47 protein-coding genes and 3 pseudogenes (1 of these 50 only partly in view) are annotated in these 57,671 nt (G+C 53.5%); 14 read left to right on the forward strand and 36 right to left on the reverse strand.

What is annotated here, in order from left to right; all coding sequences use genetic code 11:
* The 22 genes and pseudogenes from L6R44_RS11710 to L6R44_RS11815 all read right to left on the reverse strand — a co-directional run.
* Positions 1-1,141 (reverse strand): annotated as a pseudogene (locus L6R44_RS11710) (IS3 family transposase) (it extends 7 nt beyond the left edge of the window).
* 248 nt (positions 1,142-1,389) lie between these two features.
* Positions 1,390-2,382 (reverse strand): tyrosine-type recombinase/integrase, encoded by a 993-nt coding sequence (locus L6R44_RS11715; RefSeq protein ID WP_153682276.1) that lies wholly within the window; start codon positions 2,380-2,382, stop codon positions 1,390-1,392.
* Positions 2,383-3,637: 1,255 nt separating this feature from the next.
* A complete protein-coding gene (mobF, locus tag L6R44_RS11720; RefSeq protein WP_237424297.1) occupies positions 3,638-8,743 on the reverse strand; it encodes a MobF family relaxase in 5,106 nt (1,701 codons plus the stop codon).
* A complete protein-coding gene (gene traD / locus L6R44_RS11725) occupies positions 8,743-10,878 on the reverse strand; it encodes a type IV conjugative transfer system coupling protein TraD (protein ID WP_237424298.1) in 2,136 nt (711 codons plus the stop codon). The genes mobF and traD overlap by 1 nt, the downstream gene beginning before the upstream one ends.
* Positions 10,879-11,319: 441 nt before the next feature.
* Entirely contained in the window at positions 11,320-14,184 is a 2,865-nt protein-coding gene (gene traG / locus L6R44_RS11730; protein WP_237424299.1) for a conjugal transfer mating-pair stabilization protein TraG, read from the reverse strand.
* Entirely contained in the window at positions 14,184-15,551 is a 1,368-nt protein-coding gene (traH, locus tag L6R44_RS11735; RefSeq protein WP_237424375.1) for a conjugal transfer pilus assembly protein TraH, read from the reverse strand. Before traH ends, traG begins: the two co-directional genes overlap by 1 nt.
* Before the next feature lie 108 nt (positions 15,552-15,659).
* Positions 15,660-16,205, reverse strand: a complete 546-nt coding sequence (trbB, locus tag L6R44_RS11740) for a type-F conjugative transfer system pilin assembly thiol-disulfide isomerase TrbB (protein WP_237424300.1) — start codon at positions 16,203-16,205, stop codon at positions 15,660-15,662.
* A gap of 27 nt (positions 16,206-16,232) precedes the next feature.
* Positions 16,233-17,018: a type-F conjugative transfer system pilin assembly protein TraF gene (traF, locus tag L6R44_RS11745; protein ID WP_237424301.1), complete on the reverse strand. Its 786-nt coding sequence runs from the start codon at positions 17,016-17,018 to the stop codon at positions 16,233-16,235.
* Complete coding sequence (traN, locus tag L6R44_RS11750; protein WP_237424302.1) at positions 17,015-18,874, reverse strand: type-F conjugative transfer system mating-pair stabilization protein TraN; 1,860 nt, start codon at positions 18,872-18,874, stop codon at positions 17,015-17,017. The genes traF and traN overlap by 4 nt, the downstream gene beginning before the upstream one ends.
* Entirely contained in the window at positions 18,871-19,434 is a 564-nt protein-coding gene (gene trbC / locus L6R44_RS11755) for a type-F conjugative transfer system pilin assembly protein TrbC (RefSeq protein ID WP_237424303.1), read from the reverse strand. Before trbC ends, traN begins: the two co-directional genes overlap by 4 nt.
* A gap of 9 nt (positions 19,435-19,443) precedes the next feature.
* Complete coding sequence (gene traU, locus L6R44_RS11760) at positions 19,444-20,433, reverse strand: conjugal transfer pilus assembly protein TraU (protein ID WP_237424304.1); 990 nt, start codon at positions 20,431-20,433, stop codon at positions 19,444-19,446.
* Between the two features lie 93 nt (positions 20,434-20,526).
* Positions 20,527-21,153, reverse strand: coding sequence for a type-F conjugative transfer system protein TraW (gene traW / locus L6R44_RS11765; RefSeq protein WP_237424305.1), 627 nt, complete (start codon positions 21,151-21,153; stop codon positions 20,527-20,529).
* Between the two features lie 164 nt (positions 21,154-21,317).
* The gene (gene trbI, locus L6R44_RS11770) at positions 21,318-21,740 is read right to left on the reverse strand and encodes a type-F conjugative transfer system protein TrbI (RefSeq protein WP_086524760.1); all 423 of its coding nucleotides are present in this window, start codon (positions 21,738-21,740) and stop codon (positions 21,318-21,320) included.
* Positions 21,716-24,319, reverse strand: coding sequence for a type IV secretion system protein TraC (gene traC / locus L6R44_RS11775; protein WP_237424306.1), 2,604 nt, complete (start codon positions 24,317-24,319; stop codon positions 21,716-21,718). Before traC ends, trbI begins: the two co-directional genes overlap by 25 nt.
* The gene (traV, locus tag L6R44_RS11780) at positions 24,316-24,759 is read right to left on the reverse strand and encodes a type IV conjugative transfer system lipoprotein TraV (protein ID WP_272930082.1); all 444 of its coding nucleotides are present in this window, start codon (positions 24,757-24,759) and stop codon (positions 24,316-24,318) included. The genes traC and traV overlap by 4 nt, the downstream gene beginning before the upstream one ends.
* A gap of 219 nt (positions 24,760-24,978) precedes the next feature.
* Positions 24,979-26,319: a TrbI/VirB10 family protein gene (locus L6R44_RS11785; protein ID WP_237424308.1), complete on the reverse strand. Its 1,341-nt coding sequence runs from the start codon at positions 26,317-26,319 to the stop codon at positions 24,979-24,981.
* Positions 26,306-27,076: a type-F conjugative transfer system secretin TraK gene (traK, locus tag L6R44_RS11790; protein WP_237424309.1), complete on the reverse strand. Its 771-nt coding sequence runs from the start codon at positions 27,074-27,076 to the stop codon at positions 26,306-26,308. The genes L6R44_RS11785 and traK overlap by 14 nt, the downstream gene beginning before the upstream one ends.
* Positions 27,057-27,629, reverse strand: a complete 573-nt coding sequence (gene traE / locus L6R44_RS11795) for a type IV conjugative transfer system protein TraE (protein WP_047070836.1) — start codon at positions 27,627-27,629, stop codon at positions 27,057-27,059. Before traE ends, traK begins: the two co-directional genes overlap by 20 nt.
* A gap of 21 nt (positions 27,630-27,650) precedes the next feature.
* Positions 27,651-27,956 (reverse strand): type IV conjugative transfer system protein TraL, encoded by a 306-nt coding sequence (gene traL / locus L6R44_RS11800; protein WP_072057648.1) that lies wholly within the window; start codon positions 27,954-27,956, stop codon positions 27,651-27,653.
* A 17-nt stretch (positions 27,957-27,973) separates the two neighbouring features.
* Entirely contained in the window at positions 27,974-28,378 is a 405-nt protein-coding gene (locus tag L6R44_RS11805) for a type IV conjugative transfer system pilin TraA (RefSeq protein WP_272930083.1), read from the reverse strand.
* A gap of 551 nt (positions 28,379-28,929) precedes the next feature.
* Positions 28,930-29,667: a helix-turn-helix transcriptional regulator gene (locus L6R44_RS11810; RefSeq protein ID WP_237424310.1), complete on the reverse strand. Its 738-nt coding sequence runs from the start codon at positions 29,665-29,667 to the stop codon at positions 28,930-28,932.
* A 42-nt stretch (positions 29,668-29,709) separates the two neighbouring features.
* Positions 29,710-30,120 carry a relaxosome protein TraM gene (locus tag L6R44_RS11815; RefSeq protein WP_337249840.1) on the reverse strand — a complete coding sequence of 137 codons (411 nt, stop codon included), beginning with the start codon at positions 30,118-30,120 and terminating at the stop codon, positions 29,710-29,712.
* A gap of 355 nt (positions 30,121-30,475) precedes the next feature.
* Here L6R44_RS11815 and L6R44_RS11820 point away from each other — a divergent pair, with 355 nt between their 5' ends.
* Together L6R44_RS11820 and L6R44_RS11825 are read left to right on the forward strand one after the other, a co-directional pair.
* Entirely contained in the window at positions 30,476-30,940 is a 465-nt protein-coding gene (locus L6R44_RS11820; RefSeq protein WP_237424311.1) for a transglycosylase SLT domain-containing protein, read from the forward strand.
* Positions 30,941-31,412: 472 nt separating this feature from the next.
* Positions 31,413-32,309, forward strand: coding sequence for a LysR family transcriptional regulator (locus L6R44_RS11825; protein ID WP_237424312.1), 897 nt, complete (start codon positions 31,413-31,415; stop codon positions 32,307-32,309).
* Between the two features lie 90 nt (positions 32,310-32,399).
* Here L6R44_RS11825 and L6R44_RS11830 read toward each other — a convergent pair whose 3' ends face one another.
* Complete coding sequence (locus L6R44_RS11830; protein ID WP_237424313.1) at positions 32,400-33,356, reverse strand: ArdC family protein; 957 nt, start codon at positions 33,354-33,356, stop codon at positions 32,400-32,402.
* A gap of 359 nt (positions 33,357-33,715) precedes the next feature.
* Here L6R44_RS11830 and L6R44_RS11835 point away from each other — a divergent pair.
* Positions 33,716-33,956 (forward strand): annotated as a pseudogene (locus L6R44_RS11835) (IS66 family transposase); the annotation flags it as partial.
* 288 nt (positions 33,957-34,244) lie between these two features.
* On the opposite strand, the gene L6R44_RS11840 reads toward L6R44_RS11835, so the two are convergent.
* The gene (locus L6R44_RS11840) at positions 34,245-35,549 is read right to left on the reverse strand and encodes a type II toxin-antitoxin system HipA family toxin (RefSeq protein ID WP_237424314.1); all 1,305 of its coding nucleotides are present in this window, start codon (positions 35,547-35,549) and stop codon (positions 34,245-34,247) included.
* Entirely contained in the window at positions 35,549-35,818 is a 270-nt protein-coding gene (gene hipB / locus L6R44_RS11845; protein WP_237424315.1) for a type II toxin-antitoxin system antitoxin HipB, read from the reverse strand. Before hipB ends, L6R44_RS11840 begins: the two co-directional genes overlap by 1 nt.
* A gap of 407 nt (positions 35,819-36,225) precedes the next feature.
* On the opposite strand from hipB, the gene L6R44_RS11850 reads away from it, so the two are divergent.
* Positions 36,226-37,026, forward strand: a complete 801-nt coding sequence (locus L6R44_RS11850) for an MBL fold metallo-hydrolase (protein ID WP_237424316.1) — start codon at positions 36,226-36,228, stop codon at positions 37,024-37,026.
* A 98-nt stretch (positions 37,027-37,124) separates the two neighbouring features.
* Here L6R44_RS11850 and L6R44_RS11855 read toward each other — a convergent pair whose 3' ends face one another.
* The 4 genes from L6R44_RS11855 to L6R44_RS11870 all read right to left on the reverse strand — a co-directional run bounded on the left by L6R44_RS11855 (position 37,125) and on the right by L6R44_RS11870 (position 41,417).
* A complete protein-coding gene (locus L6R44_RS11855; protein WP_237424317.1) occupies positions 37,125-37,847 on the reverse strand; it encodes an ABC transporter ATP-binding protein in 723 nt (240 codons plus the stop codon).
* Positions 37,834-38,844: a FecCD family ABC transporter permease gene (locus L6R44_RS11860; RefSeq protein ID WP_237424318.1), complete on the reverse strand. Its 1,011-nt coding sequence runs from the start codon at positions 38,842-38,844 to the stop codon at positions 37,834-37,836. The genes L6R44_RS11855 and L6R44_RS11860 overlap by 14 nt, the downstream gene beginning before the upstream one ends.
* 34 nt (positions 38,845-38,878) lie before the next feature.
* A complete protein-coding gene (locus L6R44_RS11865; protein WP_237424319.1) occupies positions 38,879-39,910 on the reverse strand; it encodes an ABC transporter substrate-binding protein in 1,032 nt (343 codons plus the stop codon).
* 121 nt (positions 39,911-40,031) lie between these two features.
* Positions 40,032-41,417 (reverse strand): MFS transporter, encoded by a 1,386-nt coding sequence (locus tag L6R44_RS11870; RefSeq protein WP_237424320.1) that lies wholly within the window; start codon positions 41,415-41,417, stop codon positions 40,032-40,034.
* 540 nt (positions 41,418-41,957) lie between these two features.
* Between L6R44_RS11870 and L6R44_RS11875 the strand changes: the two genes are divergently transcribed.
* From L6R44_RS11875 to L6R44_RS11895, 5 genes are all read left to right on the forward strand, one after another.
* On the forward strand, positions 41,958-43,235 hold the full coding sequence (locus L6R44_RS11875; RefSeq protein ID WP_237424321.1) for a porin: 1,278 nt from the start codon (positions 41,958-41,960) through the stop codon (positions 43,233-43,235).
* A 225-nt stretch (positions 43,236-43,460) separates the two neighbouring features.
* Positions 43,461-44,270 (forward strand): N-acetylmuramoyl-L-alanine amidase, encoded by an 810-nt coding sequence (locus tag L6R44_RS11880; protein ID WP_337249841.1) that lies wholly within the window; start codon positions 43,461-43,463, stop codon positions 44,268-44,270.
* A gap of 116 nt (positions 44,271-44,386) precedes the next feature.
* A complete protein-coding gene (locus tag L6R44_RS11885) occupies positions 44,387-44,926 on the forward strand; it encodes an SOS response-associated peptidase family protein (protein WP_337249842.1) in 540 nt (179 codons plus the stop codon).
* A 320-nt stretch (positions 44,927-45,246) separates the two neighbouring features.
* Positions 45,247-45,537, forward strand: a complete 291-nt coding sequence (locus tag L6R44_RS11890; protein WP_063434900.1) for a hypothetical protein — start codon at positions 45,247-45,249, stop codon at positions 45,535-45,537.
* Between the two features lie 9 nt (positions 45,538-45,546).
* Entirely contained in the window at positions 45,547-45,903 is a 357-nt protein-coding gene (locus L6R44_RS11895) for a hypothetical protein (RefSeq protein WP_063434898.1), read from the forward strand.
* A gap of 92 nt (positions 45,904-45,995) precedes the next feature.
* On the opposite strand, the pseudogene L6R44_RS11900 reads toward L6R44_RS11895, so the two are convergent.
* The 3 genes and pseudogenes from L6R44_RS11900 to L6R44_RS11910 all read right to left on the reverse strand — a co-directional run bounded on the left by L6R44_RS11900 (position 45,996) and on the right by L6R44_RS11910 (position 49,076).
* Positions 45,996-47,263: pseudogene (locus L6R44_RS11900) on the reverse strand (Y-family DNA polymerase).
* A gap of 2 nt (positions 47,264-47,265) precedes the next feature.
* On the reverse strand, positions 47,266-47,685 hold the full coding sequence (locus L6R44_RS11905; protein ID WP_237424322.1) for a translesion error-prone DNA polymerase V autoproteolytic subunit: 420 nt from the start codon (positions 47,683-47,685) through the stop codon (positions 47,266-47,268).
* A 1,199-nt stretch (positions 47,686-48,884) separates the two neighbouring features.
* Positions 48,885-49,076, reverse strand: a complete 192-nt coding sequence (locus L6R44_RS11910; RefSeq protein WP_063434892.1) for a hypothetical protein — start codon at positions 49,074-49,076, stop codon at positions 48,885-48,887.
* A gap of 249 nt (positions 49,077-49,325) precedes the next feature.
* Between L6R44_RS11910 and L6R44_RS11915 the strand changes: the two genes are divergently transcribed.
* A complete protein-coding gene (locus L6R44_RS11915; RefSeq protein WP_237424323.1) occupies positions 49,326-49,526 on the forward strand; it encodes a hypothetical protein in 201 nt (66 codons plus the stop codon).
* Here the strand turns inward: L6R44_RS11915 and L6R44_RS11920 are convergent.
* Positions 49,511-50,464: a LysR substrate-binding domain-containing protein gene (locus L6R44_RS11920; RefSeq protein WP_237424324.1), complete on the reverse strand. Its 954-nt coding sequence runs from the start codon at positions 50,462-50,464 to the stop codon at positions 49,511-49,513. The genes L6R44_RS11915 and L6R44_RS11920 overlap by 16 nt on opposite strands.
* 185 nt (positions 50,465-50,649) lie before the next feature.
* Between L6R44_RS11920 and L6R44_RS11925 the strand changes: the two genes are divergently transcribed.
* The 4 genes from L6R44_RS11925 to L6R44_RS11940 all read left to right on the forward strand — a co-directional run bounded on the left by L6R44_RS11925 (position 50,650) and on the right by L6R44_RS11940 (position 53,929).
* Positions 50,650-52,134 (forward strand): UbiD family decarboxylase, encoded by a 1,485-nt coding sequence (locus tag L6R44_RS11925; RefSeq protein WP_237424325.1) that lies wholly within the window; start codon positions 50,650-50,652, stop codon positions 52,132-52,134.
* Positions 52,135-52,143: 9 nt separating this feature from the next.
* The gene (locus L6R44_RS11930) at positions 52,144-52,776 is read left to right on the forward strand and encodes a UbiX family flavin prenyltransferase (protein ID WP_237424326.1); all 633 of its coding nucleotides are present in this window, start codon (positions 52,144-52,146) and stop codon (positions 52,774-52,776) included.
* Positions 52,754-53,473, forward strand: a complete 720-nt coding sequence (locus tag L6R44_RS11935) for a DUF554 domain-containing protein (RefSeq protein WP_237424327.1) — start codon at positions 52,754-52,756, stop codon at positions 53,471-53,473. The genes L6R44_RS11930 and L6R44_RS11935 overlap by 23 nt, the downstream gene beginning before the upstream one ends.
* A gap of 90 nt (positions 53,474-53,563) precedes the next feature.
* Positions 53,564-53,929, forward strand: a complete 366-nt coding sequence (locus L6R44_RS11940; protein WP_237424328.1) for a hypothetical protein — start codon at positions 53,564-53,566, stop codon at positions 53,927-53,929.
* 66 nt (positions 53,930-53,995) lie between these two features.
* Here L6R44_RS11940 and L6R44_RS11945 read toward each other — a convergent pair whose 3' ends face one another.
* From L6R44_RS11945 to L6R44_RS11955, 3 genes are all read right to left on the reverse strand, one after another.
* Positions 53,996-54,622, reverse strand: coding sequence for a histidine phosphatase family protein (locus tag L6R44_RS11945; protein ID WP_237424329.1), 627 nt, complete (start codon positions 54,620-54,622; stop codon positions 53,996-53,998).
* Between the two features lie 244 nt (positions 54,623-54,866).
* Positions 54,867-55,634, reverse strand: coding sequence for a DUF3658 domain-containing protein (locus L6R44_RS11950; RefSeq protein WP_237424330.1), 768 nt, complete (start codon positions 55,632-55,634; stop codon positions 54,867-54,869).
* 769 nt (positions 55,635-56,403) lie between these two features.
* Entirely contained in the window at positions 56,404-57,420 is a 1,017-nt protein-coding gene (locus L6R44_RS11955; protein ID WP_136344184.1) for a RepB family plasmid replication initiator protein, read from the reverse strand.
* Between the last annotated feature and the right edge of the window lie 251 nt (positions 57,421-57,671).

Genomic DNA, 57,671 nt, shown 5'->3' on the forward strand with positions numbered 1-57,671 from the left:
CTTCCGAGCCGTTGATAATACTGCTTTTCATTTTCTGCCGGTGACATCTGATTGCTTGAACCATGCCGACGCTTACTGTTATAAAACATTTCGATGTAATCAAAAATATCGCTGCGGGCTTCTTCCCGTGTTCCGTAGATCTTTTTCTTTGTCCGTTCGCGTTTCAGCAACTGGAAAAAGCTTTCTGCAACCGCATTATCGTGACAGTTACCGCGACGGCTCATGTTCCCTTCCAGGCCGTGTGCTTTCAGGAACGACTGCCACTCATGACTTGTGTACTGACTGCCCTGGTCCGAGTGAACCAGCATCTGTTTTTGGGGATTACGCCGCCATACAGCCATCAGCAGTGCGTTCAGGACAATGTCCTTTGTCATCCGTGATTGCATTGACCAGCCGATAATTTTGCGTGAGAACAGATCAACAACCACAGCACGATACAGCCAGCCTTCGTGGGTCCTGACGTAGGTTATGTCCGTTACCCAACGCTTATCCGGAGCATCCGGATTGAACTGTCGCTGGAGCCTGTTGGGCGATACGATACTGGCCTCGCCTTTGCGTGCCCGCGGGCTACGGTACCCGACCTGAGCCTTTATCCCGGCACGATTCATCAGTCGCCAGACTCTGTTCACTCCTCACTGTTGCACGCTATCCCGCAAGTCCAGATGGATCTTGCGATAACCATAAACGCAACCGGACTCCAGCCAGAACTGTTTGATCTGTCCCGTCAGTCTCAGATCTACCTGATGGCGCTGAGAATACGGTTGCTTAAACCAGGCGTAAAAGCCACTGGGATGAACATCCAGCACCCTGCAGAGCAGACGAACAGGCCAGCAACGGGAGTTGTCACGAATAAAGGCGTACCTCAGTCGGACAGCTTTGCGAAGTACGCCGCGGCTTTTTTTAATATGTCCCGTTCGTCAGTAACCCGCTTCAACTCCTTCTGGAGTCGGCGGATCTCGGCCTGAGCATCTGACTGTTTTTTATTAGTGGATGAGTCCGGACCGTACTTCTTTACCCAGGCGTAAAGACTGTGGGTGGTGATATCGAGACGTGTTGCAACGCTGGAAACAGAATGACCGCGATCAATAACCTGTTTGACTGCTTCAATTTTAAACTCTTCGGGATAACGTTTACCGCTCATGGGCACCTCTCGTTAAGTCATCTTAAATGACTCCGAGGTGTCTGTTAAACCCGTGGCGATTCAGTTAATGATTTCATGGGGGACTATTAAAGTAGGGATAACTCGATGAAATTAGATGGCATTTTATGGAGTGATGGTTCGGCGTGAAAAAGAACATAGTCATACTAAACTTTGGTTTAACTCAAAGCATCAGTTCTAAACTGCTGAAGTTATTACGTTCTTTATCTCCTCAAGAATTGTATTTATCTTCACAGGCCGAACAGATTCAGACGCTCACGCGCTGTCTGTAATCTTGCTTCACCGCGGCGGTCATACTGCTGGGTGGTAGTGACGCTGGCATGACCCAGTGCATCCTTTACCGTGATGAGATCCTCGCCGTTATCCAGCATCGCGGTCGCAAACGTTCGTCTCAAATCATGCGGAGCACATTTCGCAATACACGCCTGCTTCTGTCGTACCTGCAGGATATGGTACACCGCCTGGTCGGTCAGCCTGTCATTGGTCAGGGTATCAAAACGGCGGATTCGCGTGAACAGAGGTCCCTCTTTCTCACCGCGTACCTCATCAATCCACGTCTGGAGTCGCTGCCAGGTCCCGGCCGGCATATACGCAAGACGTTCTTTATTGCCTTTGCCCAGCACCCTGAGCGCACGCTCATGCGTGATAATGTCACTTAAATCCAGCTCGACAGCTTCTGAACGACGCAGACCACATCCGAGTATTGTCCCCAGCAAAGCTGCGTCGCGGGGTCCGATACAGCTTTTGTCAGCCTCGCAAACCGAAAAAAGATGCCTGATTTCACTGGTTGTCAGGGCCCGACCGCGGGGTAACCTGCTCCCCCTCAGATTACGCACGGCCAGAATATGCTGATAGCTTTCGACGTCCATCATCTTCAACATCCAGGCCTCCCTGGCCACCCCCTTCAGGGCCGAGAGGTAGGTGTTGATGGTAGCCGTGGCCCTTCCGGTATCCCTTAAGAGCTCAGTGACCGCAATTATGTGATGGCGGCGGAGACTTCCCCAGATACAGGTAGTGGCGCTTTCAGCTCCAAGTAATCGGGCGACCACACCCAGAAAAGACCCCATCGTCTGCCGGCTGCGCGGGGAATTGAGCGACAGCAGGTAGGCCCGGGCAGGATCCACCGGATTATCCGCTCCGGCCAGCGCGGGCAGGTATTCATGATTGGGGGAAAGTGATGGCACCGGACGGTTCTGGTCGGGTTCCTCGTTTAGCAGGCTCATTCAGACTCTCTTCCGGCCAGTCAGCATCCGGTTAGCACATTAAATATCGGGATAAATGATACTGCCAGAAGCACATTGAGAAAGTCTACTTTTTCAAAGGTACATTTTAATAAGTACAGTATTTTTAGAGCCTGCGAGCCGTGAAATGGGGAAGGGAGACTGCACAGATGGGGGTTCCGAACACTACCTCAACATCCTGCGCCGGCACCTCTGCCCGGCAACTGGCTGATGCTCATTTATGTCAAAGGCAATGTTGCAAACTCTAAGAGCTGGCTAGAAAACAAAAAAGAACTTACTGACAGGATTAGTGCGCGGGCAATCCCTGCGAAGGCAGAGGCTCTCATGACACTCTTCCCTTTAAAAGGTCTGGCCGATACCTGGTGACCATGGAAAAATCCAGTAAGCCAGAATACCTAGAATAATAAGCAATATAATGGCACACATTATTATATTCTTAAAAAATCTTAGCCATGAGTGATGTCCCGGCATCTGTCATCCTCCTTATCATCTATTATGAAATCATTCCGACGATGATTGTTATTTTGTTACGTGGATCTTCAATTTGTTGCGAAACACGGTTTAGAAAGCCTTAGTATTTTATAGAATAGAGATCCTACACTTATAAAAAAATTTATAAAACGCGTCTAATTGACGAGTTGTAATACTAGAAATCTATTTTGTTATCAACAAAGAGAGATTTTTTGTCGACAGCAATGCTGACAAATCGCGTGGATTCAATCATACCCGCCCACCCGGTACACTTTCCGTCCCTCAGCTTCTCACGCTGCCTCAATTATATTATATCATTGAATTTTATCACTTAATTACCATAGAGCCCTTTACTTCCTGATAGCAGGAAGAGCGAGCAAGGATAATAATAAATCGACGACAAGACGTTTCCGGACATGTATAACACTATTGTTCCTTATGCAAACATCCTCAGTAGAAACCATAATACCCCCTCTTGAAATATCTCAGAAACGACTCCTGTTCTTGTGCCTCAATTAGTGTACCCAACAAGGCCACAAAAAGAATAAATACTGTATCAACAGTAAGAAAGTTATTGCTTCCAAACAGAAAGTATTGTCTTTACATAATTATTTGTGACGTTACGAAAAGAGTATTCATTGTAAAAGCTACCGAGGTTTAGTAAATCTCCCGTCAAATTGACGGTTGCCACCTGCTTATACACAGGTTGCGGAAACGATATCCCTCGAATCTGTGGATATCTTAACTCCTGTTCTGATGACCCGGATTACCGGTCCGGTTCATCTCTCTCCTTCGCCATGCCCCGGTAAGTCTGTAGCCCCTCCTCTTCCTTCGCCAGGGCCTGTCTTCCCACATGTCGCTCAGACAAATTATGCCCCCCCTTCTCAAATTCGGGCTCCGGATAACAAAGATGATGTACTGGGCTTACCTCTCTGGTCGTAAACGCGACGACAGACTGGCTGTAATCACGAGCCTCCTTCTGCTGGCGCAGTACTTCTGCTTTTACCGCCTCGTCCATATTCAGTCTGTCATTCTTTCTGAGGCGAGACGTCTCAGCAAACGGTGGAACGCCCATCCCCGGACTTTCCCTGCCGATAATATCCGTAACAGTTCCTCCTGTCACACGTCGGACAATTAAATCCTGCAGCGTAGCCTTTGGCGCTCTGACAATAACGCCATCTTCCGGGCATGTCTTCGCCAGGATCAGACCATGACTGACTGAATCAGCCTCCCGCGTTTTCCCGCTGGCGCTGCGCTGTATCAGCGTAAACCCGGCTTCGTCTCCCCCCAGACAGTGCCATTCACCAGACAGCCGACGTAGCAGGCCGTTCTCATCACGTTCTCCCGGACAGAGCATAATTGCCCCCAGTTTTCCGGCGGGACCAAACACCGGCAAGGCGATATGGGGAGAGGGATATTTTTTTCCTGCCGGGATTACCCTGGCCTCCCGACATACGCCTGGCAGATGCTGTATGAGAGGGTCGCAGGCCATTTTTTTCAGAGGTTTTGCCTCCTTCCACAGACGCCGGGCCAGCGCCGTCATGCGCTCTTTTTCACTCAGAAGAATATCATGTGCAGTTGGACGGTCTGACGATCCGGAAACCCGTTCCAGCCATCTGGCGAGATTATCGGTGTAAATCTGAATGTGCTCTTTTGCCCGCGACAGCGCGACATAGGTCTCCCGCAGCGTGGCGAGAGACGCCCGCGCGCCCTCTGCGCCTGCCAGAACAATGACATATCTGGCGCTCGCGCCCTGTGCCTTGTGTGTCGTGCCGGCGTAGCCATAATCAAGGTGCCGGTCTGCCATCTCCTGACCCGGTTTCAGTATCCGGGTGACATTACCGCGGGTCAGGTGAATTTCGCCGGTTTCGGCGACTGCAGACACCCGCCAGTTTTCGCCCGCGTTGCGTCCCCGCTCACGATCGGAACGAGAAAAGGTCACATACTCGCCAACAGAGACGGCTATCTGGCGAGACGTAAAAATAGCCACGTCGCGCAGGCTACTTTCAAAGGCAGAGAACAGCTGCACCTGTCCGGCGTCATCCACCAGCTCCACTATCCCGCCTGTCTGGCCGTCTTTTCTGGCGCGAATGCCGTAGTAACGCTCGTTAATCAACGCCGTCTTGCCAGCATGTTCAGCCATTCCCTGCACGGATTTGAGCCGCTCGCTGTGCGTTTTCTCTCTGTCCAGAACCGTAATAACCGTTTCCGTCCCCAGCTTGCCGCAGGTCTGCAATCGCTGATGGATGGCAACATTTATGGCATTTTTATCCGCATTCGTCTGAGTGACAATCAGGGTGGATGATCGGCCTTCTTCCGTCCGTCCCGTAAAATCCGCCACTACCGCAGCGAGGACACGATCGCCTTCCTCTTTTTTCTGCTCAGCCGTCTGCGGCAGCGCTATCACGGACCCGGAAGGTTTCCACTGGTCAGGCTCGCGCGGTACGGTATCTGGATCCTGTTGACGGATAATATCCAGTGCTGCGGGCACACAACGGTTCGTCAATGCATAAATCGCAGGCCGCAGCGAGGGCACCTGACGAATGATATCCTTCATGATCGCCGTGTCCAGGGGGCTCCGCTCCTGTAATAAAGTAAACGGTGTGCCATGCGCAACCGAGAGCAGCTGGTCGCGATCGCCACATAATACGGCTCGTCCCCCCCCGTTCGCGATATGCTGCATACAGTCGGCGAAATCACGGTTTCCGACCATAGAACACTCATCCATCAGAAAAAGAGTATGCCGGAAATCAGGAGCGCCCCCTGACTGAATCTCGCGTTCCGTTTCCATCAGAAAGCTGGCCAGCGTCTGGGCTTTTATCCCGCACAGCCCCATTTCGCCCACGGCCCGATGCGTCGGAGCCAGCCCGACTACCTGTAGCCGTCCGTGTGCCGGCAGGGTCTCAAGTGCTGTGAGGACCGCCCTCATCTGCGTTGTCTTTCCCACCCCGGCATAGCCCTGAATGGCCACAAAACGATCGGCACTTTCAAGGATCAGCCGGGACGCGTGGCGCTGGCCGTCCGTGAGTCCTGCCGGAAGGGTCACCGTGCCCGGCGCGATCAGAGGCGGTTGCGTGCCCAGCCCCTCCGCCACAAGCCGGATAATGCGCTTCTCGGCCTCGTATGTTTCGGCCGTCACATAGCGCTGCAGCGCTGCCCCCTGCGGCCCGGGTACAGGGATCAGCTCGCCGGTGCGGATCTGCCGGCGCAGTTCTCTGTCCACGGCCTCTTTGCCAAGAGAGGGGTGAAGCGGCAGTGCATTTGCGAGTACGTCCATGCGGTTAAAAAATACATTGCTGCCCTGCGTCAGGCTGACGGCCTGTCTGACTGCTTTTTCCGTGACGCTCATTAACGCGTCCCGCCGGGTATCCAGGGCGGTCGCCAGCTCGTCTTCGTTCTGTTTTACCTCAGAAAGCACGGTTCTGGGGCCTGAAAAGCGTGACAGCCGCCGCCGGGCATCCTCCGGTGCAAGTGACGTAAAGATGCGAATGCAGTGTCCGCTCCGGGCCAGCGTGCCAAGCATTCTGCCCGTCATTTCACGCCCTGCGACGGCGGCAAGGACAACCCCCTTTTCCTGGACACAGCCTCCCGGTGTGGTGACATAACCATAACCTGCTTTTAACGGTTCATGCAGGGAAATGAGACGGTCTTTACCGCGATGCCTCACCGTCAGGCTCGTGTCTTGTATGAATTTCACCGTGACACTGTCACGCGCGCTCATTTTTCCCTGGCGGGCGAACCAGATGAGTTTTTCCCCCTCAGCAACCTCAATCGTGTGCGGTTGATACAACCCCCAGTCAGCATTCATCTGGCTCAACTTCACGCCTGTTTTATGGCCAGCGTCATCCTGTAACCTGAGGCACCGTGTTTCGGGACTGACTCTGTCGATGGTGTAGCGCACCACCGAGCGTTTTTCGGGTTCCCGGTGTTCCAGCACCATCCCTTCCCGGTAGGTATCCAGTTGACGGCGATTTTTGCGGTCCAGCCATACAGGCAGCAGTGTATCGACCCTGACCGTTTTGTTACCGAGGCATCCTCGCTCAAATAACGTCTGGCGGATCCTGGCGGTCAGAGCAGCCTGCTCGCGGGGTCCACTGACCTGCGCGGCCACTGTTTCACCTTTCCTGAAATACCCCGCATACTCCTCCGCCAGTAAGGCATAGCGCTGAACCTTATCCTCCTCGCTCTTCACAGCATAAGTGACCGGCGTCGATGTCCCGTGCAGCCTGACCACGCCAGTATCTTCCAGGAGCTGAAGCGCATTGCCGGTTCCCTGCCTGCCGCTGCTGTCGATCATCAGGAGCTGTGACTGTGTGCGCAGTACGGTATCCATCACGGTTACGGTGTCCCGGACGGAAAGGGTTTCAGCTCCGGCGACAACCCAGATGGCCTTTTCCGGCAGTGGGGCCTGCGAAAGCATGTCGAGGGTGAGCACCGTTCCTGACTCGAGCGATTCTTTTTCCAGAAACCGCGCAACGGCCTTATCACTGGCCAGAACACGGAATGCGCGCCCCTGCGACCTGGCAAGGTCAGCGGCAGCCAGAACCGTTTTACCCAGGTTTTGCATCCCTCCGGCCAGACTGATAATGGCGATGGGTAGCCTCCCGTCAGTCAGTGATGTCGGCAATACGTCCGCAGCACATCGCGTTCGTGCCGTTCCGGGCACGGCCTCATTTCGTATCCGGCCCGCCAGGTCCTGCAGGCTGAGTTCATCCAGAAGATGGAGCGAAGACGTAAACAGGCCTTTTTCACGATCGAGGGGGATAAGCAGTTGAGCATTGATTGCCTCCTCGATGGCCTGTCGGGCCAGCCGGACAATATGCGATCGGGCATCAAGATTATTCAGGCTTCGGTTCAGCACGTCGGAGTACGTAAAGCGGGTACGTTTCTCGCTGAGCAGCGATATGGCATCCCTGACTGACTGGCGAACATCGGCAGGGAGGGTATGCATCTCTGCGATGGCTTCACGCTCCCGCCTGCCTCGTTCAGCCGCCGCCTTCAGCAGCGTCGGATAGGTAAAGCCATTCTGTTCCAGACGTTGCTTCCAGTCCGCCAGCAGCATCGACCGGTCCGGCAATCCCTGTTTTTGCCGCCGGGTTGCCAGCGCTGCGATATCGCGTGCTTTCAGGGGAGCCCCCTCACCCACCGCAGCCCGTATACGTTCGGCACGCCTTGAAAATACCCCCACAGGCACGCCTTCAATTTCCCACAGCCCATGTTTGCCTGTAATGACCGTTTCGAAGCCCATCGCTTCAATTCGCTGACGAAGCTCATGGCGATAAATTTTTCCAAGGGCCACCTGGAGGGCGAAGAGGGTTTCAATGAAACCACTTTTCCCGGCCTTATCGCTGGAAAGTGTTCTCCAGCGCCCCTGATATTCCGTGATGTTGAGGAGAATGAGATGTGTGTGGAGGTGGGGATCAAGCTCCCGTGACGTATCATGATGAAACGCAGCGGCCAGAATTTTTCCGGTCATGACGGTCTGCTTCACACCGTCACACATTATTCGTGTTGTGGCGAGGTGTTCTATTTCATTCATCGCTACGCTGACCGCCTGCTGGTGTGCCTGCAGAAAGCGCGGATCCCCCATGACCAGTCCGAGAACGGAGACACTTTTGGGTGCAGACAGCGTCAGATCGTAGCCGGGCCGATGGATATTTTTTCCGCCAGACATTCTTGCCAGACTGATCCCGCCCGGGAAATAACCCGCGAGCGCGCGGTCAAAATCCTGGGGTTTTACGTACCCCTGCAGGCCCATCGGTTGCGCAAGCGTCCCCATCCAGCAGGAGGCCTTTTCCCCCAGAAAATAATAATTGTCCCCGGCAAGGTAATAATCCGCACCGCCGCTGGCGACCGGGGCGATCGTCAGCATTACCAGTCATCTCCGGGCTGGGTGTTATCCGAACGGGGGTGGGTGAGAAGATGTTGCTCGGTTGCACGTAGCGCATGTTGCGCCGGCAAGCCTGTCCGTTCCTCCTCCGTGTTCATTCCCCTTTCCCCGGTCATCTTCTCAGCGACCATGCCTTCCGGCATCGCCCGCTTTTCGGTGGCATCATCTGTTGAGGCCTGATGGCCAGCGTCGCAGGCACGGCCCGCGGTAACGACTTCTTCGGGACCGCCCTCAAGCGACGCAAGCAGCCGCATCACACGTTCATTCCCCTGGTCGCGGGAGCTGATTTCCGCGTCTATTTCCTGATCCAGGCTGTCATTGAGCTCACGCGGAAGAAAATCAGGTGCGATGGTATCGAGCTCTTCATAGCGCATATTCATTCTCACCACCGGGTATTGCCCGGGGAGTGTGACAAAGCAACTTAAATCTGGCAGGGACTGTATATCCGAATAGTTAACGAGATACCGATCTTCTTCCTGCTTACTGAATGAGACCCCGTCACGTACCGTATCAGCCCCATAACTGTACTGCTCACTGAAGATGCGGGCGCGCCGCTGACCCAGCTGACGCATGACGTAGCTGGCCACACCTTCATCCGGTGAACGGAAAAAGAATCGCGTATTGAGCAGGTCCATCATTGCGTCGGCAAAGTCTTTTCCATACGTGAAATCCAGCTGCGGTTTGTTCTGGAAACCCAGGACAAAGCAGCCACCAAATTTACGGGCTTCAGACAGGACCATCGGCAATTCAGGAAGTTTATGCAGGGAGGTGAGCTCATCAAAAATAAACCACACCCTACGGTTCGAGTTTTCCCCCATTTCCAGCAGGCAGTTTGCGGCCTGAGCCAGCCACATGGAGATCAGAGGTTTAAGCGACGTGTGTTGTCGGGCGTTTGATGTGATCCACAGCCAGCCGCGATGCTGTCCGGGCTCATTTACCCGTGTCATCCATTCCCGGATAGCAAAACGTGGCCTGCCGGTGCGTTCGATTCCCTGCATATACCGCAGTGCCTTCACATAATTAGTCAGAACACCGCGTATGGAGATCGCTGTTTTCTCCACTTTTTCCTCCATCAGATTAGAGGCTTCTGTACCCGCAACGTATTCGCGTAATGCCTCCAGATTGATGGCCAACAGGGTACGCAGCAAACGGTTGTAGGTCCGCTGAGGATCGTTTTTCAGACGAGCAGAAACCGCAGTAAAAATCGTACGGGCAGCCCCGGTCCAGAAGGGGTCTTCGCGCGTGCCCTGCGGGATCAACGTATTGGCGACGGAATCGTAATCCGGTGTGGACTGGCACTCCAGCCAGAGATCCCAGTACTCACAGCGCCTGTCGAGCGGATTCAGTAATCTGTCGGTCGTCGGGTTGTAGTGACGTTTTACGAGTGAACATCCTTTGTCATACACCACCACCATATCCCCTCGCGCCCGAAGCTGGCGGAGCAATTTATTCAGCGCATTCGATTTTCCGGACCCGGGCGTACCGTGCAGGAGCAGATTTTTAAGTTCGCTGTCGCGAACCAGACTCAGCTGATCAATATGCAGTGTCGACGCCTTTCCCGACAGATGCAGCATGCGCGTGACGGATCTCACATTTTCCGTTAACGTCCGCCCACCGGTCTGAACATCCTGTGCCTGGTTTGCCCCAAGCCGTTTTAGCCAGTAATAGATGGCATACCCTGCCACCAGTACCACGATACTGGCGAGTAAAACGGCAATCCCCAGCTCCTGCATAACCAGCTGACCGGCATAGCGCATATAGGGATCTTTCAGGATGGCACCGGACGTGAAATGCAATATCTGTCCCTCGTACCTGACGGTATAAACAGGCGGAACAATAAACAGGGCGTGTTCCCCCCTCGCGGTAATGGATAACCACCAGTACAACGCACCGTTGCAGATTTCCTGCCAGGGAACCCGCAACCAGAAACAAAATGGCACGAGCAAAATAAAAAGATTACACAGCCAGAAAGCGATACGCCGGTTAACCTGCATAAACATATTCAGCATATAGCTGAACACCTGCCCACCCTGCGTGATATGCTTGGTTATACTCATCTCTCCTCCCGATATATATCCCTTCCAGGCAGTGTTCCTGCAGGCGATAATTCCCGGCATTTCGCTGCCCGGCCGGGGAAATATAAAAGCGTGGCGGAACCGAAACAGGCATGCACGAAGCCCGGAGAAAACCGCGGTAATAAGAAAACGGGAGACCGTTCTGTCTCACATTCGTGAATCCGGCTGAAAGGATGAGGCGACAGATACCCCTTTTGGGTTGAATTTGCTGGTCCAGTGCGGACTCTCGGTGCTTTTTACGAAGAGTGAGTGCCCGCTCACGTAGGAATGCAAAACAGTCGAATTTAAGGGCAACATATTGAGTGCAAGCGATTTGAGCATTTATAAAGAACCGGGCGGCCGGGGGATCTTCCTGCCTGATATACAGTGATTTTAAATATGATCGGTCAGTTCGATGTGAAAACACTCTTTCAGGTAAACCGAGGGGATGTCATCCGGCATTACGATGTCATGGACAGCTTATTAATACTGAATACACGTGGGTTACCCGGTGTGCTTATTTTCGCCTTTGGTCTCAGAGAATGTGCCCGGTGCAGAAGAGGCCTCTTGGCGAGCCGTTTCCTTTTGCCTTGTTTCATCAAATTCTGTTTTCCCGGTCTGATAGGCCTGAGAAAGATGAGCCGCGTCAGCCGTTATTTCTGCCTGCCGGGCATTAAGATCATGCTGATCAGTCTCAAGTGATGTTCGGGATTCATGATGGCGCGTAATAACGTCAGCCTCCAGACTGCCATCGTCGCGGGCACCCTCAACCGCAGCCGCCTGAAGGATCTCGTGCTGACGCGTGTTGAAATCACTGCTTATTTTCTGTGAGAACACGCCTGTCGATGCGGATGAACCCGCCTCTTGTGTTGTTAGCTGCTGCCCCTTGCGGTATTCGGCTTCAAGTTGTGGCATCATTCTTTCCTGCACGAATTTCGCGGCAAGCTGTTCGCGTTTTTCGCGCGCTTGTGGTGTGGAAACATCGGTCAGAATGGCATCGGCATCCGGCACTCTCTGCTTCACATATTCCACAAATTCTTGCGTGGCATGGCTGCGTATCGCCGCGCTGTGATTTTCGACAAAGCTTGCGAGCCGGGCAGACTCCTGAGACCGGGTTTGTGTGTCGCTGAGCTGGGTTGCCTGAGCGCGAATGTCGCTGAAGGTCGCGGCCATCTGGTTGACCAGTGAACCGGACGCATTTTCTGTGTGGCTGCTGTTATCGGTGACGCGGTGGCTGGTAATGACATCCATGCCATGACGTATATCCCTCAAATCCTGAACGCTAAAATCTTTTGACTGACCGCTGCGATGGCTGATTTCGCTGCTGACGCCATGGCTGGTTCCGCGTTGCCCGCTGGCATCCACTCTGGTGTGCACATCCGCGCCTGCACTCGCCCCGGTGCCGAGACGTGCCAGTTTGCCAAAAATCTCATCACCGGAGTCAATTTTCGCATACGCACCCGCCCCGGCACTGAGTGCGAGATGCTGACTCTTCTCCATCGCCGCCCGGAGGGCCTCCGACTCGCTGACGTGATTGTCGCTGGCATATCGTGAGACCACACTCTGAAGCTGGCTGATCGCCTGCGCATCGCTGGTACTGACGCTCTGGTCTGTACCCAGGCTGACAGTATCACTGTGACCACGCTGACGTGCCCACTGCGACAGCTGCGATACCCCTGAGTTAATCGTATGTCCCAGCGAGGTCGTCAGATTGTGCAATTGCCCTTGCGCCTCACGCTCCTGGCGCTGAAATCCACTCACCGCGGCGCTGTCTAACTGAATATCGACAGGCAGACGCGATATCGCGGTACTGGTGTCGTAGACTGAACTGCCGTCCGGGGTCTGGCTGGCCATGGCACCATTTGCCAGTTGAGTGGTCGCCATCCCGCTGCGTCGGGCATAGTTCGTATCCCATTTATTTCCCGCAACATTGTCGGTTTGCAGATTATTGAATGCCCATACGCCGTCACCGGCACGCGCGGCTTCAGATGAGGCGGTGCTGTTCATGGCCGTCCCCAGGTAATTACCCGCCTGCGATACCACGCTGCCCAGCCCTTTTACCAGTCCCATAGCCAGAAACGGGATGGACAGCGACAGCCAGCCAGCAATGGCACCGATATCGGCATGGGTCTGTCGAATAACGGACAGATTTGCCAGCGAGAAACTGAGAGCGTGGGTTTTACTGGTCAGCCATGCACTTACGGCATAGTTCAGGATTGCAAACATAGGCCCCCAGGCCTGAAGATAAATCAGGGTGAAGAGAAACCCTTTGAGTACCTGAAGCGTCAGAGAATGAATGGTCGCCAGCAGAATCATCACCGGAAAGAGACCGATCATCATCGCCAGCAGGACCGTGTTCATCAACGGCAGATACGTCGTGGCTATACTGCCGGAGGTAATCTGACTCAGACGCATTTTGGCGTAGGATGACTGCGTGGCGAGGTTAATCAGCCCGGCGGCATCCCCGTTATGCGCGCTGTAGGTTGAAATGCCTTGTTTAAGCCCATTCATTACCACGGCAGACCGCATGATCTGGCTCGCCGTTTCTCCCCCGCTGTAATAGTAATTGTAGCTGTCTGCCATCAGGGTGCCGAACAGAGCGCTGCTGTTCGCCCTGGCACCGGTAATCCGGGAAACGTAATACTCCCAGGTTTTACCGCCTGACATGGTATCGACATTCAACTGGGCTTTCAGGACATGGCTGGCCAGGTCCTCGCAGGTCCAGAAACCTTCCCGGTTTGCCAGGGTATTACCAGCAGGTACCATCACGCCGCGCAATGGGCTGGGCTGGCTGAAAATGAGCGAGTAGGGATCTGTGCTCGTCATGAGAGCCTGAAAGGAGTACTTGTTGTTCAGCAATATGTCGCCCACCACGCAGTTTCGAACATAGGCTGTGAACAGTTCAGCCAGGTCTCCGTTGCGGAACATGAAATCCGTGGCCGTGCCCACCAGATTTGCGCCAAATAACATGCCGGTTTTACTGTACGTCACCGAATCCGGGACGTGGAATACCGTCTCGAACGCTTCTGTCAGAGCCGTCCCCAGGGTTGTTATAAATTTTGCGGGTGCAGCCAGCCCGAGCGGAACATGCTCAACGGTATGAACACTGGAGGCATCCGTACGATCGATGATTTGTACCGTGCGTTTAGGGACCATCAGAATGCTGGTCAGCAGGATAAACGCCGCCAGAAATTTAATGACCTCCAGTGGATCCTGCCCCCGGAGATAGAAGGAGAATAATACCATCGCGGATATCAGAGCGGCAATCCGAAACATGGAGGACCACTCTGTGGTGCCCATTAGCGTCGCGACGCCGTTAAAAACAGTCCCGAGAAACTCTCCTCCGGTCAGGACATAGACCGTATCCATCAGAGTCCCCCTTCATTCCCGCTGAAATGATAGTTCTGCTGGTAGCGTTCCAGTAACTGACTGGACGTTGCCTGCCGCAGGTAGTTCATTTGCCGGTCCAGGTCGATTAGCGCATCGGCTTTGGTCTGTACCTGTTGCTGAAGGGCCTCCACCTGGGCCGAGGCTTCGGTGACATTTTTACGCAATGCCGCCATCTGGGGGTCGGGATAGTTTTTGCTACCCATCTGCATTCTGGCCTGATCGACGAGTTCTTTCAGATACTGCAGAAGCATGTCATAGGCAATGTAGTCAGACAGTCTGGACAGCATATTCACGTTGAGATCGAGTTGCATAGGATCGATGAGGTAGCGCAATACCGGTACTGATGTGCTCTGGATGAATCCCTTTTCAGTCTCAGTCAGTCCTTCATCCGTCCGCAATTTGTCGCGGATCCCCGTAATCAAGGTTTCGACCTTCCTGACCAGCGCATTGTTTGCACTGACAGTGACGTACCCTGTCTTCGTTTTCAGACAGTCCCCTTGCGAAACACACCGCTGGATCTGGACTCTACCGCCATACATAAGCGCCCGTATCAGGTCAGGATGATCGACCAGAGGAACCAGTACAGAAGGCGTTCCGTTACCATCGTAAATGAGGGTCCCGGTCAGATTCATCACCAGCTCCTTCAGCTCAGGATCGTCGCCGAACATGGCATTGCTGCTGAGAATTTCCCACATCAGATTTTTACTGCGCAACACCTGGTCTTTCTCCTGGGGGCTTGCGTTATTCATGACGTGGCCCATCTCTCCGCCTACGGTGCATCCCTGACGGGAGGCCGCCCAGTCTGCAAATAAATTATGATCTCCGGCGATGTCCTGGCAGACTTTCTGTTGCGACACCTGTGTGCGGGGCCAGAGGCCGCCGATGATTCCCTGTGCTGCCTGACAGCTGGAGATATTCATACTGTTGAGGTCTGTTGCTATCTTTTGCAGATAGTCTTTGGCGTCTTTGAGTTCCGGAGCCACCGTCTGTAAGGCAAGATCGAAAAAATATCCCTGCGAATTGGCCATCAGGTTTTTTACAAACTGCTGCAGTTGATCGCTGTTAATGAAGGAAAATGCACCGAGGTAAGCATCAATCCCGCCACACCCCGCCGTCAGTGATGGCGGAGACAACGACATCACCTGAATCTGTTTGACCTGACTACGTAAGAACAGATTCCCTCCCGTGACGTAGCCTGCGGCCTGACCCTGCCAGGCTGCAGCCCCGGTTGCATTCCCCTCAAACCCCAGTTTATTGAAGAACGTATTCAGGTCACTGTCCACGCTGGCAAAGGCGGAAGCGCTCGCGGCAACGATCAGTGATCCAGCGAGAAAAATTTTCAACATGATGGTTATCTCTGGTGCATGAGAATCGACGATGGCATAGCGAAGCATGGCAACAGGACGTAAAGGCAACGCTTAAATCCGCTATCGATAAGGGACAAGCGCGATCGGTTAGTCCGGCGAAGCGTTGAGGATCTGAGTAATACGCTGTTTTACTGCAGGCATGTCTGCTATGCCGAGCGCCAGCGGCCAGGCCTGAAGGGTATTCACGTTTACAAGGAATGTCGTTGGCGTCACGACGGGTTGTCCAACGCCATAGAATGCCTCAATCACCGTCTGCGGAGCCGGAATAGCCCGGGGAAAACTGGCATCTCCGAGACCGTCCAGGGTATACGGGAATACTTTGAGTCCGGTTTGCAGGGACAGCTGCGCCAGTTGCGGATCGAACTGCTGACAGAAGTGGCACCTTCCCTGCATGAACAACACAATCTGGTAGTCCCTCTGAAGAGGCTGAGAATGGAGAGCATCACGTGGTGGACCTTCATTCTCATCACGGTAGCGTATGACGTCAGGGCTGAGGGAAAGTGCGCTCCGCTGCGCGGATTCGGTGTTTCCTGCCTCCAGCACCCGGCGCACATCCCGTGTAGCGGCATGGAGACAACATGCGCCACTTGTCAGGATCAGGAGAACCATTTTGCCCCATCGGAATAACACCATTCACCTCCTTTCTGTTCCAGAAAGTGTTCAGTACTGTGCCTTGAAGTCTGTTGCCACATCGAGAAAACGTCGGGCGAGATCGTCCTGCGTCATAAAACCGTATACCAGCGGCTGAACATGCCCCTTCGTCGGGTCAACCAGCATGACGGCGGGAAGATAACTGACCCCCAGACGACGCGCTTGTCCACTGTCCGCTCGCGTCTGAGGGAGCGACTCGCTGCGCGTGCCATCCACACTCACCGGGATAAGCGACAGGCCGTACTGCGTGGCAAATTCTTTCACGCTGGCGGCCATGAGGCTGTCGATCTGATTATGCCCGCGATAAAACAGAAAAAGCCCATAGCGCTGACCCAGCGAATGGATGGCCATTAACTGCCTCTGGTGACTCTCATTTTGCTGCAGAGTGGCCGTGCGGTTATAGCGACTGTGCTCAAGGTTGTAATCCAGCTCCGGGTAATCCAGCAGGGCTTTTTTGGCCGTCTGCGTGAACTGGCCGGAAAGACGTATCAGATAAGCCTGCAGACGCAAAAAATCTGCCGCGTGCTGTTCCAAAGGTGAAAGAATGGCGCGGTAAAGTCGCTGTTGCGTCAGCTTTTTCAACAGGGCCATCTGCAGGGTCGGAGAGAGGCGGCTGAGGGGAATGTTCTCCTGAGTGTCCGCCTCGTCTTCAGGGCGGGGTTCGTTGTACCAGTGCCAGCCCACAATGGGTCGTTCAACATAGGTATTTATCGTGGCAGGCCCCATGGCGGTGTCCTCGCCCTTCGCAACAGGGACGATCACAAAGATGAGCAGCCCAATCAAAAAGACCTTCACTGAGCACCGTCCTTCATTTTGTCTGTGATTTGCTGTTTTATCCGTTCGATCAGGAACTGGTCTTCCGGAAGCGTGGTGCTATTCTCAAGATCGTCATAAAAATCAGCAAAGTTAATGGCACTGAAATCAAGATGCTGTAGCTCAGCCACGCTCAGCCCCCGGCAGTCGGGTGATTCCCCGCGCCCGAATCCTTTCCCAAGCTGCCCCCGTCGCCCCTGCTCCTGAATGATTTTTGCGAGCTTACTGTCAAACTGGCAGTACCCTTCTTTCCTCTCGGTGCAGACGCCCAGGATCTTGTGCGCGCAGTATCCCCCGACATAGATGGTCAACTTCCGTGCTTTTGCCTGTCCCAGCGCCTTTTCCTCCGAACTGCAACTGGCAAGCCCCGTATCCTGCCCCCAGCCGCTATCCCTGCAGCAGTTACTGAATCCAGCCATGGCTTTACGACAGCTTATGGCCCTGCCGGTGAAGGCCGACACGTTCATGCTGTTCAGTTGAGCCACGTCCTTTCCTGCCGCGGCCAGTGCCGCAAGACCTGATACGGCGGAGCGAAAATCATCATTCGCCTTGTTTTCTGCGTGATCGCAGCTGCCATCGGCACACACCAGCTCGCCACCACACAGGTGCGCTGTGCCGCGGGTGTGTTTTTCACAGGAAAAGACCACATGTTCACGCAGACAGGTATTACTGAGCGAGGCAATACAGGCAATACTGCCCACAGTACAGGCGGGATTTTTCATGTAGGGCTCGCAGGTACCGTTATCCGGCGATTGTGAAATATAGGTATCGGTGTACTGCCAGCAATCGCTGTGCAACCTAAATGGCTGTCCGTTAACGATAAAGGTTCGGTTCCCGCCGGGCGAAGTACACACGCTGCCGGTTTTGATCTGCTCAGACGGATCAAATGGACAGGTCTCCGTCCACACCACATCGGGCACCCACTTTTTCTCTCTGACCTGCATCTCGAGCGTGAGGGCCATGCGACCGTCAGAGCCATTTTTCAACCAGTTCAGGGTTTTCCGGGCATAATTCTGGCAGCGGGACGGATTCCCGCGCAGACAATTTTGATTTTCAATCTCTCCGACCGGGGATAATCGTTCCTGACTGAGGGGGGCTCCCGCCGCACCGGTTAAGACCCATGTGTTCTCCTTTTTGGCCACGGACTCGGCGTTCACTCCCCACCAGCGCATGCGGTAGGAGAGATTCTTGTCAGTAAAATGCAAAGTAAGCGTGGCACGGATCACCGTTCCTGACGCGGGTGCACGAAACTGAAATGTCACACGTTTGTCGCCATCGTAGCGGTAGACGAAATCGTTATTGCTCACGCTGAACGTTTTCGTAAGGACGGTTTCTTCTGCGTGTCCCCCGCCCGGCCCGGCGCTTCGGGTACAGGTAAGCTCTACTGCTGGCGTGCGCTCACAGGTAAAGTTGGTAATCTGCGTGTTATTTATCACGACGTCGCGACACTGCGTGTCGGTGTCCTGCGTCAGGCTTTCCGCCTTATCCTCAACATCCAGCGAGTCGTGAATAAAAGGGGCGTCCGTTGAAATACGGTCCGGTGGGCGATGTTTGATCACATCCAGCATGGTTTTTCCTGCCGCAGAGTGATTCATCTCCCGGGTACCATTGCTGTCAAGCGCAGTATTCTGGTCTGCCGTTACCCCACCATACAATTTCGACTGTTCCGGGCTCTCCGTAAAGCCGGGGATTAATCTCGCCGGATCGACATTTTTCAGGGTATCCAGCCCTTTTCCCTTTTCATCATTGGCGTAATGGGAGGCTTCGTCATACTGCGAGTTTGCCAGTGCGCATCCGCAGTACAGTATGCCAGCAAGGGCGTTTAAGATGGGTTTCATTTGTCCTCCCGTATCTCAGCAAGAAACTGCCGGGCAACGTGGCGACACTTTCCTTCTTCAGCAATGCGTGCCAGCGCCTCCTTAATCCTGAGATTGCCGGTTAAGCGGTCATACCCGGCCTCGCAGGTGACCACCAGGGCGGGCACCGCTCTGATGTCATAACGTTCAAACAACAGGGGATCAATCTGAACACCGCCAGCATTTTCTGTCCGTATGAGTTCAAAAAGTACCCGTACCGTTTCGTGAAAATCATTATCGATCAGACCATTGACCAGCACGGGAACATGAAGACGACTGGCCTGCGCTATCATCTGCTTCAGGCCATCGCGCGGCACGGAAAAAGAGAGAAAATACAGTAACTGGCACCCCTTCCCCTCAGCGGCTGACCGAAACGGTTTCCCGGCAACGGTCGTATTCCGTGAAAAGGAAACGGATGGCCGGAGAGCCCGCTCCTGTGGGAGCGGGTGTGGTAACAGCAGGGATTCATCCAGGCTCAGAGCCCGCACACAGGTCGCTGTCAGCAGCCCGCCAGACAGCAGGATAACGATCAAATTTTTCATGAGGGGATCTCAAAGAAAAACGCAGTTGCGTTTGCGCCAGATGAGGTAACCGAAATTCTGCCGGCTGGACGGCGTGGCATGACCGGCTTCCCAGGCCATCACGGTTCGGCCAAAGGGATGACACCGCGCCGAATCGGGAAACATATTCACCATCTGATACCGGAAGCGGTCTTTTGGCATAACCGGAGAGGGGTATTCAAAACAGACTTTATTGTTCTGCCCCACGCTGTTCATGATCATGCCCTGCCGGTGCAGTTTATATGCCATGCGTTCTGACAGCAGCACGCTGGCAGCCTGGGGGCTGGCCTGGTCAGGGACAAATCCCGTGAAAGGATAAAGACTCCCATGTGAACCGGCACACCAGAACAGGGAATTGAGGGGCATAGAGACCGCGCTGGCCAGGGCATCCGCAGCACAGGCACCCTGAGCGATGGGGTTCGCGAACAGAAACGCCTCGGGAGAGAGTACCGACGCAAGCGAACTGTCATTCCAGGTTGGGTCCAGTTCGGAAAGATACCCGATGTCCATGTCGCCCCCCTGCATACAACCGAGATCGGTAATAATGTTGAGCCACCAGGTCAGCGGGTATTTGTACCAGTGGACGTGATAAAACGCGGCAGTATCGTCCCCTCCCTGACGTTTTCCCCCACCACTGCCGAGTTTGCCGGCAGAGATACTGAATCCGCCCAGATTCACCATGCAAAAGGGAGCCCGGGTCACGTCGGTGAGGGCAAAGGGTTCCCAGTACCCAATCGCAATACCAATACGGTAAAGCTCACTGACCGGACAGACCTGTAAAGGACTGGACGGATTCTCGGTATCCGGTTCATTGCTGGCCGCCACCGGTACATTGCCAATCGTCAGGGGGAAAAGGCATTGCCAGCAGATATCGGTGATCGGATTGACAAAATGTCCCTGACACTCCGGTGCAGAAGCCCGTACTGTCGCTCCGGCATTGAGTAATGCCACCAGCGCCAGGACGGATAATCTGTCTTTCATTCGCGTCTCCTCTCGATGTCAAACCTGACGAGGTCAGGATGCTACAGACGTCCTCTTTCCTTGTTCCGCTGCGCGACGAACAGGGTGTTTTTTTCATTCCTTCGGCAGTGCGGCGGAGGTGATTTTCAGACGTCGTCCGTCCTGTACGACCCGGGCCGGGATATACGTTAACTGCAGCCTGCGGGATATGACGCCCTGCTGATCGAAGTAAACCCGTGAAGCCAGGCTGTCCGACGCCTCCCGCACGTTTCCGTTCACCAGGATGATTTTGTAATGGGGTGTGGAAGGCTTCTGAGCCTTCATCCAGGCGATCTGTCGCTTATCATCGCCATCGATAAAATAGAGCGTGAGGTTCAGGGAAAGCGTGTCGAGGGGATTGATGCGATCACCCTGATGAACGAAGACGTGATTTCGTGCGTCCGCAATGTCCTGCTCCGCGGTAAAAGTGGGATCATACCAGGAGACATGTTCCCGGGAGTCTGCTTTCAGGCCAGGTACCGGAACCGGACGAAGCGCATGTGCTTCCACCCGCTGCGCAAACTGGTGCTGCAGAGCAGAGAGCGTGCCGTCGTTCATCATTGTCGCCAGTCGCGTCTGGATAAACGCGAGAAAACTCTGTTCCGCAACCGGCCACGTATCACCCCAGGTGCCCAGATCTTTCGCCTGGGACAGTGGCGAAAGCCCGGCCAGTAAAAATACCGCGATAAGGCGGTCTCTCATCGAAATTCTCCTGATTGTCCGGCTCTGGACTAAGGGCCCTGAGAGTAAGCTCACAATTGATGACGTGAACAGGCGGGTTCATAACCGGTAACGCAGTTATTCGTTAACTGTGTGATGACAAAAAACGCGCCGATGTCATCAATGGAGCAGGTCTGGTTTTCTCATCATGGACGCTCACGTGCAGACGCTGCCGACATGCGTTTCGCCACGTCTGTCTGGATCTCCTGTGTAATATCCGGCGCGCCGGCGATCACCGCCGGTGCCACCAGGATGATCGCGTCGTGATGTCGTTGCCAGTCAGTTAAGGCACCGTTGAGTGCAGCATTGAAACGGCCCGTGGTTTTTTTAACCGCCTCCTCGCCGGCATGTTGATGGCTGAGCTGGGCCATAAAGCTGTTCACCGTGCCCTGCATATCAAAGGTCACCACTTCCTGTTGTCGCGAACAGAAAATTCTCGCCGTAAGCCACAGATTCAGGAGAAGCAGAATGCCGGTGACAGCAGCCACTGACGTTACGATACGTCGCCAGCTACGTTGCTGGCGTCGAAACCGTATGCCTTTTGTTATCGGGATCGCTGTTGCGTCCATTTCTGAAGTAACTCCATTTCATCAGGATACTTGTGGCAGGCCAGACGCCACACTGTCTCGGCAACACTGTTCCCCTCCCGCAGACTCTGCTCACGATATTCAAAATCTTTACCGTCGGAAGAGGACATCACCCGACTCAGCGGGTCGAGAAGCAGCCGGTGATAAGAAACCTGACCGGCGACTCGAAGCATAAAGGCACTGAAGTGGGCATCTTTAGCAGACGGGAAACCTTCAATGATGCTCTGTTCAGCGGGGCTGAACTGACCTTCATTTGTCTGGTTATATTTGCGAAACGCCTCAAGATTCTGACGAAGCAGGATCTTGAAGGATGAATTAGACCAGGCCGCTCTGGCTGCGACACTGGCCTTGTCACCATCAAAATCTTCAATTCCCTGTGTGATAGTGATATAGGCGCCGCCGTATTTCCTGGCCGTTCGGTAGCCATTTTCAATAAAATCGCCGATAAAACTGCTCTCACTTGCGAGCAGTTTCCAGGCTTCATCAATAATGGCGGCCTTACGTTCACTGCGTGGCGACAGGAACATGCGCTGTTCGACATAAATCATCATTGAAAACATGATGGCGGCCAGAAGATCGGGTTTGTTCTTGAGTTTGCCCATCTCCAGTACACAAAACCGGACCGAATCATCCAGCGCCGGGTTTGGGCTGTTGAAATACTCTCCGTATATTCCACCGGTGGTGTATTTGTGCAGGGATACGATAATTTCTTCCATTCGGTTTCGTACGGTATCGGCAGTACGATACTGATCGGATACAACCAGCGTCTTAAGATGCGCGACGACATCATCGATTAGCGCCGCATTTCTTTTTTCCATCCAGACGCTTTGCACGGCATTCAGAAGAATGGATTTGGTGGTATCGCCAACCCCGCCTGACGGGCACGACAAAACCAGGAGTAAATCGCGAATACTTTCCGCCGATTCAACAATATTCACGACCCCTGCAAACGGGTTAAATTTCAGATCGGTGGCGTCGACATACACTCCCCCCACATTGGCACACAATGTTTTATAGGAATCCCCCATGTCGAAAACCCATGCCCGTCCTTCGCTCTCGAGGATCTGGCGAATAAGGGTTTGCATGAGGAAGGATTTACCGCCCCCTGACGTCCCGCATATACCAAGGTTATAGTTGTCATTACCCAGCCCGGAGTCACTGTCAAACAGATCAAGAAACGAGAGCTGATTGCGATAAGAGGGGATCGGCACGCCTCTGGAGCAGATCCGGTTGTCCGCGACAACGGGCATCAGGTTCGCGACATTGAACGCTTCCGCCCTCAGCGTAGCGCCACTGCGTTTCATATCACTCCATAACCCTTCCGCCATCATGAATGGAAACAGCGCGAGGTAATTACGCATCTGCATAAACATGGGCGGGCACAACACAATCCCGTTGGCACGAAAGGTATTGTTTAATGCCAGCTCGCACATCAATGCTTTTTCGTCATCATCCTCGCAAAACAGCGTGACGCTCAGGCTGTAACGCGCCAGCGACGACTGTCCTTTTGAGAGGCGTGAGCGCAAACCATCCCACTCCCGGGCCGCCGCTTTTACGCCGGGTACCCATTTTCCGAAGGGAGAGTTTGCACGCTTGTCGTTAGTGGCAAATTTGCGCAGCGCTTCGTTCTGACTCTTTGCCTGAGGCTCCAGCTCCGTCGTCAGGGTGATGGCGAAGGGACAGGGAACGGTTGATCCGGGATCCAGGAGGTTACTGAGGTTATTTCCCGCCTGCCACAGGGCAAACTGTTCCGGGTTTTTCTCCGGCATGAAACTCATTATGCGCGTGGAGATTCGTTGACCATTTGCAGCAGAGAGGCTCTGGCGAAGACTGTCTGCCCGGACTTCAAGCGTGATTGAGGGCTCAACACATTGTGCGTTCAGTTCTTCATAGGGATCCACCTGACGGGACGGTGGCATGACCTGGTCGTGACGATAATTGATCAGCTCACGTACCAGCCCCAGTAATCCCCCATCATTGACCAGCACGGAATGCAGGCGGACAGCAAAGAGAGATTGTTGCAGGATACTCAGCGTTTGGCCAAGCGAGCTGAAGACGCGGTCATCGAGACGACGACATTCTTCTGCGTAGCTGATAAACAGACGATAATTACGTAGCGAGAGTGGATATCCTTTGTTATTTGGCAGACCATAGAGGGCGCCACGCTCATAAAATGCGCGGGTTATGCGTGCAAATTTGTCCGCATGTTCACCCCGCCAACTCATCCCCGTCAGTCCCGTATCCAGCATATCACTGATGCATTTACTCCCCAGAAGCAGCACGCTGAGGGGTCTTTCACGGGGAAGCTTATTGCGCAAAAAATTGTCCAGCGCATCCACAATGTTCTCATTCGCACCAATGAGCGGTGTACATTCGAGAACAAATCCGACGGTGGTGCTGTTGATGAACATACCGGTTTCAGGGTCGAAATGCCGGTAGGGAAGCACGCTGAGCAATGAGGGGTAGTCCATCTCCGTCAGCACTGCGTCCGCTTCCGGTGCTCCGTCCTTGATGTGCCAGCCGGTAAGCATGCGTCGGAAAAATTCATTATAGAGGGTCATTTTCTGTACCCCATCCAGTGGTCAGGTACCGCAACGAATGAGACAACAGAAGGGGCATGATAAACGTCTTCCTCATCCACCCAGGCCGCAATCCACAGGCGCGCAACAACCGGGCCGGTTCTCCCGGGCAGCTTCGCGCGGGTCTGCGTGTTTGAGGCCATGACAGCGTCGGACCCGCTGGGTGAATACACTCCCGTGCCTGCCAATACGTCGGGATTGGACGAAGATGGCTTTGACGATGGGATATCAGAGAACGCCGGTATGCGGGTTTCCCCTTTTCCGCTGGCTTCAGCTGGCAGGTGCCGGGCTATCTGGTTGGCGTCCTCCATGGTCAGGCAGCGATCGTGAGCCAGCGATTGACAGTCAAAATCCGTATTCATTCCAGCGCAGCCTGAAAGCAGGCATATACCTGTAAGCATTGCAGTCAGATTCCTGGTCATAGCTGGGTCCTGTGGGCTGAGAAAGGTTGTGAAGATTGGGGGCAGAAATCGCGTGAATACGTGTTATCCAGACAAGTTTCCAACCGTCGCGCAGTTACACGTGAGACAAGCGCGAGGACGAGCGCTGGCTTTCCGACATTGAACACACATTCAGCCCATTGGGATCCGCATCCGCACTTTCATTAACATTGTCCTGAAGTGGATCTTCGGATAGCAGCCTTATTTCCATGTGGCCGGTGACGGGTTCGCCGTTCCAACGGTGTCACCCAGTTTGAGCTCGTTTAACACCTCTTTCGTGATGGTGATGCCATTATCTGAAGATGTTTCTGGTGGTGTCTGCCGGGTTGATTTTGCTTCCTCTCCATCGACATACCTGAGCTGAAAACCTTCCTGAAACACAACAGAGACGGAGACGCCTGCCCCGACAGGGATGACGGGATGATATTGTTCAGCACGCTTGATGAAATATTCCGACAGGGTCTTCCCTGCCTGGGAGGTCCCCCCGCCCAGACCCGCGCGAGCAACTTCTCCACTCGTTACGCTGTGTGAGGAGCCAAGACCGACCGTCGTTGACCCGACGCTGGACATGGCGCTTCCCATGGCATCAATGGCTCCGCCGGCAAAAGCAAACCCGACTATTTTACCGTTACGTATCACGGGCGTCGCACGGATGCCATTTTTGCCCATAAAAGAGATATGACCTTTGATTTTCTGATCGATGATCCGGTTATGGATTCGGCATGACAACCGATCGGTGCGCAACAGCGCTCTTTCGCTGGAGATGTCGCCATACGCGGCGGCCGTCACGAAGCAACCGCGCAGATCGTATTCACCGTCATTCGGGAGTATCACTTTCCCCGTCAAACGAAACTGCATGGGAGAGGAGGCACTTTCCCCCGTAACCGATGCATTCGCATCTGCGCCTTCAATCACCGTCGCTGGGGCAAAGCTGCCAGAAGGGATATAAGGCAGAGAATGACGTTTATCGTTGTTACGGCTGTACGCGACGGTCATGGTTGACAGCTCAGACGGGTGCTGCGCACGGTCTGAGGTCACCGTCTGGTTCATCGGGGGCGCCGGATAAAATGCCGTTGGGGGAGGCACTGATGCTGGTAAGGATGTGCCGACAGGAAGTTGAGGTTCGGCCCTGTCGCCCCGCAGTTTGAGTGAATCGGCATGATGTTCTGAACGCAGTGAGTCCATCTGCGTCTGGAGATGTTTTAATACATCGTTTTGCATCTGGACCGTTTTGCGGTACACCTCATTTTCTCCGGCGATCTTCGTCAGCTGCAGCTCAAACTGGTTCAGTTTTTTGTCCACCTCAGATGCCGTGTGCTGCAGGTCAGCGACTGCGCTTTCACTGACCTTTTTGCCAAAGGAGGTAGAGGTCACCGCCCCGGTCATATCCGGTACAGGTTTAGCTGGCTGATTTTTTCCTGGCGCAGCCCGGGAAGGGGACCCAATATACCAGGCTACAATACCTGTGCCTGCAAGACCCAGTAATAGTGTCACCAGCAAAGCCATCTGCTTGTTGCGCGTCATCTCGTTAATATTGCCCATGATGCGCCTTCCCATCCTCATTCTCACTCGAGGCGGTCATCCATACAGAGGCAGCTTCGTCAGGCATTAATCGGGTTTTGAAAGGAAAAATCATCACAGCGCGAACGCCTTGTGCCTGAAATAGCGTCTCAGTGAACGCCACCACGTGACGGTCTGTATTGCGGACATTCAGCCGATAGAGACGCAGCTCTCCACCGCTCCACATGTCCACCGGTTCCACCTTGAGTCCGGTAGTTAACTGAAGCCGTGGCAGGGCGACGACCGGAGCCTTCAGAAAACCCTGCGGTGTCTTTCCCTTCAGAACAGCCTTCTGTATATCGGTCAGCAAATGGAGGTAAGGCTGCGATCTCTCCCATTGACGGGTGGACTCATTCTGCGCAGGTGTACCGGAGATGAAATGCAGCACCCGGCCCTGTCTTTTCTGCGGCAGGCCGATAACCGAGACCGTCAGTCCCCCTGCCGTGCGTAAGTAAAATGTGAAGGGCCTTGTTTGCGTTGTCATGAGTACAACCCCACCGTTCGCCTGTCCCTGGACCTTGTTGGCATTGACAAACATGCCCTGGACACTGTCGACAGCAATAATTCGGTCCCCCGGTACGACAAACAGATTGGGATCTGTGTTGCTGATCGCGATTCTGACCTGGCTGTCAGGTCCGACGGGAATATCAACAGGGGGCAGGGAAACGGGACTGGCAAGAACCAGGAAATTTCCGCTGGCGGCTAAAAACAGCCCGAACTTAATGTAACGCAGACGCATTTGTCTTCTCCCTGAATGCTTTGATGGTGACCATCCCCCGGCGGTAACGGAGTTCCAGTCTGAGAATCTTTTCTTCAGGCGGTTGCTTACGACTGCCTATCCATTGCTGAACAGTGCCATGAATATCCACCGTGCCTGCGGACGGGTAAGTATCCAGGCCTGAGAGATAGAATGCCGAGGTGACGTTATTATCAATAACCCGCTGGGCTTCTTCCGCCAGAACGTCCTGCATGGCAGGCCGTGTCTCATTGTCGAAGAATCGCAGCAATGCCTGATGATTAGCCTTAACCGATTCAGGAGAAACGTTGTAGCGAAGCAACACTAACGATTCGGCAGTCTGCTCGAGATAGCTCGCATCCGTTCGGTTGCGGGACAGCGTAAAAGATGCATCCAGTCCCATCGGAATATAGGTTTCCTCATGACTGTTAATCAGGGCATCAATCTGTAACCAGGCCAGCGTATTGCCACTCAGGGAGATGACAAGCAGCCCCAGGAGCATGACAAATGCGAGCGAGGTGTAACGCCCCATAACGCGGTGCGCCTTCAGTTCCACACTCTCCCTCCTACGGTTTACTCAACGAAGCCACAACCGGTATGACGAATCAGGTATTACTTTGTATCTGCCTTTGAAAAGCATCGAAGGAAAAGACCAGTAGCAAAGGTTAAATAACCAGGTGGAACCTTTGCCCTTTTTGAAATGTTTTAATCCCGTCCAGAGTATGACTGACATGATCAGGCCGGTTAGATATTGTCCCGTATAAAAGCCCCATGCCATGGGGCAAAAAACTGCGAGAGTTTCGTCTGTGGGTAATCCCACGGGACCTGACCGTTCATTCAGGGTCTGGGGAAAAATAAAGCGCGCAGCACGCGTTTCATTCATGACGGTTGGCCAGCTTATCAGCCACCCGACCGGGCGGAAATAATGGCAAACACCACTTTTGTGACCACGATGAATACCGGTATAAAAAGGAAGGTAGCCGGATTGTGGTTGCGCAGATAGAGCAGAAAAACCAGTACCGCTTCAGCCAGCATGAAGTAGTACATCATAGTGGAATCCGGACCAAACGTATCCTGAGCGTCTGCTTTGCCTGCAGAAGTCAGATCTTCAGCGTGCACCATACCCCGTGCGGCAAGCCAGAGCAGTAGCGAAACTGCAAGATATTTTAACACCACTGGCACCAGACGACGGTTAGGCCACCTCGGGAAAAGGGTCATCACCCCAGCCATACCGCGTAAACACCACAACCTTTCAGGTGGCCAGGCTAAACGCTCTTCACGCTGTTTATGCAACGTCTTAACCATATTTCTTCCTCAAACAGGGTTAACAGGAGAACATATTTCTCTCGTCATGAAAGTCATTCTGGGCAATGTCTTTTGCTCGTGGACGCTACCGCCCCAGGATGTCAACCCTGTCGTGGGGAGAACACACCCGACAACGCCTGCGACAAAAGAATTCCCCTTTTTCCTGAACGCATCACGTAATACCCGGAAAAAGACTCTCCGGATATAATTTAAGCCCAGGTAATTGACGTGTTTTTCACTAAACACTAAAACCGTCACCAACGCTTATTCATTATGATAAAAACCGTTCGGATAAAAAGTTAGACAGGTGTCGAGTGATAATAACTCCATAGCGCCTATAATTAAGCCTGAAGTTAACGCATCCTCATATCTTCGTTACGCGTAGTGAGAAAAATCAATGTCCTCACTTAAAAACCATTGTCTTTTTTATAAAAAACATTCCTTATTCAATAATAATCATTCTAAAAGATGTTTAATCGAAGAGGGGACGGTTTAACGCATACGTTTTAAGACAGGCTACAGACAGTCACACTATGAATGAAAAAGGTTATTCATAGTCTGATGATGGCAGGTGATGAAATCAATTTTTCAGGAATACGATTGATCCATTTATGCTCTTCCGCCGCACTTAACAATCCCTCCCGATTAAAAACACCTAACTTTGCATAAACACTTCTGGCTTTGTTTTCCACAGTTTTCGGGCTTACTCCCTTATAAGCCGCAATTTTTCTGATTGAGCATCCACAAATAATCATCCATGCTGTTTCCCATTCTCCTGGCGTGACTCTGGCCAGCTCTTTCTGTCCGGATAACGTTATCAGACTGGTCCTCTTCCTTCTCGGTAATGCTCCGGGCAGCAGAGACGAAAACCAATCTGTACGTTGATTACATTCCGCCAGGTCGGCCAGAAAAACCATCACACCTCCCCTGTTTTTGTATTCGCAGGGCGTTAAGGTCATGATGAAAGCTCTGACGCCGTTAACATCGCAGAAAATGTCCCAGACCAGAAGATTGATTGTCTTTTTTTGTTCTGTAACCAGTGATTCAAAACTGTGTATAATTTCACTATTTCTGTCTGCAGTTTCTGTCATGTAATACTCAGGAAGATCAGAATCAAAAGTGATCCCAGGGGGCAGAAAGCGAGAAATAAATCCCTCGCTGGCATCGACAATGTGATGGCAGGAATCTTTAATGTACCAGCACTTTATGGAACGCTTGTGAAAAAAATAAAAATCACGATAAAGCTGTTGAGCTTCGGTTTCATCTTGTGGGTCTTTCTGCGCCTGCATATTCAGCTCCTCAAACATCGATAATGACAACGCCACTTTTAGCTAATCATCACTTAATATCATTCTAATCCGTGTCTGTGCCTGTGATTTCAACCAGTCAATCAGACTGGCGTAATTATTTCGGGTATCGGCCTTGATATCCTGAAGATCAAACATAAGTTTCAAAATCTGCTGGACCACAAGCCGTGACTTGACGGCCTCCGTCATGATTTCCTGCTGAATTTTATCCTGCTGAGAAAGTGTCTCATCCTCTTTTTTTGCTTTAGCACTGCGATAGACCCTTATCCCTAATTCGAGCATTTCTGAGCAAACGCTTGAGATATTTGCTTCAGCATGAGTGTCACCTTCCTCGCGTCGCTCATTCACAATCGCGAGAATGCTATTCAGGGTTCTCTGTTTCATATATACATTTTGCCGTGGCATCACCCTTACCTCGTCAGAGAAAATGCACATGAATAAGGTTAGAATGGTGTCATAGAACAGACCATCGCCTCATTCACAGTAAGACAAATGTATCACTTCTGCAGTGCTACCGTATTTATCCTAACACTTTAATTTTTATTAATTAGCCATTATAAAACCACACCCCGGCACTCCATAAGCGATTATACAGCCCTTATTCGGCCAATATACTGAAGAATAAGGCATTGCTTCAAAGAATAATTTTTAAGCTGATGAATGCAAATGTTAATCTCGAAAATCATTTATTTGCGTGGGGTGTGCTGTAAAGTGAATGAGGAGCGCCATACACCTGAGCATGTGTTCGGGATGGTTTACACCCTCCCCTGATATGAAGAATTGAGGAAAAATGGTCAGAGCAACTGCATTCATCCTGTCAGTCCTTCTGCCGTGTCCCCTTTATGCTGGAGACTGTTTCGAGCGTGCCGGAAGGGACTACAAAATAGATCCCGACCTTATCAGGGCGGTAGCCTGGAACGAATCTCACTTCCATAACAGCGTAACAGGAAGGAATACGGTTTCGGGTTACGGTTCAGGCTTAATGCAGATAGATTCCCAGCATTTTCCTGAACTGAAAAAATATGGCATCTCTCCACAGCGACTTCTGCAGGATCCATGTCTTAATGTCTACACGGGAACCTATTATCTGGCAAAAGCGTTTCAGAAATGGGGCGTGAGCTGGCAGGCTGTCGGGGCCTACAACGCCGGTTTTCAGCATTCGGCCAGACAAGCGATGCGGCGATACGCCTATGCCAGCAGGATAGCAAGAACCTACAGAGTCATAAAAACCATGCGGTCGGACGATGACGATTAAGAATACTATCTGAAAATAGCATTCCGTTCTCCGGGAGATTGACTCAGCAGTAATTTGCCTGATAAGAAAACCAGGCATATTGCCCTCAAATGAATATCTCACAACATCAGGAGATCGTAAAAAATCGCCCACCTTTTCTTTCATTACAATTGCAGAAAAAAATGAGCGCTGGCGCCCCAGGACATTACGCGCTCAGCAAAACAAGCCCATATTTAGTGAGCGGTAACTCATTAATATTTCGTTAATGAAAACCCCTTCATTTCTGTGCGGCACAGGGTATTTCTTATGCAAACATACAGGATAATATGTCCGTGCATGGCGCAGACGCGCCAGTGACTCGTTAAGATCAGGCGAGTTGTAACCATTATTCTTCACGATGATGAATACTTTCCAGCAAAAATACTCCTCCCGTTCTCAGCAGACGAATGATGTTTAGACGCGCGCCAGGATTCATTTAAAAGGCCATTGCCAGATGAAACGTAATCTCACCAGTTTACTGTATTTTGTCACGGTTGCCCGCGAGCGAAGTTTTACCCGTGCGGCGGCACATCTCGGTGTCAGTCAGCCCGCATTGAGCCATGCGATTGCTGAACTCGAAAAGAGCACGAATATTCCTTTGCTCTTAAGAACAACCCGTCGGGTTACGCCGACCGAAAGCGGCCAGTGTTTACTGCATGCTATCGGATCACACGTTGATGAAATACAGTCAGAACTCAATAAACTCAGCGAATTCCACCTTCAGCATGACCGAACGATCAGGATCAACTGCGCCTCGCTTTTGATGAGTCCCGCGCTGATGAGGAAGCTTAATCGCTTTATTATGGCAAATCCGGAACTTCGTCTCGAGTTAGGCGATACGGATCGTTCCGAAGCGTTCGCCGGAGAAGCGTTCGATGCATACCTCAGACTGGGGCCGGGTAAGCGTAAAGAGTGGAACAGTCACCCTGTCAGCCCCCCTGTCAGAATGGCGGTCGTGGGTTCGCCAGCCTATTTTGAGCGTCATAACGAGCCCGTACGGCCGCAGGACTTGTTTGCACATCACTGTGTCCGGCAGATACAGCATGGCGAGAAACAAACCAGCCGGTGGATTTTTAAAAAGGGAGACAATCAACAGGATATTCTTGTCGACGGCTCGATAGGGTGTCAGTCTCCGGCCCATCTGATTACCGCCGTCTTATCCAATGCCGGACTGGGATATCTGCCGGAAGGTGACGTCCTTCCCTTTATTGAGAAAGGAAAAATGAAGAGGGTTCTGGAGGACTGGTGCGAGCCTTTACCCGGCTACCATCTTTGCTATTCCGCCTGTAAAAAAGCTTCTGAGCCTTTATTGAAGCTCATCGACTCGCTGGTTGAGAAGTCGCAGAGTTAGGCATTAGCGTTGAACGTCCGCCGATGACTGTCGGCACGGTAAATCCTGCTGCCAGAGCACGTGAAGCCCTGCACCGCAGGGCTTGACCTCTTAGCAGTCTATCAGGAATCGATGTGCTTTACTGGCGGCGCTGGCCGCCTGAAAAATATAGCGTTTATCGTTCTTAAGTGATGTCAGCCACGACGCAATATAGCTTTCGTGCTGAACCTCTCCACTCACGCCCAGATCAGCCATCAAAAATGCGCAGCCCAGCTCAGCGATCAGTTCTTCAAACGCATAGCTCTCTGAACCAAATTTGCCACCCTTCTCGCGGTCAAGGCGGCTTTCTGCGCCCGTCCAGTGAACCAGCTCATGCAGCCCAGTCGCGTAAAAGTTCGCGGCATCTGCGAACAGATGGCGTTCAGGCAGCCAGATTTCATCTGTTGAAGGCTGATAATACGCCCGTTGGCCGCGTTCGTGAATATTCGCGCCGGTGCGCTGAAAAAGTGCTTCAACGTCTGGCAGCGGATCAAATCCGGTCACCGGCTGCGGGCTGATTTCGTCGTCCAGGTTCAGTCCGTCAGTCTGCTCGATGTTGAACACGGTGAAGGTTTTCAGCATCGGGATCCGCTCCAGCTCTCCGGCGTCGTTTTCCTTCTCCAGCGTCTTATAAAAAATGCCGGTTGTGCCGGTTTCCCCCTTACGAACCTGTGCGCCCTGCTCTGTGGCCTGATGGTAAGTCAGCCAGCGTGGATCCTGAAAACCATGTTTTGCCGCACTGCACCACAGCAACATGATATTCATCCCGGTGTAGGCCTTGCCGGTACTGAAATTTGACGGAATACCCGACACTGCGCCGTTATGTTTCCACGGACATACCCACGGCTTAACCCCCCTTTCCAGGGCCTCGATAATGCTGTTGGTTACCGTCTGGTATAAATCCGTTTTTGATCTGATTTTGTCTTTACACCCTTTCGTTTTTGAGGAGCCTGACGGCTCCAGCGGGGATACGCTGGTCGCCTGTGCGGCAACAGGGGCGGTTGTTTGGGTATGCAGATTCATCGTCATGGCAGTTTCTCCTTTCGTGTGAATTTCGTCTTCGTATCGCCTGACGGTTCGTCTTCCCCGGAGTCGTTCTGGCCCGCAAGGGCGCGTAGCGTGCTATTTACCCTTGCGGGCCGGGTTGAGACGGGGGACGATTACCGGAAGCCTGATACGAAGGAGAAAGGCAACACTGGAGAAAATGACGGGGTGCATACCCGGGCTTACCGCCCCTTATGCTGCGCGGGTGAAATGTGGTTATCCTGATGTTGATTCAGGGATGGCCGCCCAAAGGGCCGAGATACGAAGCAGGTCGATGCGCACAGAACGCAAGCAAAAAACGGAAACGCTGCTGAAGTCCGAAAAACTGATGGGTTAAAAAAGTCAACGATGGCAGGTCCGACGCAGACAAGAACGTCGCCGAAAATGCCCTCCGGATGGTCTGCTGGGGTCGTAAAAACGTCCTGTTCTTCGGCTCTGACCAAAATGGTGAGCGGGCAGCACTGTTGTACAGCCTGAACGGGACGAGCAAATGCGACACGCCATGTGCCTGATGGCATAGCCGACTGGCCAGGCAACCGATTCAGCGAGCACCGGCTCCGGTGCATCACACGGCCAACGGGATAAGGCAGCTCCATCCTGTACGTTGACCTTTATCTTCCCCATGAGAAGAGGTTGAGGCGTCCTCACGCTGGCCAGGCCCGCCCCCCGCCACGACGATCATATTGCTGCATGGTGGTGACGCTTGTATGGCCCATTGTCCCTTTCACCGTAACGCATGGTTTTATCCCTTACTGGGGATACAGCTGATTTTATCCCCATGAGGGGATAATAAAGGCTATATCCCTGGTAAGGGATATAGCCTTTATCTGTTTGCAGAGAGTCAACCCCTCATCAATTTAGCGCAATCGGCGGTTAAACCAGCCGTGCATGCAGCTTAGTCATGGACCGGGTAATCGACTCAACAACCTCAACTGAAAAACCCTCGGGCAAAGATTCTGATACCCTCTGTAAAGCCGCAGGCACGTTCTTACCGAAGAAGTCCAGGATCTCATCCATTTCACTTTTCCGGAAGTTCACTTCATCCGCTAAGGCGAAGAAGTGTCGGGGATAGATTTGGTTGATTTCATACTTCCGTCCCCTGGTTGCTTTGAGGCTCATTGCAAGTTTGAGATCGCCAATATGCAAACCTCGTCCACCCAGCACGGGGAACGCAGAGATAATGTCGTAAAACGGGGTTAGCCGGTAACTTCCACCTGCCTCAATAAAAACAGAAAAATTCTTGGCATGCCCGTCAGTCGCACCAAGCAGCCACTGGAAAACCTGAAATTTCATAAAATTAAATCGGTCCTCGAGTGCATTACTCGAGCCAAGCAGGAACGCCATTATCTCAGGGATCCCAGGACCACCATCAGATTCATACTTGACCGAGGAAGGCAGACCGAACACCTGACACATATCCTCCTGGGGAAGACGTAATAACATCGAGTGCTCTCTGTTCCACCGCCGATCAAAACGCTCAACGGCTAATGCTCTTACACGACCTGCATTGATGATTTCGGCATCCGGAACGTCAATGCCCAGCGCCGCGGCTAACGCGAGACAAAAATACTCATTATCAACGCTTTCACTCAGATCGAGGGTCGCGCTGGGCTGGTGTATTTCACCAATGGGTAATTTGATGATATGGCTGGTTGGGGTGATCCCCCTCGGAATACACCACTCCCTGTCGATTTTGAGAAGGGCGGTTTTTTCCTGTGCACCTGCAACGGATATGCGAAAATCGTCCTCCCCGTTAATCATACCGAGGGGAATATCGGACTGATACGAACTCAGAATTTCTTCAAGCCGGGTCTCATTCAATCTCTCCCATGACATCACCGGCGCCGGAGTGTGTTCTCCCTGAGGAAGCAATGTGACGGCCCCGACGCTGTCACGCCCAATCTCGGCTAACAAATCGAACGGCTGCCTGGATGATATCTGATAGCGTCTTACGATGCGGTCCCGGATAGCAGGATTATCGGGAAGCAGATTATCGAAATAATTAATGACTGCGTCGGAAGTTATCGTGCCAAACTGCAAGGGAAGAGACAGAGATATGGGCCTGGCATAGCGGTTGTACAGCCATTCCCGGTCATATCTGAATGTATGCGCCCCGTTCGCGAGTTTCGTGAGCTCTCCGACCCGCTCATTATTCATCCATGTTGTGAGCACAGGCATTACCAGTCCACCTCCTTCTGGCGGAAATGAGGATCCCCATTCCGCATTTCGTCTTTTTCATAGAGCACCAGAGACATTTCAAGCGCCTGAATCAGTTTAAAAAATGTTTTCACCGTTGTTTTATCAGGATTATTTTCAAAATTTGAAATCGTACCCTGCTTGATGCCGATTCTTGCGGCCAGTTCAGCTTGAGTATATCCATGTTTCTGGCGGGTGAGTTTGAGGTGATTCGCTAATTGTTTTGGGCTGTAAATTGCGAGTGTGCTCATGGCGCCGCTGCTCCGATCATTTTATCCCCACAAACGGATAATAGCATATTTATCCTTTGGTGGGGATAAAGTCAACGGTGAGTTAACCCGCAAAAAGACGCAACGCGTCAAAAAGCCAGACCTTATTGATGTGTGCGGTTTTTGAACGCTCTGATGAATGACGTCTCGTTTATCTCTTCTGTCCTGGGTAAGGGCGAGCGCACCTTTTAAGGGTGTGATGCTCAGTGGAGCGAAAACTCTCGTCTGGCAATATCCTCATCATGCAGCGTTTCGTCCTGACTCCGAAGATGAGCAAAAGCGGCCTGTATATAAATCGTGCTCCACTCCGGAAGTGGAGTATTATTGACTGTGCCTCACAGAGTTATCGCAGTCTGGCGGTAACGAATCACTTCAGGGAAAGAGCGAACATGTCCATAACCATCAGCGTCCTGCTGGAAAACCGACTTAAGCCCGGCTCCAAAAATTTGCTGCGTGCTAAAGCCGGGCTTAGTCTGTTGATACAGGATGAAAATGATTCAATTCTGTTTGATACCGGCCCTGATGATAGCTTCATGCATAACGCAGGTTTAATGGGAGTCGATTTGACAAACCTGACCGCAGCAGTACTTTCCCATGGCCACTATGACCATTGTGGCGGTGTTCCGTGGATGCCTGATGCATGTCGGATAGTATGCCATCCATTGGTGGCGGATGAGCGCTACTCGGTAGTAAGATTTCCAAGCTATACCGCGAGAATAAAAAAGTTGTCGAAACATAATGATTATTCACGTTTTCGCATGGAGTACAGTAGTACCCCCCTACATATCGGGGAACGTTTTATGTGGTCAGGAGAGATCCCTGTAGCCAGACCACGTGCTTACGGTGTTATCGGCCATAAGAATACGAAAGCGGATTATGTAAAAGATGAGGGGGTTTTAATATATAAATCTGACTTTGGGCTGATCATTTTTATCGGTTGTGGTCATCGTGGGTTGATTAATATCGTACGTCATTGCCAGAATATAACCGGAATAAATCATATTCATGCCATTTTCGGTGGTTTTCATCTGCGCTGTGCGTCACCCCTTAGGCTCTGGAAGGTAAGACAGTATCTACACCTTCTCAAACCAGATAAAATAATGGGTTGTCATTGTACTGGTAAATGGGGCCATTTGTGGTTGCCGGAAGCAGTCTCTCCGGCAACAGGTGATGTTTATGTTCTTGGGTAGGGTTTAAATAAACAGAGTGACTATCACGGCACAGCCACTGAGCGCCCCCCTTTTTACAACACACATATGATGAACATCAGCGACCACCCCTGTCTTTTTCAAGAGACTGGACCGGTCGCGGTACGAATGGATAACCCGAAGTAGTGGCCAAGCTGCATGTCACTGAGCATATGGTCTGCCGGCCCGCAGGCATAGCATCCCGGCCGGAGCAGTAAACACTGGTCGGCCACCTGACTGGCATGACTGATAAAGTGGGTGTTCATGATGATGGTCTTCTGCTCCTTCTTTGCAAGGTCATGTAGCAGGCTGATGATGCGATGCTGATAGGTGAAATCGAGACTGGACTCCGGCTCGTCCAGAATAAGCACATCGGGGTCCGGAACAAGTGCTTTTGCGATAGCACAAAGCTGAAGCTCGCCACCGCTGATCTGATTGACATGCTTGCCTCTAAGATGCCCGGCACCTAACCTGACCAGCACGGCTTCAGCCCGGGCGTAATCATCAGGAGTGGGCGTCCTCAGATAACCTTTATCCCCTCCCAGACCAAACGTAATAAAATCGAGAATGGAATAGTCAAAGGGGATATGTCGGGTCTGTGGTACCCAGGCCAGGCAGACCTTTTTATGGTCGGGACGCTCAATGATGCAGCGTCCTGAAAGCGGACGGAGGATCCCGGCAACAACTTTAAGCAACGTGGTTTTCCCCGCACCGTTCGGGCCAAGAACACACAGCACTTCTCCCTGCCCCAGCCGGAAGCTGATATTCTCAAAAACCGGCCGTTGACCTTTAAAGCCATAGGTCAGGTTCTCAGCGATGATCATGAGAGGCTCCTCTGACATACAGATACGCAAATAACGGCGCCCCTGTCAGGGCGGACAGAATACCGACGGGAATTTCCGCGTAGGTGAGCGCGCGGGCAAGCGTGTCGATAACAAGCAAAAAAAACGCACCACATAATGCCGAGACGGGGATTAATTTTCCGTGGTTGTTTCCGACCAGGGCTCTCACAAGATGGGGGATCACCAGTCCCACCCATCCCACCACGCCACAGATAACGACGGACGCCGATATCATCACAGAGGCTGAGACCAGCAGTATTATCTTCAGTAACAGCGGATGTAAGCCCTGAATTTTCGCCTCATCGTCGCCCAGAGAGAGAATATTCATCGTCCACCGTAGCCTGTAAATCACGAAATAGCAGAACATAAAGAGCGGGATCAGGCTGAAGACTTCTGTTTTGACCAGCGATGAAAAGCTGCCCATCAGCCAGAATACGATGGCGGGCAGGGTATCCTCCGGATCGGCCAGATATTTCAGGACCGAGAGAAAAGCGACAAATACCGAGGCAACGATAAGACCCGAGAGGATCGTCACGATCGCCTCCTGGCTTTGCCGGAGAAAGCAGAGGCCGAACACCAGAGCGAGGCTCAGCATCCCGAAGATAAAGGCACATCCCGTGGAAACCTGATAAGACAACCCCATCACGATCCCCAGCGCTGCGCCGAAAGCTGACGCCGAGGAGGTGCCGAGGACATCCGGGCTGGCCAGGGCATTTTTCAGCACGGCCTGATACGTTGCGCCCGCGACAGACAGTCCTGCCCCCACCATCACGGCAGCGAGGATACGCGGCAGGCGCAGATCGAAAATCACCGCCGCTTTTTCTTTGGTGTACTCCGCGTGGGGTGCCCCCAGCAGGATATGCACCACATCCTGCACCGACAGAGAATATCGGCCGATAAACAACGAGGCCAGGCTCATGAGAACCAGGCTGACACACAACAGGACCAGCAGCTGACGGTAGGTTATTTGTTCCGGCATAACGTTCTCGGGAATGGCTGAAAAGGGACGTCGCTTAACGCTGGCTGAGGACTTCATTCAACAGCCGATCGGGGATCGCGTAGTCAAACATGGTTTTGTAATACGCCCTCGTCAGGCCTTTCATATCCGCATCACTCACAAAGTCAGGCTCCAGTTTGCTGATCATAAACAAGGGAAGCAGGGGCGTTTCAGCAGACAATCCACCCCAGTTGTGTAATCCCACCGGCGTTGAGTAGATCCGCTTGTTTTTCCAGGCGCGTATCCCCTGCCACATCTGTCCGGGATTGCGGTTATCGAGCAGAGCCCGGGCACTCCCGAACACAACGAAAATTACATCCGGGTTCCACGCCATGATCTGCTCCATAGAAACCGTAATGTACCGACCGGCATCACCGCTCACCTGAAGGTTTCCGGCAACATTCTCCATGCCGGCCATTTTGAGGTAGGTGTCGCCGAAAGTATGGGGACCACTCACACGCAGGGTCTTACCGTCACTTTGTTCGAGGTATAACGCTCTAATGTGCTGCTGACGTATCCGGTCGGCATAGGGCTGGATTGCTTTCCGGGTCGTCTCCCACGCCCGATGAAATTTGTCGGTCCGGGGCAGGCCGAGCGAATCCTCAAAGGCGGTTTCCCAGTAGCTCTGCGTCTCTTCGGGATCGTATTTAGCACTGCCGCCAGTATCCAGATTGACGAGTGGCACGCCCGCGCGTTCGAGATGGTCATTCTGGCTTTTTCCATAATAGAAAATGATATCCGGATGAAGATTCAGTAACGTTTCAAGATTTACTGAATAATCTTCGTTTATAAATCGCGTGGTGATCCGTCCAATGTCGGGCTTCATATCTTTCAGTACGTTCATGTTGGCATGCAAAAAAGCCCAGGGCCCTACGCCAACGACCTGACTGTATGCCTGGGGGTTGGCAAGAATCACCCCGAAGGGGCAATTACCGGTGATGATAACCCGATGATGAGTGCCTGGTTTCTCCACGGCGGCATGCACAAAGGCGGGAAAAAAACACAGGGCCAGCAGGAGCGTGTACAGGACGTGCAGAACTTTAAGCATAAAGATGAGCCTCCAGGTTTAAGGGAAATAACAACCAGTCGTCCTTCCAGCCGGCTGGCCGACAGCCCCTCACCGACGTGGATGAAGGTGAATATTACGTCGCCACTGATCGCGACTGCGGTTATCGGGCATGAGTGTGCAGAGATTTCCTGCGATGCTTCTGTCTGATCCGCAGACAGCTGACCCCCAGTGATAAAAGTGAGAACAAAGTCCCCGCCGCCATGCTGGCACGAATGGCCCCCCCACCGAAGACGTTAAACATGACCGCAACCAGGGCTGAGCCGATGATTTGTCCCGTCAGGCGTGATGTCCCCAGCAGGCCGCTTGCAATATTGTTTTGCTCAGGACTGACGGCGGTCATAATCATCAAATTGTTCGGGGACTGAAACAATCCAAAACCGAACCCACAGAGGGCCACCCGCCAGAGGATCTGCCCGTTCGATGGCATATGGGGAAGCCATGTCATCAGAAACATGCCGACGATCAGCATTAGCAGGCCAGCTATTGCCACCCGCTCGGCGCCAAATCGCGTACTCAACTCCCCTGCAATCAGAGAGGTCATCATGGTAGCCAGTGGCCAGGCCGTCAGCATCAGACCGCCTTGCACAACGTCCCGGTGCAGCGTGTTATGAAAATAGAAAGGGAGCGCGACGTAGGCCAGGAGCTGCGTACTGTAGGAAAGTAACGACATAGCCAGTGAAAGTGAGAACACGGAGCTTGAGAACATTGCCACCGGGATCATCGCATGGGACTGCTTTATCTTTTGATCGCGAACTAAGTGTCTTCCCAGACACACGAGCACGAGAAAACTGACCACCGCAAAGCATGCATGATTTTTTGTCACACTCAGCGTCAAAAATGCGAATGACAGACAGGTCAGAAACACCAGTCCTGCCCCCCCTCTGTCAAAAGGTTTGACCGTATAATCCGATGATCTTAATGAGAATAAACACAAAATAAGTGAAAGACAGGCCACAGGAATATTGATTGTAAACAGCCAGTTCCAGTTAGCCAGTGACAGGATGGTGGACGCCACAGACGGACCCGCAGCGGCGGAAACCGAAACGACCATGACATTAATGCTCAGGCCCCTGCCAAGGAGTCGTGCCGGATAAATCTCTTTAATTAAGGCGGCATTGACACTTAATATTGCGGCCGCGCCCAGCCCCTGAACAACACGAAAAAGCGTCAACATATTCAGGGAGCCCGATAAGGAACAACCGAGAGACGACAACGCAAACAGAATGACTCCCGTCATAAATATCCGCGTATTACCAAACGTTCGCCCCAGGGCCGAAAAAGGCAGTAATGATGCAATCACGGCGAACTGATAGGCATTGATGATCAGAATCGACGCGGATTCGGACACCGAAAAGTCTTTCGCAATCAGGGGAAGCGCCACATTCGCAATCGTGCTGTCCAGCATGGCAATGACCGTACTGAGTGAGACCGCCAGCACGGCAATCATGCTGACCGGTTTAGTGTCTGTATCCAGTAACCCGCCCACATCCCCTCCTGTACCCTGCTCACCACGATGAAGACGTTATAACATAACACGATAATGATAATCATTATCTTTTGAAAGGATAATTAACAAAATATGTCGTCCGGGATGCATTCTTCCGCACGCAATAATGCGGCGGAATAAGATTGCGGGTAAAGACGGCATCATCACATTTTAATGACCAGTCTGTCTGTTTCTTTCCATATTCACAGCCAGACGATTCAAAAACACTGCAAAATATAAATAAAAGAATAAGTCCGCTTATAGGTCTATTTATAAAAAATATTATTAGCGCATTTATATAATAAACCACAAATCAACATAACGCGCATTTCTGTGCACAACATAGGAATAAATAAATGCGTCACATTTCATTTAGTTAGTCATGATGATAATAAATCCGCTGAATAGCCGACCTTCTTTTTCTTAACGAACCTGACACGGTCTCAGGCGCATCGCCGGAGAACCGTTTTGCTTTCACCAGCAGTGGAACTGACACACGTTCAGGAACGGCAAATAATGTTTAAAAAAGGAAACAACAAAATGAAGAAAATGATTCCCACGGCGATAGCCGCCTCACTCACCCTTATTCTCAGCGGTTCTGTTATGGCGCAGGATAGCCATTCTCTGCAGGCCGCACCGGGTTATACCGCCACACAAACCAAGGGGGCAACCCTCTGGAGCGATAATGACAACGCGATTGGCGTGCTGGGTTCGCTACGTCTGTTCGGAAAGACCGATTCTGCGCACACGCAGAAACACGATATTCAGAACAACGATTCCCGACTGGGGATCGCCATGCGGCATAACCTGAGGGCCGGTGAGAGCGATACCTTTGCGCTGGGATACTACGAAACGGGCATTCACGGACTGGATTCCTCAACGGATGGCCTCAGCAACAACGTCTATACCCGCCAGGCTTACGCCGGGGTGGGCAGCGAAACCCTGGGTATCCTCACGTTTGGTAAACAGTATGCGCCGACGGACTGGGGACTGGGGGTGGATACCACCTATGCCTGGGGCGGCAAAGGTAAACACGATCAGGCCGGCATGTCGACGGATATCGTCAATTCAGCGGGCATCTGGTACTACACGGACGATCATCTGACCGTAGGGGTCATGGCGCAGGGGAATGACAACGTCGACAAGATTGGTTTTGCCGACTACGGAAACGGTCCCGACCTGCACAATGCCTTTCGTGACGGCGCCGCGCTGGTTCACAACGGCGCGGCGATGGCTGCCCGCTATCAGTGGGAGAATGGCCTGGCATTGTCCACGGCAGCGGCTTACAACCACTATACGGTGAATAGCGGCCTCAGTCAGGGCTGCACGCCTTTTGGCCCGGACAGTCACTGTTACCCCTGGACCGCAACGAACGGGCAGCCCTATGACGGGAACACCTATTCCCTGGGGATGAATGCCAAATACACGACAAACGTGGGGGATCATGCCTGGTACAACGGTGCCCAGGCCACGTGGTACGTGAATAAAGTGGATAACGTCACCTCAGCGACCCGGGGGCAGTATCGTCATAATCCTTTGCGGGGAGACGACCAGGAGACCATCCTGGGTCTCGAATACGATTCCCGGCTCCATTTAACTGACAACTGGAGTGTCTACGCCGATGTCAGCTGGCTGCGCGGAGGCGATGCCATGGAAGGACAACATCTTGAATCGACCGTGCTGGGAACCGATTACTGGCTGGGTAAAAATGCGGTCACCTACGTGGAATACAGCTATCAGAAAGCCTGGGGCAACGCCAGTGACGACTGGAATATTGACGATCATCTGGGCGCGGTAGGGCTTCGCGTCTTTATTTAGACGACAACAACGATGCGAGTTCGGGAAAGGCAACGTCCCTTTCCCGCTCAGCGTCGTTGCCCACGTCACTGCGGTTATTCAGCCCGGGACGGGGGACGAAGGTCCCCGTCCCGTGTGTTCCTCTCAGTACGTCAAATCCGACCCACGTCAGCGCAGGTCCGATCGCGGTAAATCGACTGAAATATCGTCGCCGGATCGTTCCAATTCTAACAGGAGTAAAGTGGCATGTTTCCAGGCACGACCCGACGTCAGCTCATCCTGACCGGACTGACGACGCTTCTCAGCAGCACGCTACTCAACCCGGTCTCATACGCCTGCTCGCCCTCTCCGCTGAAGACCCACCCCCGGAGTACGCGTAAACCCCGGGTGATGATAGATCCGGGGCACGGCGGAAAAGACCCAGGAGCCATCGGATACGGGGGCACAGAAGAGAAGCACGTCGTTCTCGACACGGCAAAATACCTTCAGGCAATGCTGACCATGAATGATGTGGATGCCCGCCTGACGCGGATAGACGATATCTTTGTTCCCCTGTATGAACGGGTGCTGATGGCGCATCATCACGGGGCTGACCTGCTGGTGTCACTGCATGCGGATGGGTTTACCAGCCCAAACGCGCAGGGCACTTCCGTTTTTGCCCTCTCGACCCGCGGCGCGACGAGTGCGATGGCCAGCTATCTGTCAGAGAGTGAAAACGCAGCCGATATCGTCCCGGGAGAAAACTCACGCGCCAAAGACCGGTATCTGCAGGAGGCAGTCTTCGATCCCGAACAGACGGAAACCATCCGGGAAAGTCTGGCACTGGGGAGGCAATTGATTGACCACATCGCCCCGGTCCACACCCTGCACACCCGGGAGACGGAACAGGCCGCGTTCAGTGTGCTGAAGTCGCCCTTTATTCCCTCCGTCCTGGTCGAAATGGCGTTCATCACCCACCCTGAGGACGAAAAACGGCTCAGCACCTCGTCATTCCGGTACCGGATGGCCGGTGCACTAGCCGAAGGGATAATGGGTTACCTGAACAGTAAAAAATGACGGTAAACGCAGTCCGTGCTGCCGGACGCTTCTGAAACCTTGGCCGGGAGGAAGGCTGCGCCTCCCGTCCGCCATTTTTACCGCTGAAGTTTTACGGAAGACCCGGGAACGAAAGTGTGGTGACTGAGCGCGCGCGCCAGGCACCGGCATTTCGATCCTGTTCTGTCGGATTATCCCCCGTCTTGTGGCATCAGCCGCCGCTTTTCAACTCAACGCTCGTCGAAACAGCCTCCGCCAGCAGGGTGTTCAGAGCCCCCTGGCAGTATGGCCGGGCGATCTGCTTCGCTGATGGCTGGTTTGAATGGAAGAAGGAAGGTGACAAGAAACAGCCCTACTTTATTCACCGGGCAGACGGGCAGCCAATTTTCATGGCGGCGATCGGAAGCACGCCGTTCGAGCGTGGAGACGAAGCAGAAGGTTTTCTCATTGTGACGTCAACAGCTGACAAAGGCCTTGTCGACATTCACGACCGCCGACCACTGGTTCTGTCACCAGAAGCAGCACGCGAGTGGATGCGCCAGGATGTTGTCGGCAAAGAAGCTGAAGAGATAGCTGCCGACGGTACCGTGCCCGCCGAAACGTTTATCTGGCACGCAGTGTCTCACGCCGTGGGGAACCCGAAGAATCAGGGGCGAGAGTTGATCGAACCAGTCTAACTCTTTCCCCTGCTATTCATAACTTTAGGATGAAGTTCAGCAGCTTTTTTGTATGTTTCGTACATCCAACATCTTGTATTACAAATTTTTTAATTCTTCATTTGACTCTTCATATGGTTGTGATAAACCTAGTTGTAGCAAAGATTCTGTATATACAGATAGTGCAATAAAAAAACCTATGTTGTACAATGCCGCGCCTCTGATAAGCGTCTCGATAGGGAAAAATAGGCATTTTCTGTGCTATGCAGTACTTGAAATGAGCTAAACTAGACGCATGTTTGTATATACAATAACATTCAGCAGCACAAGGAACGGTCGTGATGAAGCTGATAATCTCACCAGCTATACGGCAAAAGCTGGCAAGCAAACAACCACCCGTTAATGAAGACGACATTCTACAATGTTTTTCTAACAGGACAGGACATCTTCTTGAAGATGATCGAGAGGACAATAGAACCTCACCACCGACAAAATGGTTCATTGCTGAAACCGATTACGGTGTACCTCTCAAGATTGTTTTCATTGCACGCCCGGGGAAAGGCATCTTTATCCGTACAGCCTACTCCCCCAACGACGAAGAAATTCGTATATATGATAAATTTGGAAAATAAGGTCAATTTATGAGCAAATCCGCCGACAAAAGAACTGCTTCCGCAGGTTTGATTGCATCCACTGATGATGCATGGGACTCTCGCGAGCTTGGTTCCAGCGAAGCTCACGTCAGAGTGTCAGACGACCTGTCAGAAATGGATATCAATGATGCCTTGGAATTGCATCCAATCTCTATCCGGTTGAACAAATCCCTGATAGAAGATCTAAAAATGATTGCAGACCTTCATGGCTTGGGCTACCAGCCGTTGATTCGTCAAGTTCTGACACGCTTTGCTGACTGTGAGAAGAAGCGCATTCTACAGGAAGTGCATTCTAAAGAACTGGAAAGACCCAAGCGTGAAACCAGGCAAAAAAAGGTAGCATGACATAAACCCGCTTCGGCGGGTTTATAATTTCCAAGGCATTGATCTTGCCTAACATCTATCTAATAAAAAAGAATCGGCATAAACCGAACCTGCTACCTGACAATAAGTAGATCGGAAAATCTTGTTGTATACCTTGGAGAAAGCATTTCACGCTTCATCTGCCACTGCTGCTGTATGCCCTGCCCGGCAAAGTAGAGTGTTCCTTTTCGTCTTTTGCGTTCAGGTGATCGAGCACTTCCATCAACCTTTCGCTACCAGCGCGCGGCGCGTTCTCGTCGAAGAGGTGAAGCTGGGCAACGCCCTGGCTGAAAAAGTCACCCAGCATAATGCCGGCCTTCTGATATCGCTGACCCGTCTTCCAGATTTTGTCCAGACACGTCACGGCCGCATTAATGATGTCGCGGCTATCCTGCGTCGGCGTCAGCAATTTCACCGATGCACTGTTGCCATAATAGGGTTCATTCAGCGCAAAGGGGGAGGTTTTTACAAACGCAGAAATAAACCGGCAATACTGGTGCTCGCCGCGCAGTTTTTCCGCGCCACGGGCCGCATAGCTGCAGATGGCCTGCCTCATCTGCTCGTATTCTGTGACGCGTTCGCCGAATGACCGGCTACAGACAATCTCCTGTTTTGTTGGCGCAAACTCCTCCAGATCCAGACAGGGTTCACCGCGCAGCTCCCGGACCGTTCGCTCCAGCACGACGTTGAAGTGCTTGCGAATAATCCAGGTACTCTGCTCCGAGAGGTCCAGGGCCGTTTTGACCCCCATGGCGTTTAACTTCTTGCTTATGCGCCTTCCGACACCCCATACATCCTCCACAGGCACGATAGCCAGCAACCGGCGCTGGCGATCGATACAGGATAAATCCACCACGCCCCCGGTCTGGCGCTGCCATTTCTTGGCTGCGTGGTTGGCCAGTTTCGCCAGGGTTTTTGTCTGGGCAATGCCGACACCGACAGTCAGGTGAGTACGGTTATGAACCGTCGCACTGATCTCTTTGCCGAAGTCCGTCAGATCCCTGCAGTTGCGAACGCCAGTCAGGTCGCAAAAAGCTTCATCAATGCTGTAAATTTCGACGCGAGGGCTCATTTCCTCCAGCGTGGTCATCACCCGGTTCGACATATCGGCGTAGAGCTCATAATTACTGCTGAAGCACACAACCCCGGCGCGCCGGAATAAATCCTTTTGCTTAAAAAACGGCTCCCCCATAGTAATTCCGGCGGCTTTCGCCTCGGCGCTGCGTGCAATGACACACCCATCGTTATTTGAGAGCACCACGACCGGCCGCCCCTTCAAATCAGGACGAAACACCGTCTCGCATGATGCGTAGAAAGAATTCACGTCAAAGAGTGCAAACATGCTCAACTCGCTGGTTTCACGATGAAAGTCACGACGCCGAAAACGTCCAGCGTATCTTCGCTGCCGACGACGATCGGTGAATAAGCGCTGTTCATCGGAATGAGCTGAACGGTCGGGCGCAGCTGCAGGCGCTTAACCGTGAACTCTCCCTCCACCGCCGCGATGACGATGTCTCCGTGCCCGGCCGTGCGGGAACTGTCCACCACCAGCAGGTCGGCGTCGCCGATCCCGGCCCCGGTTATCGAATCGCCTGTAGCTTTAACGAAATACGTTGAGCTGGGATGAGCAACAAGCAGTTCATTCAGATCAATACGCTGTTCAACGTAATCCACCGCGGGGCTGGGGAAGCCGCACGGGACTAAATCACTGAAAAGTGGAAGCGCGATTATCTCGCGTAACTCTGCTGGCCTGATAAACTCCATCGTGAATACCCTTAATGCTGTTTATATATACAGTATTTTTTACACCGAAACAGATCAAGCCAGCAGACGGCTGTTTGATGGCTCTTTAACCGCTTCGTTTATAAGTACACGTCTTTGCGCGTTTTTTTATTTGTAAATATTTCGGGTGAGGGTTCATCGACGAAGAAAAACCGGGCGCCTGCCGACATCAGCCAGGCCCCGTAAGCACTGAGGAAAAATCTTGAGAATACGCACCTTTTCCATGGTGGGTATCTAGTTATAGTCACTCAGATCAGCGCTGTCATTGATATATTTGTGATTGATTTCTCGAGTTTTTAAGGCAAACCCACGCATTAAAGCGTCACTTAAAAGATGATTTTTCCATACTTAACGTAAAACGTTCAGTCTGATGTAACACCGTCATTATCTCCGGGGCATAAAGCGACATCTTTTCCGGCGTTTTTTCTCGAGGGAATTACCGCGGAAAGAGATGCGCCCAGAGGCTGATGGGAGGTTGCACACCACGATTCTTCCGGGCAGGTACTTTCAGACGGAGGATAAGCTGACGGATCAGTTCTGCTCGTTTTTTTAACGAGCGCCGCACCACGCCTTCATCGCTCTGCGGACAACGAGTGCCGGACATTTTCCCCTTCCGTCATGAAAGCCGCGACCTGAAGGGACAAAAAAAGCCCGCTTTTGCGGGCGGGCGAATAAGTTGACTAAGTATAAGGTAGGTGTGAGTTGACCTTTCCTGCCGGGTGAGGCTGTATCGGCTGATTCACTGAGGTTCAGAAGAACCTGCGGCAGGTCAGTTTTCCCACCTGTCAAAGCGTAGCAGCAGATAAAAAAAAGGCCTGCTTTTCAGGCAGGCTCTCAAGGAATTTCAAACGAGTATTGTTGTTTTCATGGTGCCGGGTGCCTCCCGGTGCCTCTACCCCAGTCAGTAAAGACGCGCGCATACCTGCAGAGAGCAGTTGACTGGAACGCCCTTTCGCACAGAAAGGATTCACCATGGAAATACTTTACGTGCTATTGATTCCCGGGGTCAATGATTTATGCCTGTGCAACAAAACGCCCGCTCAGAGAGCAGCCAGGCGGAGGCTGACAACAGGCACGCTGTCAGTGAAAAGCATAGGATCCCTCAGGGTCCCTTCCGTTGGATAGCCTGAAGCGTCGTGTAGAAAGGATAAAATGCCGGATATTCAGGGAACTATCTCTTTTCAGGGAACAGGGGGAGAAAGGGGACCCGCGAGGATCTCTGCTTCTCCGTTGTCACAGAGGTCGTCCCCCTGCGTCAAATGCCAGACACCGTGAATGGTCTGTCCCGTCTCAAGATCGTCAGTCATGCCGTGACTGTAATAAGCCACCTGCACCACGCCGTTATGCTGGATCCAGTAGAAGCCCTCGTTCATTTTCCCCTCCTCGCTGTGCAAAGGACATTATACGTGGATGCCGGGCGGGTGGGTGTAGAAATACTTAAACGACGTGTAAGCAAGACGCCAAAGGAGGTCCCCTGCGCGCATCCGGATACTCACGGAAACGCGCTGAAAACCGGTTTACCGGGATCCAACAAAATCCCTGAAAGGTTTAACGTGACAAAACCGTTCTCAACATCTCATCGGCTATGCTCCCGGTCGGTTCACACCGAGAGGAGCAACGTTATGATGATACACCGTAGCCTTTATGCCGGTCTCCTGCTGGCATTCTCACTGTTTACTGCGGCGCAGACCGTGCCTCAGGGCGGCGTTCTGCCTGCCGCCAACAATCGTCCTCATTTTCAGGTCCGGAGTGCGGACACGGCTGAGTTGCCCGATGAAAAAATCCAGCCGCCTGTCGTACCCCCCTCTCACTTAGCGGGGTGAGAAAAACCGCCGAAAGCGGAACGGGCCGTCGCCGGTGGTGGCGTCATCGCGGCAAGTACATCGGGGGTGATATAGCGAATGAATTCTACCAGCTCGCGGCTTTTACGGGATTTTGGCCAGCACAGCGTCAGGGTCGTTACCGCCCCGGCATCCTCCAGGGAACAATAACAGACATTTGGCAGCGTGACCGAGCGCTGTGTTTCCGGCACGAGGGTGACCCCGATCCCCAGGGATACCATACCGATGGCCACCGCCACATCCCGGGTATAGTGAATTTTTTGCGGCACAAACCGGGCCTGATCGCAGGCGTGTAAGGCCGACCAGCCGAGCCCCACGCCGGGCGGATCCTGCTGTACCATGAAAGTGTCTCCGGCCAGTGACGCCAGCGCAATGCGCTCAACGGCAGCCTGCGGATGGGTATGAGGCACGGCCGCGATCAGTGGCCGGGTGGCAATATTGAGGTAATTCAGGCCGGCATAACGCGGCACGGGGGAGCGGATCAGCCCCGCGTCCAGCTCATGATCGAGCAGGAGGGTAAGCTGATCGCTGACGTTATGCTGCTCAATGACGATCTCCACATCCGGCTGGATCCTGCGGTACCCGCTGGTCAGGCACGTGAGTGCCGGATCGATGATCGCCGAGCCCACATACCCCAGCTTGAGCTGACCGCTGAATCCTTCCCGCAGGTTGCGCGCCCGCGACATCAGCTTCTCGTAGTGGCTGACGGAGATCCGGGCGGCCTCAGCCAGACGCCTTCCCTCCGTGCTCAGGACCACATGGCGCCGGTCACGGATAAACAGCGGCATGCCGAGGTGCGTTTCCAGCACCCGGATCTGGCGGCTTAATGCCGGCTGTGTGATATGGAGTCGTCGTGCAGCGTTGCCGAAATGCAGCTCTCCGGCCAGCACCACGAACGCGTGCAGATACCGATAGTCCACCCTTTCCTCCTGACCGTTCTTCCTATAAGAATCCCACATATAAACAAGGGGAAATGTGATTGGACCAGAATTTCGGTTGCCCCGCACACTGACAGGTGTCACGGGGAGGTTCTGCCGGTCCGGCAGAGGCCCCGCATCATCCTGCCGGGAGACGGGTCTTCCGGCCACGTCAGGAGGAATGCTTTATGTCCCATATCCACAAGGTCACCGACCTGCGCAGTGCGCTGGCGCTGCTGAGCCAGTACGAAAATGAACTCATCGAAACCGATGAACCTGTCGACCCGAGCGCGGAGCTCTCGGGCGTCTATCGCTATATCGGCGCGCACGGGACGGTTATGCGTCCCACCCGTGTCGGCCCGGCGATGTTATTCAACGCCATTAAAGGCTATACCGATATGCGGGTGCTGATTGGCCTGCTGGCCTCCCGCAAACGCGTGGCCCGGCTGCTGCACAGCACGCCGGAGAAGCTGGCCTTTTTACTCCGGGACGCCGTGAGCCATCCTGTCCCGCCGGTCGTCATTCCCCCCGAAAATGCCGTCTGTCAGGAGGAGGTACACCTGGCCACCGATCCGGACTTCAGCATACTCGATATCCTCCCGGCCCCGACCAATACGCCGGAAGATGCGGGCCCCTATTTTACGCTGGGGATGTGCTATGCCGCCGATCCGCAAACCGGTGAGCACGACGTTACGATCCACCGCCTCTGCGTGCAGGGCCGGGACGAGATTTCCATGTACTTCGTCCCGGGCCGCCATCTGGATACGTTCCGTCAGAAGGCAGAGGATGCCGGTCTGCCCCTGCCCATTTCCATCAGTATCGGGGTGGATCCGGCCATTGAAATTGGCGCCTGTTTTGAACCGCCCACCACCCCGATCGGCTATGACGAGCTCTCGGTGGCGGGCAGCCTGCGCCAGCAGCCCGTGGAGCTGGTGGACTGTCTGACCGTGAAGGCGCGCGCGATTGCCAGTGCCGAGGTGGTGATCGAGGGCGAACTGCTCCCGGACTACCGGGTCAGGGAAGATCAGCATACCAACAGCGGGAAGGCCATGCCGGAATTCCCGGGGTATACCGGCAAGGCGCAGCCGCGGGTGCCGGTTATCAAAGTGAAAGCCATCACCCACCGCCGCCATCCGATCCTGCAGACGTGCATCGGCCCCAGCGACGAACACACCAACATGGCGGGGATCCCCACCGAAGCCAGTATTCTGCAGCTGGTTGAACGGGCCCTGCCCGGCTTTGTCCTGAACGTGCACTGCCCGTCCCCCGGCACCGGCAAATACCTGGCGGTCATCCAGGTGCACAAACGTCAGGCCAGCGATGAGGGCCGTCAGCGCCAGGCCGCCCTGCTGGCCTTCTCGGCCTTTTCCGAGCTCAAGCATGTGATGCTGGTGGACGAGGATGTGGACATTTTCGATCTCAGCGATGTGATCTGGGCCATGACCACACGCTACCAGGGGGATGTCAGCACCGTCTTTATTCCGGGTGTCCGCTGCCATCCTCTGGATCCGTCTTCCGACCCGGCCTTCAGCTATTCCGTTCGCGACCACGGCATTGCCTGTAAAACCATTTTTGACTGCACGGTGCCCTTCAGCATGAAAGACGCCTTCCGCCGCAGCGCGTTTATGGACGTGGATATCCGGCGTTTTCTACCCGACGGTGAACGGGGTTAAGGGGGAACGATGTCCAGTACAGCGGTATCGCCGCCGGCACGCATCATCGTTGGCATCAGCGGCGCATCCGGGTTTGGCTACGGCGTGGCGGCCCTGCGGGCGCTCAGGGCGCTTCAGGTGGAGAGCCACCTGGTCATCTCCCCCGCCGCGCAGCTGAACCGCCGTCATGAAACCACCCTGACGGAAGAGGCGGTTGCCGCGCTCGCGGAGGTGACGTATGACATTGGCGATGTGGGGGCCGCCATTGCCAGCGGTTCATTTCCGGCGGCCGGCATGCTGATCGCCCTCTGCTCCATGCACACCCTGGCGGCCGTGGCGACCGGCCTTGGCAGTAACCTGCTGACGCGGGCGGCAGACGTGACCCTGAAAGAGCGCCGCAGGCTGGTGCTGATGGTCCGCGAGACGCCGCTGCATGCCGGACACCTGCGCAACATGCTCCAGGTGACGGAAAGTGGCGGCATTATTTTTCCCCCGGTCCCGGCCTGGTATGCCCGTCCCACCGGCTGCGAGGCGATCATCGCGCACAGCGTGGCGCGGGCGCTCAGCCTGCTGGGCCTGACCTGCGACGCCCTGCCCCGGTGGGGGGAAACGCATCAATTGGAAACAGGAGAACATCATTATGATCACAGGTCCCTGGATTAACGGGTCCGCCGTGGTAATCGGCGGACTGGCGGGAGCCATTATCAGCGCCCGCCTGCCCCAACGGCTGCGCGTCTCCATGCCCCTGATTTTTGGGGCCGCCTCGCTGTGCATGGGGATCGTGCTGGTCACCAGCGTGAGTCACATGCCGGTGATGGTGCTGTCTGTCCTGCTCGGCACGCTGCTGGGTGAGCTCTGCTACCTGGAGAGAGGCATCGGCTATCTGGGTGAAAAAGCCCGCGGTCTGGTCGCACTTGTCGTCAGAGAAGATCCGGGTGACGCGGACGCCCAGGCCGAGTTTCTGCAAAAATACGTTGCGATCATCGTGCTCTTCTGCGCCAGCGGCACCGGGATTTTTGGGGCCATGCATGAAGGCATGACGGGCGACAACAGCGTGCTGATCGCCAAAGCCTTTCTGGATTTGCTCACGGCCCTGATATTCGCGACCACCCTCGGCTATGCCGTGGCGCTGGTTGCGGTTCCGCAGCTCATTATTCAGCTGGCGCTGGCCTGGAGCGCGGTGTTCATTCTCCCGCTGACGACCCCGGAAATGCAGGCTGATTTCTCGGCCGTGGGCGGTGTCCTGATGGTGGCAACCGGCCTGCGCATCGCCGGGATCAAGGTTTTTCCGGTGGCGGGCATGCTGCCTTCCCTGGTGCTCGCCATGCCGGTCTCCTGCTTCTGGACCGTGTATTTCTGAGTGCAGCCGGATCCGCCGGGACGTACGGCCCGGCAGATCCGGCTAGCTGGCGTTCTGTCCGTCATGAACAAGGGAAAAAGGCTGTGCGTCATGGCGCTCATCCTTGCCTGCTTTTGCGCGCAGGGAAGCGATGCCGGGCGGCTGCAAGAGGCGCTGCGTCCCTGGCATCCGCTTGCCGTCACGCGCCATCACGACACCGTGACCGTCATCCTCAATGAGGACCGGGTGACCCCGGCACGGTATGAGGAGGTGATCGGCAAGGGCGTCTGCGCCGGTATCTGGCGCAGGCGGGCACCGTCGCGTTATCTCGCCTCCGTCGGCCAGGTGCAGGTGCTCAACAGGTACCAGACCCGGGGTTATGTTCTGGTGGAGCCCGCTGCGCTGTGCAACAGGATGCGGCAGGCAACCGGGCAGCGTGCGCGGCTGATGTTGCAGTCGCACACGCTCCTCTATTAACTGCGGGCCGGAGCGGCTAACCGTCCTGCAGCGACCGGTGCATCGCGCTGGCCTTCTCCCCTTCACTCAATCCCTCCCAGGCAACTTAAGCAGGTGGGTGGCGATCCCCCAGCGGAGAGTGATGTCCTGCCCTCCGCCCCCCTCCAGCACGGTATAGCTGGCGTTGGGCTGTGCGTAGCGGTTGAAATGCTCCAGGTTTCCGTCCCTGAGCAGCGCAAGCATACCCTGCATGACTTGCCCGTGCGTGACCACACAAAACGTCTGATGCGTTGCGGGTGCCATTTTCTCGTGCACGAAACGGAGAATACGCTGAGAAGCACAGGCAAGCGACTCGCCGCCGGGAGGGCAAAACGCGGCATCCTGTGAAAATAACGCGAGGAAGTGATCGGGGTGTTCACGCGCCAGACGCGCCTGCGTCATGCCGTCATACTGACCGAATGACTGTTCTGTCAGTGCCGCCTCGATCGCCAGCGGACACTGAAAAAAGCCCGCCAGCGCCTGCCCCATGTGCCGCGCACGTCCAAGGGGTGACGTAAAGACACCGTCCACGGGATAACCGGCATCCGTTAAGGCATTCAGTAACGCCGATGTCTCCTGCGTGCCGCGGGCCGTCAACGGGCTGTCCTTGTGGCCCTGGATAACCCCGTGCCGGTTCCATTCTGTTTCGGCATGTCGTACAAAAATGAGTTTCACAGGAATGACACGCGCTCCGGTGGCAGGATCTGATTTAAATACGGCGTTGCCGTTAAGGCGCGCCTGGCGTTGCAGATGGACACTCCCTGCTCTTATCCGCAACGATAACTCAGAATGACGTGTTTTATAACCCGGGTCAGGCACAACACGTCCGTTTCCCGTTGATCTGATGTCCTCCTGCCTGACCGACTGCGCCCCCCGGCCCTTTACAAGCCTGCAGAAGGCACTGGGCATAGCCCATTTCTTATCTGGCGGGAGAAGAGAGGCTGATCACGCCCTCTTCCAGTTTTAGCAAGCCCGCAGAGAGCAAGATGTTTATGCGCCAGCGGCACAGCGCATCCGTCAGGCCGGTTATCGCCATCGCATGACCGATACCACGGTGCAATGCCAGCGGTCTCTGGCTGAACAGGGATAAAATCGCCGGATCGACGCTGTCAATGGCGGATTCGGTGAGGACACCATTTTTCAGCGTTCGAATGCCTTTCCCGTTCTCCCGCCAGTCTTCCCACTCGCTCGCCAGCTGGCGTTGTAACCCCGCCGAGACAAGGCGTCGCTCCTGATAGCGCTGACGAAGAATATCAGGTGGGATCGTGGCAATCGGCATCACGCCGGTTGCCTCTCCCGGTTCAGGCTGTCTGTCATCCCGTCCGGGTAGCACTTCGTATACGGGGATGCTGGTCTCCTGAAGCCATCCGTGGATCCGTCGACGAAGGAGCTGCTCTGTCGGATGATGTCCGGCCCAGAGCACAATCTCATCAGCCTCCCTGAGCAGGGTCGACAGCTGAAACCGGATCTCACCCAGCTCACGGTACCAGTCCATACCCGCCATATCAGGATCACTGTCAAACACCGCTTCCCAGAAAGCGGCCCGCAGACGGGGATCGGGTAAATCACTATCCTGAAGCGGTCCCACAGAAGTATCGTCCGCAATCGCAAGCACGTCTCCTCCCGTCAGGGCGTGCACCCGCTCAGCGGCCGTTCCGGCCTGACAGACATGACGAATTCGCTTCATCGCTCTACTCCTCAGTTAACCCCATCCGGGCATGCCCAGCGCAGCGCTCTCCGCCCGGGAAAGACTACGCTGTTATTATCCCGTTTCAACGTTAAATCACAGGTCAACACACTGGCATCCGGTCTGGCTGTCACGCCATAGATGAGAATAACCCGCCTGCCATAACTCCCTGCTCCGTTGCCCGTTCAGAGCGCACGCTTATCTCTCCGGACGACGTTCAGACGGGTTTATTTGATATCGGGAGTAACTTTACGCATCCAGGATGACATGTTGTGTAACACGCGCTCCTCTGAATGACGCAGTAAGGCGCGGCCGTAAGCCGATGTAAAGGCGTCCCCCTCTCCCACTTCAGGGCGCTGGCAGGCATACATCCCCGGAATATCCGCTGCTGCAATTATCCCCCACTCAGGCCGATACGCCGTACGTTCAGCCAGCTACCGCCACGATAAAGGATCGTTTCATACCACCGGACAGTCTTGACTGCGGCATGTAAATTTGCATACCACAGTCAAGTAAATCTGTTTATCAGTCACTTAACGCATACTGCAGTCAATATTTGAGGGGTTTGTGAACCCGCCTCATATCGCAGTCAATTATTTCAGGGGATCCAGACGGGAGAGAGGAACGATCCTTTTACGATCGTGTTGACTGCGGTATGCACTGACAGGGCCTCAAAGATGAGATTAAGAACACAGTCTTCAGCAGGTTCTGCATACCACAGTCAATATGCTAATTCACACATACCGCAGTAAAGATTCACATACCGCAGTCAGCCCTCCGGCTTCATGTTGGCAAGCACATCCGCGAGCTTCTTCGGATCGATACCGGCCGCCTGCAGGGCCTTAATGACCTCTTCGTAATTCTGCTCGGGTTCCTGGCCTGCCGGGGCCTCTTCTTTTTTCACGACTTTCGCGGGGCTGCTGATGAGCTTGGGATTACGGTAGTGAACGCTGAAGTAGGAGGAGCGGCCGCGCTTAAACTCCGTGTAATCGAGATAGCCGATATCCTTGAGCTGCTCCATCGCCTTGCGCACGGTATGGTTTTGCGTGTAGACGTTGGAGGTGAGGTTGAGGCGATCCCGCATGCGCTTCATTGAAATCGGCGCAGGGTTCTGTGGGAGGCTCTCAATGAACGTGTAAAGCGCCTGGGCGGATTCTTTACGCTGAAGGGCATCTATGGCCTTCAGACGCAGCAGAACGCGTCTGTCCATGTGGTAGAGCTCAAAGAGCTTAGGTTCTGCTTTGATCTCGATGACGTCTTCATTAATATCATAGAACGCCGACTGGACCAGGTGGGTGGTCCACCCTTTCGTCTCACTCTGAAATTTGAGGGTAACGGAGGCGAGTTTGAAAAGTGAATTGCTGATACGATCGCGCATCTTCTTGTTAGAGCGTCGCGAATCGAAGCCGCACATTTTGACGAACTCAACAAAGGAAAGCTCAAGGGTATCTTTTTTGACGCCATACTCAGACATGGAACGGATGATCCCGAGCCAGACCTTGAAGTCAGTATCCATGTCCAGACGGGATCCGGTGATCTTCACGTCGGTGTACCCTTCGCTGCGGGCAACGGAAAGCTGGATCAGTTCATCGGTCGCGTCGGTGACGTTTTTGCGGTTAGCTTTACTTTTCCCTGTGGACTTGAGGGTTGGAACAAAGAGGCCGAGACGCATGAGCGCCACGGGCTGAACCGTGCTGGTGCTGTTGACATCCAGGTTAACAACTTCGCCGGACGTTTTATCAACTTCCTCAAGATTAAGAGGTAAGTCCTTCTTTTCACTCTTCATTTGTTATTCCAGGAGTTATCCACATGAGAAGGGTCCATTACATAGCGCAGTCAATGGAAATCCATACCCCAGTAAATGTGTTTGCATATCACAGTATTAGTAATTGCACGCTACAGTCAATATAATACATCCTTCAGTAAAGATCGATCCTATCCTGGACCAGTCATGGCGCGGCCCGCAGCGAAGCGGGGATCTCTTTTGGATCTCTCTAGGATCTCTATAGGGATCTCTTATTGGATCGTCCCTGTGAA

It is taken from the genome of Enterobacter cloacae complex sp. ECC445 (genome assembly GCF_021892025.1).
GTDB classification, from domain to species: Bacteria; Pseudomonadota; Gammaproteobacteria; order Enterobacterales; family Enterobacteriaceae; genus Enterobacter; species Enterobacter chengduensis.

Coding starts and splice junctions, on each gene's coding strand:
- L6R44_RS11715 (WP_153682276.1), bottom strand. CDS start 2,382: ATGAGCCTGCTAAACGAGGAACCCGACCAGAACCGTCCGGTGCCATCA.
- mobF (WP_237424297.1), bottom strand. CDS start 8,743: ATGCTGACGATCGCCCCGGTCGCCAGCGGCGGTGCGGATTATTACCTT.
- traD (WP_237424298.1), bottom strand. CDS start 10,878: ATGCCGGGAATTATCGCCTGCAGGAACACTGCCTGGAAGGGATATATA.
- traG (WP_237424299.1), bottom strand. CDS start 14,184: ATGGATACGGTCTATGTCCTGACCGGAGGAGAGTTTCTCGGGACTGTT.
- traH (WP_237424375.1), bottom strand. CDS start 15,551: ATGTTGAAAATTTTTCTCGCTGGATCACTGATCGTTGCCGCGAGCGCT.
- trbB (WP_237424300.1), bottom strand. CDS start 16,205: ATGGTGTTATTCCGATGGGGCAAAATGGTTCTCCTGATCCTGACAAGT.
- traN (WP_237424302.1), bottom strand. CDS start 18,874: ATGAAACCCATCTTAAACGCCCTTGCTGGCATACTGTACTGCGGATGC.
- trbC (WP_237424303.1), bottom strand. CDS start 19,434: ATGAAAAATTTGATCGTTATCCTGCTGTCTGGCGGGCTGCTGACAGCG.
- traU (WP_237424304.1), bottom strand. CDS start 20,433: ATGAAAGACAGATTATCCGTCCTGGCGCTGGTGGCATTACTCAATGCC.
- traW (WP_237424305.1), bottom strand. CDS start 21,153: ATGAGAGACCGCCTTATCGCGGTATTTTTACTGGCCGGGCTTTCGCCA.
- trbI (WP_086524760.1), bottom strand. CDS start 21,740: ATGGACGCAACAGCGATCCCGATAACAAAAGGCATACGGTTTCGACGC.
- traC (WP_237424306.1), bottom strand. CDS start 24,319: ATGACCCTCTATAATGAATTTTTCCGACGCATGCTTACCGGCTGGCAC.
- traV (WP_272930082.1), bottom strand. CDS start 24,759: ATGACCAGGAATCTGACTGCAATGCTTACAGGTATATGCCTGCTTTCA.
- L6R44_RS11785 (WP_237424308.1), bottom strand. CDS start 26,319: ATGGGCAATATTAACGAGATGACGCGCAACAAGCAGATGGCTTTGCTG.
- traK (WP_237424309.1), bottom strand. CDS start 27,076: ATGCGTCTGCGTTACATTAAGTTCGGGCTGTTTTTAGCCGCCAGCGGA.
- traL (WP_072057648.1), bottom strand. CDS start 27,956: ATGAATGAAACGCGTGCTGCGCGCTTTATTTTTCCCCAGACCCTGAAT.
- L6R44_RS11805 (WP_272930083.1), bottom strand. CDS start 28,378: ATGGTTAAGACGTTGCATAAACAGCGTGAAGAGCGTTTAGCCTGGCCA.
- L6R44_RS11810 (WP_237424310.1), bottom strand. CDS start 29,667: ATGCAGGCGCAGAAAGACCCACAAGATGAAACCGAAGCTCAACAGCTT.
- L6R44_RS11815 (WP_337249840.1), bottom strand. CDS start 30,120: ATGTGCATTTTCTCTGACGAGGTAAGGGTGATGCCACGGCAAAATGTA.
- L6R44_RS11820 (WP_237424311.1), top strand. CDS start 30,476: ATGGTCAGAGCAACTGCATTCATCCTGTCAGTCCTTCTGCCGTGTCCC.
- L6R44_RS11825 (WP_237424312.1), top strand. CDS start 31,413: ATGAAACGTAATCTCACCAGTTTACTGTATTTTGTCACGGTTGCCCGC.
- L6R44_RS11830 (WP_237424313.1), bottom strand. CDS start 33,356: ATGACGATGAATCTGCATACCCAAACAACCGCCCCTGTTGCCGCACAG.
- L6R44_RS11840 (WP_237424314.1), bottom strand. CDS start 35,549: ATGCCTGTGCTCACAACATGGATGAATAATGAGCGGGTCGGAGAGCTC.
- hipB (WP_237424315.1), bottom strand. CDS start 35,818: ATGAGCACACTCGCAATTTACAGCCCAAAACAATTAGCGAATCACCTC.
- L6R44_RS11850 (WP_237424316.1), top strand. CDS start 36,226: ATGTCCATAACCATCAGCGTCCTGCTGGAAAACCGACTTAAGCCCGGC.
- L6R44_RS11855 (WP_237424317.1), bottom strand. CDS start 37,847: ATGATCATCGCTGAGAACCTGACCTATGGCTTTAAAGGTCAACGGCCG.
- L6R44_RS11860 (WP_237424318.1), bottom strand. CDS start 38,844: ATGCCGGAACAAATAACCTACCGTCAGCTGCTGGTCCTGTTGTGTGTC.
- L6R44_RS11865 (WP_237424319.1), bottom strand. CDS start 39,910: ATGCTTAAAGTTCTGCACGTCCTGTACACGCTCCTGCTGGCCCTGTGT.
- L6R44_RS11875 (WP_237424321.1), top strand. CDS start 41,958: ATGAAGAAAATGATTCCCACGGCGATAGCCGCCTCACTCACCCTTATT.
- L6R44_RS11880 (WP_337249841.1), top strand. CDS start 43,461: ATGTTTCCAGGCACGACCCGACGTCAGCTCATCCTGACCGGACTGACG.
- L6R44_RS11890 (WP_063434900.1), top strand. CDS start 45,247: ATGAAGCTGATAATCTCACCAGCTATACGGCAAAAGCTGGCAAGCAAA.
- L6R44_RS11895 (WP_063434898.1), top strand. CDS start 45,547: ATGAGCAAATCCGCCGACAAAAGAACTGCTTCCGCAGGTTTGATTGCA.
- L6R44_RS11905 (WP_237424322.1), bottom strand. CDS start 47,685: ATGGAGTTTATCAGGCCAGCAGAGTTACGCGAGATAATCGCGCTTCCA.
- L6R44_RS11910 (WP_063434892.1), bottom strand. CDS start 49,076: ATGAACGAGGGCTTCTACTGGATCCAGCATAACGGCGTGGTGCAGGTG.
- L6R44_RS11915 (WP_237424323.1), top strand. CDS start 49,326: ATGATGATACACCGTAGCCTTTATGCCGGTCTCCTGCTGGCATTCTCA.
- L6R44_RS11925 (WP_237424325.1), top strand. CDS start 50,650: ATGTCCCATATCCACAAGGTCACCGACCTGCGCAGTGCGCTGGCGCTG.
- L6R44_RS11930 (WP_237424326.1), top strand. CDS start 52,144: ATGTCCAGTACAGCGGTATCGCCGCCGGCACGCATCATCGTTGGCATC.
- L6R44_RS11935 (WP_237424327.1), top strand. CDS start 52,754: ATGATCACAGGTCCCTGGATTAACGGGTCCGCCGTGGTAATCGGCGGA.
- L6R44_RS11940 (WP_237424328.1), top strand. CDS start 53,564: ATGGCGCTCATCCTTGCCTGCTTTTGCGCGCAGGGAAGCGATGCCGGG.
- L6R44_RS11950 (WP_237424330.1), bottom strand. CDS start 55,634: ATGAAGCGAATTCGTCATGTCTGTCAGGCCGGAACGGCCGCTGAGCGG.
- L6R44_RS11955 (WP_136344184.1), bottom strand. CDS start 57,420: ATGAAGAGTGAAAAGAAGGACTTACCTCTTAATCTTGAGGAAGTTGAT.